Annotated in this window: 55 protein-coding genes, 1 tRNA gene and 1 pseudogene (1 of these 57 cut by a window edge); 41 read left to right on the top strand and 16 right to left on the bottom strand. The window is 69.8% G+C overall.

Annotation, left to right across the window (positions count from 1 at the left end):
- Together KME79_RS26770 and KME79_RS26765 are read right to left on the bottom strand one after the other, a co-directional pair.
- A partial coding sequence (locus KME79_RS26770) for an RHS repeat domain-containing protein (RefSeq protein WP_219546845.1) occupies positions 1–5,688 on the bottom strand: 5,688 nt, incomplete at its 3' end.
- Positions 5,689–5,731: 43 nt separating this feature from the next.
- Positions 5,732–8,980 carry a LamG-like jellyroll fold domain-containing protein gene (locus tag KME79_RS26765; protein ID WP_219546844.1) on the bottom strand — a complete coding sequence of 1,083 codons (3,249 nt, stop codon included), beginning with the start codon at positions 8,978–8,980 and terminating at the stop codon, positions 5,732–5,734.
- Between the two features lie 397 nt (positions 8,981–9,377).
- Between KME79_RS26765 and KME79_RS26760 the strand changes: the two genes are divergently transcribed.
- Both KME79_RS26760 and KME79_RS26755 read left to right on the top strand, forming a co-directional pair.
- Positions 9,378–10,262, top strand: a complete 885-nt coding sequence (locus tag KME79_RS26760) for a M23 family metallopeptidase (protein ID WP_219546843.1) — start codon at positions 9,378–9,380, stop codon at positions 10,260–10,262.
- Between the two features lie 104 nt (positions 10,263–10,366).
- Entirely contained in the window at positions 10,367–11,326 is a 960-nt protein-coding gene (locus tag KME79_RS26755; protein ID WP_219546842.1) for an endonuclease/exonuclease/phosphatase family protein, read from the top strand.
- Here the strand turns inward: KME79_RS26755 and KME79_RS26750 are convergent, their stop codons facing one another.
- Together KME79_RS26750 and KME79_RS26745 are read right to left on the bottom strand one after the other, a co-directional pair.
- The gene (locus tag KME79_RS26750; RefSeq protein WP_219546841.1) at positions 11,327–11,977 is read right to left on the bottom strand and encodes a response regulator; all 651 of its coding nucleotides are present in this window, start codon (positions 11,975–11,977) and stop codon (positions 11,327–11,329) included. It lies immediately after the preceding gene.
- Positions 11,974–13,080, bottom strand: a complete 1,107-nt coding sequence (locus tag KME79_RS26745) for a sensor histidine kinase (protein WP_219546840.1) — start codon at positions 13,078–13,080, stop codon at positions 11,974–11,976. The genes KME79_RS26750 and KME79_RS26745 overlap by 4 nt, the downstream gene beginning before the upstream one ends.
- 111 nt (positions 13,081–13,191) lie before the next feature.
- On the opposite strand from KME79_RS26745, the gene KME79_RS26740 reads away from it, so the two are divergent.
- From KME79_RS26740 to KME79_RS26710, 7 genes are all read left to right on the top strand, one after another.
- Positions 13,192–14,127 carry an ABC transporter ATP-binding protein gene (locus KME79_RS26740; protein WP_219546839.1) on the top strand — a complete coding sequence of 312 codons (936 nt, stop codon included), beginning with the start codon at positions 13,192–13,194 and terminating at the stop codon, positions 14,125–14,127.
- Complete coding sequence (locus KME79_RS26735; protein WP_219546838.1) at positions 14,124–14,888, top strand: ABC transporter permease; 765 nt, start codon at positions 14,124–14,126, stop codon at positions 14,886–14,888. The genes KME79_RS26740 and KME79_RS26735 overlap by 4 nt, the downstream gene beginning before the upstream one ends.
- Positions 14,889–14,976: 88 nt before the next feature.
- A complete protein-coding gene (locus KME79_RS26730; RefSeq protein ID WP_219546837.1) occupies positions 14,977–15,495 on the top strand; it encodes a toxin-antitoxin system HicB family antitoxin in 519 nt (172 codons plus the stop codon).
- On the top strand, positions 15,495–16,424 hold the full coding sequence (locus tag KME79_RS26725; protein WP_246640479.1) for a DUF4097 family beta strand repeat-containing protein: 930 nt from the start codon (positions 15,495–15,497) through the stop codon (positions 16,422–16,424). Before KME79_RS26730 ends, KME79_RS26725 begins: the two co-directional genes overlap by 1 nt.
- A gap of 17 nt (positions 16,425–16,441) precedes the next feature.
- Positions 16,442–17,407, top strand: coding sequence for an ATP-binding cassette domain-containing protein (locus tag KME79_RS26720; protein ID WP_219546836.1), 966 nt, complete (start codon positions 16,442–16,444; stop codon positions 17,405–17,407).
- The gene (locus KME79_RS26715) at positions 17,404–18,207 is read left to right on the top strand and encodes an ABC transporter permease (protein WP_219546835.1); all 804 of its coding nucleotides are present in this window, start codon (positions 17,404–17,406) and stop codon (positions 18,205–18,207) included. Before KME79_RS26720 ends, KME79_RS26715 begins: the two co-directional genes overlap by 4 nt.
- Entirely contained in the window at positions 18,204–18,722 is a 519-nt protein-coding gene (locus KME79_RS26710) for a DUF1707 SHOCT-like domain-containing protein (RefSeq protein ID WP_219546834.1), read from the top strand. The genes KME79_RS26715 and KME79_RS26710 overlap by 4 nt, the downstream gene beginning before the upstream one ends.
- Here the strand turns inward: KME79_RS26710 and KME79_RS47115 are convergent.
- On the bottom strand, positions 18,709–19,200 hold the full coding sequence (locus KME79_RS47115) for a VHL beta domain-containing protein (protein WP_219546833.1): 492 nt from the start codon (positions 19,198–19,200) through the stop codon (positions 18,709–18,711). The two genes, KME79_RS26710 and KME79_RS47115, sit on opposite strands and share 14 nt — an antisense overlap.
- Before the next feature lie 330 nt (positions 19,201–19,530).
- On the opposite strand from KME79_RS47115, the gene KME79_RS26700 reads away from it, so the two are divergent.
- From KME79_RS26700 to KME79_RS26665, 8 genes are all read left to right on the top strand, one after another.
- The gene (locus tag KME79_RS26700; RefSeq protein ID WP_219546852.1) at positions 19,531–20,172 is read left to right on the top strand and encodes a DNA alkylation repair protein; all 642 of its coding nucleotides are present in this window, start codon (positions 19,531–19,533) and stop codon (positions 20,170–20,172) included.
- 43 nt (positions 20,173–20,215) lie between these two features.
- Positions 20,216–20,539, top strand: a complete 324-nt coding sequence (locus KME79_RS26695) for a PadR family transcriptional regulator (RefSeq protein WP_148035860.1) — start codon at positions 20,216–20,218, stop codon at positions 20,537–20,539.
- Positions 20,536–21,129 carry a hypothetical protein gene (locus KME79_RS26690; protein WP_219546832.1) on the top strand — a complete coding sequence of 198 codons (594 nt, stop codon included), beginning with the start codon at positions 20,536–20,538 and terminating at the stop codon, positions 21,127–21,129. The genes KME79_RS26695 and KME79_RS26690 overlap by 4 nt, the downstream gene beginning before the upstream one ends.
- A gap of 28 nt (positions 21,130–21,157) precedes the next feature.
- Positions 21,158–22,396 carry an ABC transporter ATP-binding protein gene (locus KME79_RS47110; RefSeq protein ID WP_308249061.1) on the top strand — a complete coding sequence of 413 codons (1,239 nt, stop codon included), beginning with the start codon at positions 21,158–21,160 and terminating at the stop codon, positions 22,394–22,396.
- Positions 22,396–22,680 carry a hypothetical protein gene (locus KME79_RS26680; protein ID WP_219546831.1) on the top strand — a complete coding sequence of 95 codons (285 nt, stop codon included), beginning with the start codon at positions 22,396–22,398 and terminating at the stop codon, positions 22,678–22,680. The genes KME79_RS47110 and KME79_RS26680 overlap by 1 nt, the downstream gene beginning before the upstream one ends.
- 305 nt (positions 22,681–22,985) lie before the next feature.
- Positions 22,986–23,744, top strand: a complete 759-nt coding sequence (locus tag KME79_RS26675; protein WP_148035874.1) for a class I SAM-dependent methyltransferase — start codon at positions 22,986–22,988, stop codon at positions 23,742–23,744.
- Positions 23,745–23,798: 54 nt separating this feature from the next.
- Positions 23,799–24,647: a hypothetical protein gene (locus tag KME79_RS26670; RefSeq protein WP_219546830.1), complete on the top strand. Its 849-nt coding sequence runs from the start codon at positions 23,799–23,801 to the stop codon at positions 24,645–24,647.
- A gap of 122 nt (positions 24,648–24,769) precedes the next feature.
- Positions 24,770–25,057, top strand: coding sequence for a hypothetical protein (locus KME79_RS26665; RefSeq protein WP_219546829.1), 288 nt, complete (start codon positions 24,770–24,772; stop codon positions 25,055–25,057).
- On the opposite strand, the gene KME79_RS26660 is transcribed toward KME79_RS26665, so the two are convergent.
- On the bottom strand, positions 25,044–25,736 hold the full coding sequence (locus tag KME79_RS26660) for a TetR family transcriptional regulator (RefSeq protein ID WP_308249060.1): 693 nt from the start codon (positions 25,734–25,736) through the stop codon (positions 25,044–25,046). The two genes, KME79_RS26665 and KME79_RS26660, sit on opposite strands and share 14 nt — an antisense overlap.
- 101 nt (positions 25,737–25,837) lie before the next feature.
- On the opposite strand from KME79_RS26660, the gene KME79_RS26655 reads away from it, so the two are divergent.
- The 5 genes from KME79_RS26655 to KME79_RS26635 all read left to right on the top strand — a co-directional run bounded on the left by KME79_RS26655 (position 25,838) and on the right by KME79_RS26635 (position 32,841).
- On the top strand, positions 25,838–26,764 hold the full coding sequence (locus tag KME79_RS26655; protein ID WP_219546828.1) for a zinc-binding dehydrogenase: 927 nt from the start codon (positions 25,838–25,840) through the stop codon (positions 26,762–26,764).
- A gap of 64 nt (positions 26,765–26,828) precedes the next feature.
- Entirely contained in the window at positions 26,829–27,692 is an 864-nt protein-coding gene (gene lgt / locus KME79_RS26650) for a prolipoprotein diacylglyceryl transferase (protein ID WP_219546827.1), read from the top strand.
- A 2-nt stretch (positions 27,693–27,694) separates the two neighbouring features.
- On the top strand, positions 27,695–28,069 hold the full coding sequence (locus tag KME79_RS26645) for a sigma-70 family RNA polymerase sigma factor family protein (protein ID WP_219546826.1): 375 nt from the start codon (positions 27,695–27,697) through the stop codon (positions 28,067–28,069).
- A 64-nt stretch (positions 28,070–28,133) separates the two neighbouring features.
- A complete protein-coding gene (locus KME79_RS26640) occupies positions 28,134–30,221 on the top strand; it encodes a glycoside hydrolase family 6 protein (RefSeq protein ID WP_219546825.1) in 2,088 nt (695 codons plus the stop codon).
- Positions 30,222–30,270: 49 nt separating this feature from the next.
- Positions 30,271–32,841 (top strand): AfsR/SARP family transcriptional regulator, encoded by a 2,571-nt coding sequence (locus KME79_RS26635; RefSeq protein ID WP_219546824.1) that lies wholly within the window; start codon positions 30,271–30,273, stop codon positions 32,839–32,841.
- Positions 32,842–32,855: 14 nt separating this feature from the next.
- On the opposite strand, the gene KME79_RS26630 is transcribed toward KME79_RS26635, so the two are convergent.
- On the bottom strand, positions 32,856–34,271 hold the full coding sequence (locus KME79_RS26630) for an autotransporter outer membrane beta-barrel domain-containing protein (RefSeq protein ID WP_219546823.1): 1,416 nt from the start codon (positions 34,269–34,271) through the stop codon (positions 32,856–32,858).
- A 214-nt stretch (positions 34,272–34,485) separates the two neighbouring features.
- Here KME79_RS26630 and KME79_RS26625 point away from each other — a divergent pair, with 214 nt between their 5' ends.
- Both KME79_RS26625 and KME79_RS26620 read left to right on the top strand, forming a co-directional pair.
- Entirely contained in the window at positions 34,486–35,091 is a 606-nt protein-coding gene (locus KME79_RS26625) for a hypothetical protein (RefSeq protein WP_219546822.1), read from the top strand.
- Between the two features lie 105 nt (positions 35,092–35,196).
- Positions 35,197–36,108 carry an aminoglycoside phosphotransferase family protein gene (locus KME79_RS26620; protein ID WP_219546821.1) on the top strand — a complete coding sequence of 304 codons (912 nt, stop codon included), beginning with the start codon at positions 35,197–35,199 and terminating at the stop codon, positions 36,106–36,108.
- Here the strand turns inward: KME79_RS26620 and KME79_RS26615 are convergent.
- Positions 35,996–36,634 carry a TetR/AcrR family transcriptional regulator gene (locus tag KME79_RS26615; RefSeq protein ID WP_219546820.1) on the bottom strand — a complete coding sequence of 213 codons (639 nt, stop codon included), beginning with the start codon at positions 36,632–36,634 and terminating at the stop codon, positions 35,996–35,998. The genes KME79_RS26620 and KME79_RS26615 overlap by 113 nt on opposite strands.
- 61 nt (positions 36,635–36,695) lie before the next feature.
- Here KME79_RS26615 and KME79_RS26610 point away from each other — a divergent pair, with 61 nt between their 5' ends.
- Entirely contained in the window at positions 36,696–37,346 is a 651-nt protein-coding gene (locus KME79_RS26610; protein ID WP_148035884.1) for a class I SAM-dependent methyltransferase, read from the top strand.
- A gap of 212 nt (positions 37,347–37,558) precedes the next feature.
- On the opposite strand, the gene KME79_RS26605 is transcribed toward KME79_RS26610, so the two are convergent.
- Positions 37,559–38,065: a hypothetical protein gene (locus KME79_RS26605; RefSeq protein ID WP_219546819.1), complete on the bottom strand. Its 507-nt coding sequence runs from the start codon at positions 38,063–38,065 to the stop codon at positions 37,559–37,561.
- A 200-nt stretch (positions 38,066–38,265) separates the two neighbouring features.
- Here KME79_RS26605 and KME79_RS26600 point away from each other — a divergent pair, with 200 nt between their 5' ends.
- Positions 38,266–38,892 carry a ClpP family protease gene (locus tag KME79_RS26600; RefSeq protein WP_219546818.1) on the top strand — a complete coding sequence of 209 codons (627 nt, stop codon included), beginning with the start codon at positions 38,266–38,268 and terminating at the stop codon, positions 38,890–38,892.
- On the top strand, positions 38,889–39,479 hold the full coding sequence (locus KME79_RS26595; RefSeq protein ID WP_219546817.1) for a ClpP family protease: 591 nt from the start codon (positions 38,889–38,891) through the stop codon (positions 39,477–39,479). The genes KME79_RS26600 and KME79_RS26595 overlap by 4 nt, the downstream gene beginning before the upstream one ends.
- Positions 39,480–39,497: 18 nt before the next feature.
- On the opposite strand, the gene KME79_RS26590 is transcribed toward KME79_RS26595, so the two are convergent.
- Both KME79_RS26590 and KME79_RS26585 read right to left on the bottom strand, forming a co-directional pair.
- Entirely contained in the window at positions 39,498–39,854 is a 357-nt protein-coding gene (locus KME79_RS26590; RefSeq protein ID WP_219546816.1) for a helix-turn-helix domain-containing protein, read from the bottom strand.
- 136 nt (positions 39,855–39,990) lie between these two features.
- Complete coding sequence (locus KME79_RS26585) at positions 39,991–40,269, bottom strand: hypothetical protein (protein WP_219546815.1); 279 nt, start codon at positions 40,267–40,269, stop codon at positions 39,991–39,993.
- A 272-nt stretch (positions 40,270–40,541) separates the two neighbouring features.
- On the opposite strand from KME79_RS26585, the gene KME79_RS26580 reads away from it, so the two are divergent.
- From KME79_RS26580 to KME79_RS26570, 3 genes are all read left to right on the top strand, one after another.
- Positions 40,542–40,928: a hypothetical protein gene (locus tag KME79_RS26580; RefSeq protein ID WP_219546814.1), complete on the top strand. Its 387-nt coding sequence runs from the start codon at positions 40,542–40,544 to the stop codon at positions 40,926–40,928.
- 603 nt (positions 40,929–41,531) lie between these two features.
- A complete protein-coding gene (locus KME79_RS26575) occupies positions 41,532–41,738 on the top strand; it encodes a cold-shock protein (RefSeq protein ID WP_219546849.1) in 207 nt (68 codons plus the stop codon).
- Positions 41,739–42,273: 535 nt separating this feature from the next.
- Positions 42,274–43,530: a DEAD/DEAH box helicase gene (locus tag KME79_RS26570; RefSeq protein ID WP_372452472.1), complete on the top strand. Its 1,257-nt coding sequence runs from the start codon at positions 42,274–42,276 to the stop codon at positions 43,528–43,530.
- Positions 43,531–44,193: 663 nt separating this feature from the next.
- Here the strand turns inward: KME79_RS26570 and KME79_RS26565 are convergent.
- From KME79_RS26565 to KME79_RS26555, 3 genes and pseudogenes are all read right to left on the bottom strand, one after another.
- Positions 44,194–44,550: a hypothetical protein gene (locus KME79_RS26565; protein ID WP_219546813.1), complete on the bottom strand. Its 357-nt coding sequence runs from the start codon at positions 44,548–44,550 to the stop codon at positions 44,194–44,196.
- Positions 44,551–44,864: 314 nt separating this feature from the next.
- Positions 44,865–45,398 carry a flavoprotein gene (locus KME79_RS26560; protein ID WP_219546812.1) on the bottom strand — a complete coding sequence of 178 codons (534 nt, stop codon included), beginning with the start codon at positions 45,396–45,398 and terminating at the stop codon, positions 44,865–44,867.
- Positions 45,395–46,735, bottom strand: a pseudogene (locus KME79_RS26555) (NsdA family TPR-like regulatory protein); the annotation flags it as partial. The pseudogene KME79_RS26555 and the gene KME79_RS26560, both read right to left, overlap by 4 nt.
- 393 nt (positions 46,736–47,128) lie before the next feature.
- On the opposite strand from KME79_RS26555, the gene KME79_RS26550 reads away from it, so the two are divergent.
- The 11 genes from KME79_RS26550 to KME79_RS26500 all read left to right on the top strand — a co-directional run bounded on the left by KME79_RS26550 (position 47,129) and on the right by KME79_RS26500 (position 54,598).
- On the top strand, positions 47,129–47,410 hold the full coding sequence (locus KME79_RS26550; RefSeq protein WP_219546811.1) for a hypothetical protein: 282 nt from the start codon (positions 47,129–47,131) through the stop codon (positions 47,408–47,410).
- Between the two features lie 246 nt (positions 47,411–47,656).
- Positions 47,657–48,388 carry a GntR family transcriptional regulator gene (locus KME79_RS26545; RefSeq protein WP_246640477.1) on the top strand — a complete coding sequence of 244 codons (732 nt, stop codon included), beginning with the start codon at positions 47,657–47,659 and terminating at the stop codon, positions 48,386–48,388.
- A gap of 55 nt (positions 48,389–48,443) precedes the next feature.
- Positions 48,444–48,947 carry a S1 RNA-binding domain-containing protein gene (locus KME79_RS26540; RefSeq protein ID WP_219546809.1) on the top strand — a complete coding sequence of 168 codons (504 nt, stop codon included), beginning with the start codon at positions 48,444–48,446 and terminating at the stop codon, positions 48,945–48,947.
- A gap of 219 nt (positions 48,948–49,166) precedes the next feature.
- The gene (locus tag KME79_RS26535) at positions 49,167–49,580 is read left to right on the top strand and encodes a plasmid replication, integration and excision activator (protein WP_219546808.1); all 414 of its coding nucleotides are present in this window, start codon (positions 49,167–49,169) and stop codon (positions 49,578–49,580) included.
- Complete coding sequence (locus KME79_RS26530; protein WP_219546807.1) at positions 49,580–49,846, top strand: hypothetical protein; 267 nt, start codon at positions 49,580–49,582, stop codon at positions 49,844–49,846. The genes KME79_RS26535 and KME79_RS26530 overlap by 1 nt, the downstream gene beginning before the upstream one ends.
- On the top strand, positions 49,843–50,157 hold the full coding sequence (locus KME79_RS26525) for a hypothetical protein (RefSeq protein ID WP_219546806.1): 315 nt from the start codon (positions 49,843–49,845) through the stop codon (positions 50,155–50,157). Before KME79_RS26530 ends, KME79_RS26525 begins: the two co-directional genes overlap by 4 nt.
- Before the next feature lie 88 nt (positions 50,158–50,245).
- Positions 50,246–51,673, top strand: a complete 1,428-nt coding sequence (locus KME79_RS26520) for an FtsK/SpoIIIE domain-containing protein (RefSeq protein ID WP_219546805.1) — start codon at positions 50,246–50,248, stop codon at positions 51,671–51,673.
- Positions 51,674–51,703: 30 nt separating this feature from the next.
- A complete protein-coding gene (locus tag KME79_RS26515; RefSeq protein ID WP_219546804.1) occupies positions 51,704–51,853 on the top strand; it encodes a hypothetical protein in 150 nt (49 codons plus the stop codon).
- Positions 51,850–53,454, top strand: coding sequence for a replication initiator (locus KME79_RS26510; protein ID WP_219546803.1), 1,605 nt, complete (start codon positions 51,850–51,852; stop codon positions 53,452–53,454). Before KME79_RS26515 ends, KME79_RS26510 begins: the two co-directional genes overlap by 4 nt.
- 11 nt (positions 53,455–53,465) lie before the next feature.
- Positions 53,466–53,672: a helix-turn-helix domain-containing protein gene (locus KME79_RS26505; protein WP_219546802.1), complete on the top strand. Its 207-nt coding sequence runs from the start codon at positions 53,466–53,468 to the stop codon at positions 53,670–53,672.
- On the top strand, positions 53,672–54,598 hold the full coding sequence (locus KME79_RS26500) for a tyrosine-type recombinase/integrase (RefSeq protein WP_219546801.1): 927 nt from the start codon (positions 53,672–53,674) through the stop codon (positions 54,596–54,598). The genes KME79_RS26505 and KME79_RS26500 overlap by 1 nt, the downstream gene beginning before the upstream one ends.
- Positions 54,599–54,654: 56 nt before the next feature.
- Here KME79_RS26500 and KME79_RS26495 read toward each other — a convergent pair.
- Both KME79_RS26495 and KME79_RS26490 read right to left on the bottom strand, forming a co-directional pair.
- Positions 54,655–54,730, bottom strand: a tRNA-Ala gene (locus tag KME79_RS26495).
- Between the two features lie 19 nt (positions 54,731–54,749).
- A protein-coding gene (locus tag KME79_RS26490) for an HAD family hydrolase (RefSeq protein WP_219546800.1) crosses the window boundary here: on the bottom strand, positions 54,750–55,474 show its 3' portion. Its footprint extends 7 nt past the window's final position; only the last 725 of its 732 coding nucleotides appear in the window; its start codon lies off the right edge, out of view; its stop codon occupies positions 54,750–54,752.

Here is a 55,474-nt window from a genome sequence, read left to right as displayed (position 1 = left end):
CGCCTTGCGCCGGGCCTCGGCGGCGGCGCGGCGGCGGGCGGCGGCGAGCGCGGCGCGCCGGGCGGCGGCAGCGGCTGCCCTGCGGGCCGCGGCGATCGCCGCCCGCCTGGCCGCGGCCTGGAGGGCGATCCGCAGCGCGATGCCGGCGGCGAACCAGAACAGCTGCCCGTCGGGGTCGGTCGCGGAGACGGGGCTGTTGCCGGCGTAGGCGTAGCCGTGCAGCTGCTGCGGATCCTGCTCGTCGATGACCGGGTCCACGGACAGGAACCGGCCGATCACCGGGTCGTACTCGCGGGCGCCCAGGTGCACGAGCTTGGTCGTCGGGTCGACGGTCCCGCCGACGAACCCGCGTTCGCCCGGCCACCAGGTGGGCGGGGTGCCCCGGTCGGCGCCGAAGGGGGTCTGGCGGCGGATCGCCACCGCGCCGCTGTCGGCGTCGACGGCGGCGTTGGCGGTGCCGTGGTGGTCGCTGGCGAAGAAGTGGACCTTCCCCGCCGAGTTGCGTACCGCCACCGCCTCGCCGTTGACCGTGTAGTAGCGGGTGCCCTCCACAGTCTGCTTGGCCTGGTCGAGCCGCAACTCCAGGTCGTCCACGTACAGGACGGTGTCGGTGGGGGTGCGGCGGATCAGCCGGTCGCCGTCGGCGTCGTAGACGAACGAGGTGGTCTTGCCGGCCTCGGTGACCGATTCGAGGTTGCCCTCGGCGTCCCAGGTGAGCTGCTGGGAGGAGCTGCCGGTCCGGCGCACGATCGTGTTGCCCGCCGCGTCGTACTCGTAGGAGGACGACTGCTCACCGGCCGGGCCGGTGGGCGTGACGGACGCGAGCGCGTGCGGCCGGGGCTGCCCGGCGGCCGGGTAGGCGTAGTCGCGGACGACCTGGGACCGGCCGCCGAAGGCGTGGTGGGTCTCCTTCGTCCGGTTGCCGGTGGAGTCGTAGGCGTAGCTGGTGGCGTACGGCGCGACGCCGCCGATCAGGGTGGAGCGCGGCTCCGGGGCGGCGCAGGCGTCGGTGGCCGTCCACGCGGCGCTGAGCCGGCGCCGGTGGTCGTAGGTGAAGCACTGGGTGTCGGCGGACGCCCGGTCGGCGATGCGGGTGACGTTGCCCGTCGCGTCGTAGGTGTAGTTCAGGTCCAGGTCGGAGGCGGTGCCGATGTCCCTGTCGAGCTGGGAGCGGATGAGCCTGCGGGTGCCCTCCTCGTGGGTGTAGGTCAGCCACGTCTTGCGCGCGCCGGTGCTGAGCTCGTACTGGAGCGTCTCGCCGAGCTTGCCGTAGCGGGCGTCGGTGACGTACGTGGACAGGCCCTCGACCTTGGTGGGCTGGCGCAGCGCGTCGTACCCGTAGGTCACGGTCTCCGCCGGGAGGCCGCCGGCCTCCGGGAACGTGATGGACTGCACCTGGTCGTCGGCGGTGTAGCGGGTGTTGAAGAGGTACGTGCCGGCCAGCGGGCCTTCACGTGCCGGGATGGTGACGCTCTGGCGGAGGGTGCGGTACTCCCGGTCGATGGCCTCGATCTTGGCGGAGTAGGCCTGCCCTCCGGCGTACCTGACCGTCTCGGCCAGATGGCCCTTGGCCAGCACGTCGTAGCGCCACTCGGCCAGCAGCGGGCCGGTGGCCGAGCCCTCGCGGGTCGAGGTCCTGCGCCCGAGCAGGTCGTAGGCGTGCACGAGGGTGCGGCCGCGGGCGTCGGTGCTGGACACCTCCTCGTCGAGGTCGTTGAAGACGCGGGTGGTGACGCCCTTGTCCGGGTCCTCGGTCTTGATCTCGCGGTCCCGCAGGTCGTAGTGGTGCCGCCACACGTTGCCCGCGGAGTCGGTCACGGTGGCGAGCCGGCCCGCCTTGTCGTAGGTGTACTTGGTGGCCTCGTACTCGCCCGTCGGGGTCGAGCCCTTGTACTGGCGCAGCTCCACGCCCCGGCCCTCGGCGTCGGCGATGAGGGTGGCGGCGCTCTCGCCGGGCGGCGGGGTGACGTGCGCCCGGTCGGCGGCGCGCCGGACGGTGGACTTCCACTTCTCCTGGCCCTTGACGCGGAAGCTCTGCGAGACCATCTCGCCGGCCCCGTCGAAGGCGGTGACGACCTGGCCGGCGACGTCGTCGTCCGACACCGCGAACACGTTCGTCTCCGGGTCGCCGGTGGCGTAGTAGCCCTCGTTGGTCTTGGCCACCTCGCCGATGGAGTTGTGGAAGGTGTCGGTGATGACCCGCCCGCCGCCGGGCGCGGGCTCCTGGGTCTGGCGCGGGCGCATCAGCCCGTCGTAGAGCTCGTGGCTGGCGATGTACGTGCCGTCGGTCGCGAGCGTCCTGGTGGTGACGACGTTCGGGCCGTCGGTGCGGATCAGGTAGGAGTACTCGGTGTTGGGCGACTGGCCCGCCGCCTTGTTCCTGTCGTTCTGCCACACCTTGACCAGGCGGCCGAGCGGGTCGTGCTGCAGGTCGGCGCGGCGGCCGTTCTCGTCCTCCTCCGCGACCGGCTCGCCCCAGGCGGGCTCCACGTAGGTGACGTCCGAGTGGCCGAGCGGGTTGGCGGAGCGCACCTCGGTCGCCTGCGCGCCGGTCGCGGGCACGTACGTGGTCGTGGTGGAGCCGCCGGCCGCGTCGGTCTCCGACGTTTCGCGGCCGTAGGCGTCGTACGTGCGCGCCACGTCCAGCACGTACCGCGGCGTGCTCCCCTCGTACGAGGCCAGCTCCTCCTCGCGGGTCACGTCGCCGCGCAGCGGCGGCTGCCCGAACGCGCGCCCGTCGAAGTGGAACCGCTCGTCCGACAGCACGTCGGCGGGCCGCTGCGGCGTCGCCGAGCACGGCTTGGCGACGGTCTCGACGCGGCTGGTGAAGTCGAGCATCCACGCGGCCGGGTCGCGGGCGTGGGTGTAGCGGGTGCAGACGTCGTCAGCGGGGTCGGTGACGTCGCCGAGGTCGCTCACCTGGGTGAGGATGCCGTGCTCGTCGTACGTCCGCTCCTCGGCGGTGCGCTGCCAGGTGCCGTCCTCCTTCAGGTCGCGGGCGGTCATCTTCGCGGACTGCACGATGTGGGCCGTCTTGGTCACGCCCTCGAACGTGAACTCGGCCGTCTTGCGCCACCAGTGCTCCTCGGCGGTGGCCGACAGGACCTTCCCGCCGTCGCCGTCGTGCACGATCGTCTCCAGGTCGGCCCCGGAGAGCTGGTCGTGGTCCTCGCGCGCCTTGCCCTCGCTGTCGGTGACCCGGACGTCCTTGCGGCTCCCGTCGGCCAGCCGGTCGTCGTCCATGCCGCGGTGGTAGCGGTGCTCGGTCATCGTGCGCGGCCCGTCCTGGCCGTCGCCCTGACGCACCCGTACGCGGGAGAAACCGCGCCAGTCGGACCAGGTGCGCTCCTTGGGCTTGATCAGGATGTGCTCGGCGTACCGCCAGGCCGCCCCGTCGAGGTACTCGTAGTCGGTGACCAGCCAGGGGGAGCGGGCGGTACGGTCGATCTCCACGGTCTGCGCGACCACGTGCTTGTGGAACCAGTCGAGCACCTCCATCTCGTCCTGCGGCGTCCACCGTTGCGGGTAGCAGCGCTTGGTGTTGCGGTCGGCGGCGGGCAGGTTGCCCGGCGCGCACTCCTCGGGCGCGTAGTTCACCCGGGTCTCGGCGCCGGCCTCGGAGTTGATCGACTGGATGCGCCACTTGTACAGCGGGGCGCGTCCCTCGTCGGCGTCGACCCGGTTGCGGAGCTGCACCCCGGCGAAGGTCACCTTGGGCAGCGTGACGGTGCCGCCGACGTGGCCGGCGTGCTGGATCGAGGCCAGCCACAGCGCCGGGCTCAGGCCGTCGCCGGTGGCGGGGAAGGAGTGGGTGAGCGTCCAGGAGTCCACGTCCCGGTACGCGCTGCCGGAGCGGACCTGCGTCGTCACCTTCGCCAGCCGCTTGCGGGTCCAGAACGTGGGCGAGGTGCGGTCCTTGCAGCTCTCGCCGGCGTTGCAGTTGCGGTCGAACGGCACGTCGGGCCAGTGGCTCGCGGTGTCCTTGGTGAGCTGGGCCGGCTCGCAGGTGATCGAGCCGCTCGGCAGGCACCGCTCGGCCACGGTGAACACCGCCCGCGCCGCCGGGACCCCGGAGAACAGCTCGGCCGAGCGGTAGCCGTAGTCGATGCGGGTCAGGTAGCCGCCGCGGACGTACGGGGTGCCCAGGTCGGGCTTCTCGTTGCGGCCGTAGTGGTTGCGCTCGGTCTCGTACCAGTACGTGAGCGCGTTGCCGTGCCGGTCGGCCGAGTAGTCCAGGTTCCACCGCCAGGCCTGCTGGCACCAGGCGTTCGCGGGGGTGGAGTTGTGGCAGGGCTCGCCGGACTCGTTGCCGAACACCGGCACCGTCCAGGCCGACTTCGTCTCCGGCTTGCCGGTGGTCCAGCCGGGCAGCCGGTTAAGGCCGAAGTGGTACTGGGTGCCGTCGGTGGTGGTGAGCCGCCAGTACTCGCCGTCGTTGTCGCCGTTCGTCGCCCCGGTGAGCAGCTCGATCCGGGTGCCGTCGTCGCGCTTGGGCCGCCACTGCTTGGTGGTGGCGTCCTTGACCAGCTCCACGGCCGAGCCGTTGAGCATCAGCGTGGCGTTCTCGTGGTCCCAGCACAGGTCGCCGGTCTTCTTGCCGTCGGCGGTGCAGGACTTGTAGCGGCGCTCGATGTAGCCGCCGGAGGTCAGGTCGAAGCCCTCGCCCGCCCAGGACACCTGGTTGTTGGTGGAGGAGGTGCGGCCGTCGACGCTCTGCGAGGAGTAGCCGAGGCTGATCACGGGCTCCTCGCCGCCGATGGACGGCGGCACCCGCATCGGGTGGTTCCAGCTGAAGTCGCCCGACTGGGGACCGACGCTCCACTTCGCCGACGGCGCCAGCGACGTGGCCGAGTAGTCGCCCGAGGCGCCCGAGGCGGTGGCGGTCAGCGCGTACAGCTGGGCGCCTTCGACGTTCACCTCGGCCGTCAGCACGCCCGCCTTGACGTCGTTCTCGGCGGGCACCGGCTCCGGCTCGGGGCAGGCGGCGCCCGCGCAGTCCGGCAGCTTGACCAGCTTCAGCCGGTCGGCGTAGTCGCCGCCGAACGCGTGCCGGAAGCCCGAATAGTCCAGCTCGACCCGGGCCGGGCCGCCGCGCGTGGCACCCTGTCCCCGGGACAGGCGCAGCGGCACGCCCTGGACGCCGGGGGTCTTGGCCCGGTCGAGCACCTCGACCCTGACCCGCTCGGGCGGCGCCTGGGCGCGCCCGCTCGCCGGGGCCTCTACCCTCACCGGCAACGAACCGGCCTTCACCCAGGCCTTCTCACCCGCGCCCGGCTTCCGCTCAGCCGCGTCCGGACCCTGCTCGTCCTTGCCCTGCTCGTCCTTGCCCTGCTCGTCCTTGCCCTGCTCGGCCTTGCCCTGCTCCGGCCGGCTCGCGGCGGGCGCGAGCTCGGCGGTGCCCGGCTTCGGCCAGGCCACGGACGGGGCCGCCTTGAGCGCCTTCTCGGCCGTGACGTCCTCGGACTTGGGCAGCACGGCGACCGGCCGGCCGGGCACCGGCTCCTCCTTCTGGACCTCCGGCCGTTCCCTGCGTTCGGCCTCGGCCGGCATGGCGTACACCAGCGGCACGACGACCACGATCGCCATGGCCGCGCAGGACCGGGCGAACCAGCGGAACTTACGCGGGAACCATTCGAAGATCAGGAAGGTCGAGCGCTCGTAGTCGGGGATCTCCTCGTGGTCGTACATCCTCACCGTCCAGGGGTCGGGCATGGGGGGTGCCGGCGGAGGGTCATTCGGCGGCGAGCCGGGCGACGTCGAGATCGCCCAGTGCGCCCTGGTAGGTGCGGACATCGTCGACGATGCCGGGCCAGTGCCCGGTGAACGCGCCGTCGTGCAGGGTCCGGCCGAGCTGGAGCGGCCCGGTGGCGTTCCAGGTGCTCGCGTGGCCGGTCTCGGTGGTGGCGACGAGCTGCCCGCCCACGTAGACGCGCAGCTTCTTGGCGAGCGCGTCGTACACGCCCGCCACGTGGGTCCATTCCATGACGTACGGGACGGCGTCCGATCGGGTGCGCGTCACCGGCGCCCCGTCCGCGTCGGCTCCGGCCATGCCGAAGGACCAGCGCGGCCCGTCGGCGGCGTAGCCGAGCGCGAAGCCGCGGGCCCGGGTCCCGCGCTGCGCCACCGCCGCGGCGTCGGCCGGCGGCAGCGTGTCGAGCTGGACCCACGCCGTGACGGTGAAGCTGTCGTCGGTGCGCACCGCCGCCCGCGACGCCTCGGCGTGCCCGGCGGCTCCGTCGAGCGCGAGCGCCCCGTCGAGCCAGCCGCTGGTCCAGGAGGCCCCCGGGCCGAGGGTGAGCGGGCCGGTCACGCCCGCCGCGTCGGCCGCGGCCGTGCCGGTCTCCTCGTCCAGCGTCCAGTGGCCGGTGAGCGTGGCCGCGTGGTTGACCAGCTTCACGATCTCGCCGGCGGCCAGGGCCCGGTCGTGCACCCGGACCTCGTCCACCTCGCCGGGCCACGGGTCGGTCTGCCTGCCCTGGTAGCGGGCCTGCCCGAACTGCACCGCCGTCGCCGGTCCGGCCCCGCCGTGGTACGTCACGGGCCCGGCGGCGAGCGTGCCGTTCACGTACAGGGTCATCTTGCGTGTGGCGGAGTCGTAGACGCCGGTGAGGTGGGTCCACTCGTTCGCGGCGGGCACGACGGCGGGGTTGCGCGCCCAGATGGTGTGGGAGGTGCCGCCCGGGTGGTTCATCATGAACGCCCACGACTTGACGCCGCCGCTGTAGCCGAGCCAGAAGCCGCTGTTGTCCTGCCCGCTCTGGCTGACGGCGGCCACGTTGCCCGCGGGCAGCGACGACAGCCGCACCCACGCCGAGACCGCGAGGTTCTGATCGGTCGGCACGACGCCGGCGGACGTGGCGGCGTACTGGCCGGCGCCGGCGAACTTGAGCGCCTTGCCGGCCCGGCCGTCGGTCCAGGCGGCGCCGGTGACCGCCACCGGATGGGCGCCCGCCTCGTCCCCGGCGGTGGCGCCGGAGCCCTCGTCGAGCCGCCAGTAGCCCGCGGGGCCGGTGCCGGCCCGCACGTTGAACACGTAGCTGCGGATCGGGCCCTGCTTGCCCGCGCCGTCCTTGCTGCGCACGGACAGCACGTTCGGGCCCTCCTCCAGCGGGGTGAGACTGATCGTCGCCGCGCCGCCGGTCGCGCTCACCTCGGTGACGGGGCTGGTGTTGAGCCCGTACAGGAACGCGGCCACGTCGGCCTCGCCGTTCGCGCCGAAGGTGAACTCCCCGGCCCGGCCGAGCCCGTCGCCCCAGGCGTTCTCCGGATACCGCGCCGAGGAGACCGTCGGCTCGCGGCCCGGCGCGGTGGTGTCCACGCCGATCTCGCAGTACGGGCTCCAGCCGCTGTTCGCCTGGCCGTCCTCGCCGCGCGCCCGCCACCGGATCACCGAGCCGTCCGTGTAGACGCCTGCGGGGACGGTCGCGGTGAACGCGTTGCCGGAGGAGGCCGCGGCGGTGAGGAACTCGCCGCGCTTCGTCCCGGCCGCGTCGTACCACTCGAAGCGGGCCTTCACCGAGTTGTCGCCGTCGCGCAGCTTCGCCCACAGCTTCGGCGTCGCCGTCCCGATCCTCGGCCGTGCCGTGCCGGAGACGCACGCGCCGCCCGGGTCGGACCAGACGTCGGCCGCGACGGGAGTGGTCGGGATGGTGTTGTACTCGACGACGAGCGTGGGGTTGTTGCGGAACTTCTTCCACGCGTACGTGTCGGTCTCACTGCTGGCGCGCAGGCCCAGCGTGATGTTCGGCCAGCTCTTGGCCGCCGCCTGCACCGCCGCCGCCGTGGCGTCGAACTCCACGCCGCCGGCCGGGCAGGCGGTGCCCCAGCCCTTGGCCACCGTCTGGGTGTTGAGCTTCTCGTACCAGGTCGGCTGGTTGTTCCAGGTGGTGGACTTGCTGATGGTGCCGGTCCGCCAGAGCTCGACGGGCTTCTTGGTGCACGACCACGACCACGTCTCGTACGTGCGCAGGGTGGCCTTGATGATCTGCTTGCCGTGGATGGCGCTGCCGGTGTTCATCTGGAAGAACGACCGGTTCGTGCCTCCGGTGTCGTTCTCGTGCCCGACGCGCGCCACGTCGCTGGAGTTGAGGTAGTTGGTGGTCGGATACCGCTTCCACACCGCGGTCCACGAGCCGCGCGGCGCGGACACCGACGGGTCCAGGTAGACGGGGTAGCGGGTGTCCGGGTCGGCGAGCATGGCCTTGTCGGGGGTGAGCGTCAGCGCGCGGTCGTCGACCCGCAGGCCCATCGCCTCGTGCCGGGTGCCCGGGTCCGGCCCCTCGCCGGGCCGCTTGGCCAGGGCCCTGACGGTGTCGGGCGAGTCCCACATCAGCGGCGTCGGCGCGGCGAACACCTCCGCGCCCGTCCGGTCCACCGCCTCCATCCCGCCGCCCTGGCCCCGCCGTACGGTGAGGCCCTCCGGCTGGAGGGCGAAGTCGAGCCGGTCGAGCCGGCCGCTCAGCGCGGCCTCCCTGGTCTTGACCACGAGGACGTGCGAGAAGCCGTCCACGTCGGCCGTCACCTGAAGGTCGACGCCGGGCAGCACCTCGGCGTAGGTCGCGGTGGCGCCGTCGAGCACGGGCTCGGGCAGCTTGCCCGGCCAGGTCATCGCGAGGGACTTGGCGCCCCTGGCGACCTTGGCCATCGGGGCGTCGCCGCCGCCGGAGAACCGCAGGTCCACCGCCGTCGCGACGGGGGCGACCGAGCCGTCCGGCAGGCGGCGCAGGGTGGTGTCGACCGGCGTCCACCGGCCGTCCTGGCGTACCCGGACAGGGCGGGCGTTCTGCTCCAGGACGAGGCTGCCCTCGGGGGTGGCGTAGACGGTGCGGGTCTCGGTGCGCAGCGAGCCGACCTCGACGCGTTCGTTCTTCTGGCGGGCCACGTCGAGGGCGCCCAGCTCGGTGGCGGTGTCAGGCGGGGGCTCCCGGTGCGTGACCGGGGTGCCCGCCTGGACGGGGGTCGGTGCTGTCAGCCCTGCCAACAGAAAAGCAGCCGCTGCGGCGACTGCTGTGACGGGTCTGAGGCTCGGACGTAAACGGTGGCCTGGCGATGTTGCGGTGCTCCTGACCCGAGCCATCATGCCTCCGACGACGCTCTGTAAAGCCGGGGATTCAGCGCAAGTGTGTACGCGGCGGAGGGGGTGATCAAGAGGCTGATCGCGGTCTGTAAAGGTTTTCCATGAAACCCAGGTTTTTTGACAACTTTCGCCAAACGGGCCCTGACGCAGGAGATATGGCGGTCGGCAGGCCGCCTTACGCGTCACGGTCAACTTTCATGTCATCAGGGATTGATGAAGACAACTTTCAGGGATATCTTTCCGATCACGTTCCGTGGCCACAGCGAACCCCCCTCACCCCCCCTTTTTCCGAGAGGTACGCATGCCCGCAACCGGCAAGCCGACCCGGCCGATGATCATCGCGTTCGTCGTCACCCTCGCCGCCACGCTGTTCCCCCAGGCCGCCTCGGCGTCCACCGCCCTGGCGTCCCACAAGAGCCCGTTCAACTGCGGAAAGACCTTCTACGCCAACAACTGGACCCCCAACCACAACCCGTCGGGCTCCATCGACTGGCAGAGCTACGGCGGCGACGCCACCAACGGCGAGACCGTCCGCGCCACCGCGGCCGGCACCGCGTACTTCTACAACGCCGGCAGCACGAGCTACGGCCAGTGGGTGGAGATCCGGCACAGCGACGGCACCAGGACCCGCTACGCCCACCTCGCCACCATGGTCCGCGCGGCGGGCGGCTCCATGAGCGTCGGCCAGGGCACCGCCATCGGCACCGTCGGCGCCACGGGCGGCACCGACGCCCCGCACCTGCACTACGAGCAGCGCACCTCCACCGGCGCCATGGACACCAGCCCGACCGTCGACGGCGTCACCGTCTCCCTGGGCCAGAAGAAGGCCATCACCAGCACCAACGCCTGCGGCGGCGGCAGCAACCCCTACACCCCGCAGGAAGCCTGCGGCAGCGGCTACGGCGTCATCGACTCCGCCGCGCTCACCGGGGGCCGCGTCTACCTGCTCTACAACTCCGGCAACGGCTACAACTGCGTCGTCACCCTGAAGACCACGAACGTCGGCACGGCCTCGCCGGTGTCGGCCTTCCTGGAACCGCAGGGCTCGACCCGTACGACCGACTCCGGCAGCTACGGCTACTACGCGGGCCCGGTCAAGCGGTCGGCCCCCGGCCAGTGCGTCAAGTGGGGCGGCTCGGTCGGCAGCAGCTCGTACACCAGCCCCTTCGAACACTGCGGCGCCTGACGCCGCTCCTCACTCGTCCGCCTGCGGACCACGGCCTCCGTCCGCAGGCGGCGATTCCCCCGAGATCCGGCCGGGAACCCGCGGCGTCCCGTACGGTCGGCGGCATGAGCGCGCAAGATCGGAACGCCGGCGGCGGGATGTCGTGGACCCGCGGGCGGGTCCTGGCGGCGGTCGCCGTGGTGGTGGCCGTGCTGACGGCGTTCCCCGGCGTGCTGCCCAACACGGTGGGCCGGCTCGGGAGCCTGCTGGAGACCTTCCGGCCCTGGGCCGGCCTGGCCGTGCCGGTGCTGCTCGTCCTGGCGGTGCTGCGCCGCTCGGCCCTCGCGCTGGTGGCGCTGGTGCTTCCCTCGGCGGTGTGGGGCGGCCTCTTCGGCGCCCGGCTGTTACCCGCCGGCCAAGGAGTGGCGCACGACCTGACCGTGCTCCAGCACAACGTGAACGACGAGAACCCCGACCCGGAAGGCACCGCCCGCGCGCTCGCCGGGGCCGGGGCCGACCTGATCGCCCTGGAGGAGCTGACGCCCGGAACCCGGCCCGTGTACGAGACCGTCCTCGCGCCCGATCACCCGCACCACGTGGTCGTCGGCAGCGTCGGGCTCTGGTCCAGGCATCCCCTCACGGCCTCCGGCCCGGTGGACATCAGGCCGGCGGAGGTCGGAGGCGACTGGAGCCGAGGGCTGCGGGCGACCGTGCGGACACCGTACGGCGACCTGGCAGCGTACGTCGCCCACCTGCCGTCGGTCCGCATCCGGCTGCCCGACGGCTTCGGCTCGGCCTGGCGTGACGAGAGCGCCGGCGAACTGGGCGCCGCCCTCGCGGCGGAGAAGCTGGACCGGATCGTCCTGATGGGCGACCTCAACAGCACCCTCGACGACCGCGGCCTGGCCCCGGTCACCTCGCGGCTGACCCCGGCGGACGAGGGGTTCGGCTTCACCTGGCCCGTCGCCTTCCCTCTGGCCAGGATCGACCACGTCATGACCCGGGCGGCGACGCCGGTGACCACCTGGACCCTGCCCGCCACCGGCAGCGACCACCTGCCGGTCATGGCCCGTATCAAGCTCTGATCAGTCGAGGACGTGGGCGTGCAGGGCGCGCAGCACCGCGTTCGTGCGGTCTCGCGCCCCGAGCTTGAGCAGCACGGTCGAGACGTGGTTCTTGACCGTGCCCTCGGCCAGGAACAGCGCCCGCGCGATCTCGCGGTTGCTGTACCCCTCCGCGACCAGCCGCAGCACCTCCAGCTCGCGCTCGGTGAGCTGCTGGATCGCGGGCAGTCCCGCCTCGTCCGGCGGCGGGCGGCGGTGCACCGCCCGCATCAGCCGCTCGGTGATGGACGGCGAGATCAGCGTCCCCCCGCCGGCCAGGACGCGGATCGCCCGGGTCAGCCGCTCCAGCGTCACGTCCTTCAGCAGGTAGCCGCCCGCCCCCGCGCGCATCGCGTCCAGGACGAGGGTGTCGCTGTCGAACGTGGTCAGCACGAGCACCGGCGGCGCGTCGCCCGCCCGCTCGCGCAGCGCGTTCAGCGTCCAGATGCCGTCGTGGCGGGGCATGCGCAGATCGAGCAGGACGACGTCGGGGGCGTGCTCCTCGATCGCCGCCAGCGCGGACATGCCGTCGTCGGCCTCCCCCGCCACCTCGATGTCGTCGGTCAGGTCGAGCAGGCTGCGGATGCCCTGCCGCACCAGGGTCTGGTCGTCGACCACGATCACCCGGATCATCGCGCGGGCACCGTCGCCGTCACGCGGAACCCGTCGCTGCCGTCGAGCCTGACGTCGCCGCCGATGGCGTCGATGCGCTCGCGCAGCCCGCGCAGGCCGTTGCCGAGCCGCAGCTCGGGGCTGCCGCGCCCGTCGTCGACGGAGGTCAGCTTGACGGCCTGGCCGGGCGTGTTCTCGATGCTGATGCGCAGCGAGGTCGCGCCGGAGTGCCGGATGGTGTTGGTGACGATCTCCTGTACGGCGCGGATGAGCGTCAGCGTCACCTCCTCGGACAGGCTCACGTCGTCGATGCTGATGCCCACGTCGAGCCCCGGGATGTCGCGTACCAGGGCGTCGAGGGACTCGCGCAGGTCGGGCGCGTCGGCGCGGAGCTGCCCGACGGTCGTGCGCACGTCCCGCAGCAGGTTGCGCGCCACCCCGTCGGCGCGCTCGATGTGGGTGCGGGCGGCGGCGCCCTCGCGGTGCCTGGCGACCTCCAGCTCCAGGGTGAGCGCCGTGAGCTGGTGTCCCATGAGGTCGTGCAGCTCGCGGGCGATGCGCAGGCGCTCGTGCGCTCGCGCGGTGTCGGCCAGGATGACGCTGGCCGCCCGCAGCTCCACGTGCGCCTCGGCCAGCTCGCGGCGCAGCCGCTGCTCCCGGATGATCGCCACCGAGCTGAGCACCGCCGCCGTCTGGATCAGCAGGTACAGCAGCGCGCCGAGACCGATCCCGGTGGGGTCGGCGCCGGCGAGACCCGCGGTAACGGCGATGACGGCGGTGTTGAGCGCGATCACCACGGGGCCCGCCCACCGTGGCGCGACGTAGGCGCTCAAGGTCGCGGTGAAGACCAGCAGGATCGGCAGCCATCCGGCCCGGGGCGCCGTCAGGACCGTCAGCCAGCCCAGCACGACCGCCGCGGCGTAACAGACCCACGCCGCCTTCTTCCCGTCTTCCTCCCAGACCACGGCGCCCAGGCATGCGAGCATCAGGCCCGCGAACAACGCGCTCCAGACAGGCAGGGGCACCCACGTCTCGGTCACGCCGAGCAGCGTCGGAGCGCCCACTCCGACGCACACCAGCAGCATCGCCAGACCGGCCCACACGTCCGGCTCGATTCGCCGCATAACGCCACTGTACGAGCGATCTGCCCGATGCTGGGGTGCCGAAAGTCATGGGTGCGCCTGCTGACCATCGGCACAGGCGCCCGGCGCCCGCCCCTTCCTAGCGTCGGAGGCATGTCATCAACGCCCGCCGTGGAGGCGGAACGACTGCACAAGCGCTACCGGGCCAAGGTCGCCGTCGAGGAGATCAGCCTGTCGGTCGGCGCCGGGGAGGTCTTCGGCGTCCTGGGGCGCAACGGGGCCGGCAAGACGACCACCGTCGAGATGATCGCCGGTCTCCGGCGGCCCGACCGCGGCACCGTCCGCGTGCTCGGCCTGGACGTCCGGCGCGACCGCGCCCGGCTGCGCCAGGTCCTCGGCGTCCAGCTGCAGGACGCCACCCTGCACCACGCGCTGACCGTCACCGAGCTGGTCCGGCTGTACGCGACCTTCTACCCCGACCCGGTGCCGGCCGGCGAGCTGATCGAGTCGGTCAGCCTGACCGACTCCGCCCGCACCCGGTTCGACAACCTCTCAGGCGGTCAGCAGCAACGGCTGTCGATCGCGCTGGCCCTCATCGGACGCCCCCGGGTGGTGATCCTCGACGAGCTCACCACCGGGCTCGACCCCGAGGCGCGCCGTCACATGTGGGCGACCGTCGAAGGGCTGCGCGAGTCCGGCGTGACCGTCCTGCTCGTCAGCCACGCCATGGAGGAGGTCGAGCGGCTGTGCGACCGGGTCGCGCTGCTCGACGCGGGCCGGGTCGTCGCCCTCGACTCGCCCGCCGGGCTGGTCAGGCGGGCCGGGTTCGCCCAGCGGGTCACCTTCCGCGCGGCCTCCCCCGTACCGGAAGGGCTCCTGGAAGGGCTCGCCGAGGTCGAGCGCGTCCGGGCGGACGGCGACCGCGTCACGGTCGAGGGCAAGGGAGACCTGCTGCAGGCCGTCAGCGTCGCGCTCGTCAGGGCCGGCGTCGTGGCCACCGAGACCCGCAGCGTGCAGGCCAACCTGGACGACGCGTTCGTCGCGCTGACCGGGCACCGGCTGGACCCCGAGGAGGAGAGCACCCGATGACGGAGATCCCCGTGTACCGGCCCGGCCCGCGGGCCTTCGGCCAGATGCTGATCTGCGAGCTCAAGATGGTGGCCCGCGACACCGCCGGGCTGATCGTGCCGATCGGCATGCCCGTGCTGATCCTGGTGATGAACGCCTCGTCCGCCGGCGAGCACGTCGTCGCGCACGGCCGCACGGCGCTCGACGTGTTCGTGCTGCCTCTGGTGTTCGCCATCGTCATGGCCACGACCGGCATCGTCAACATGCCGAGCTTCCTGGCCGCCTACCGGCACAGCGGCATCCTGCGCCGTCTCGGCGTGACCCCCGCCTCGCCCATGATGGTCCTGGTCGCCCAGGCGGTGGTGGGGATCGTGCAGATCGCCGTGGGCATCGCGGTCGCCTACGCCGTGGCCATGCTGGCGTTCGGGGCCAACACGCCGGTGAACATCGGCGCGGCGCTCGGCGTGCTGGCGCTGACGGTGGCCGCCATGTACGCCGTGGGCCTGATCGTCGCCGCCCTGTCGCCCACCCCGAACTCCGCCGTGGCGATCGGCCTGACCCTCTTCTTCCTCCTGGGGGCCACCGGCGGCATGTTCGGCGGGATGCAGAACCTGCCGGAGGCGGTCGCGACGATCGGGCAGTGGCTGCCGTTCGGCGCCGGCGTCCAGGCCCTGTCGTACGCCTGGATCGGCGCCCCCGTCGAGGCCGCCCACCTGGTCGCCCTGGCGGCGAACGCGGTGTTCGGCACGGTGATCGCGGCGGTGTTCTTCCGCTGGGACTAGCCACGAGGGTCGGCTCAACACCCCTATGACGCTATGAAGACGCCGCTATGGGATTGTAATGGCGTCAGAATAGCGTCATAGTGGCGTCATGGACCTCGCACCATATGTCGATCACCTCCGCCGCGAGCTGGCGATCGCCGCAGGGGCGGGCGGCGAGGAAGCCCGCGTGCTGGGCGAACGCCTCGCCGCCACGCTGGAGTCGGCCACCCGGCTCGCGCTGCTCGAGGCTCTTTCCGCCGCCGCCGACGAGATCACCCGCGACCTCGCGCCCGGCTCCGTCGAGGTGCGCCTGCGCGGCCGCGACCCCGGCTTCGTCGTGACGCCACCGCCGGGCGGCAGCTCGTACGAGGACGAGGGCGAGAGCGACCGGCCCGCCGCGCCACCGCCCGCCCCGCCGCCGCCGGACGCCGACGAGGGCGGCACGGCCCGGATCTCGCTCCGGGTTCCCGAGCACCTCAAGCCGCGCATCGAGGAGGCGGCGGCCCGCGACGGCCTGTCGGTCAACGCCTGGCTGGTCCGCGCCGTGTCCGCCGCCCTCGACCCCGGCGAGACCGGACGCCGCGCCACCCGGCAGAGCGGCAACCGCTACAGCGGATGGGTGCGCTGATGACCACGCCGACCCATGACGAGGGGACCATGATGCCCGCTTTCCACACCCCCGAGCCGATCCTGGCCATCATCGACATGGCGACCGCCACCGTCCGGGTCAACGCCGGCGACCGCGACGACACGGTGGTGGAGATCCGCCCGGCCGACGAGTTCGACGACGCCGACGTGCGGGCCGCCGAGCGCGCCGAGGTCGAGTACGCCGGCGGCAGGCTCCTGGTCCGCGCCGACAAGGACACCTCCGACCGGGACCTGTCTCTCGGCAAGCTCGTGGAGTCGCCCGCCGACTGGGCGCGCTCGCTGCTGCTCGGCCAGAGCGGCTCGGTCCAGGTCACCATCGACCTGCCCGCGGGCTCCCGCCTCGACGTCAAGCGGGCGGCGGGCCTGCGCTGCCGCGGACCGCTCGGCGAGGTGGCGTTCACCACCTCCTACGGCGACATCCAGGTGGAACAGGCCGGCCGGCTCCGCCTGAAGACCACGTACGGCGACATCTCGGTCACCCGCGCGGCCGGGCACGCCGAGATCACCACGGACCACGGCGACATCCGCGTCGGCGAGATCGACGGCACGGCGGTGATCAGGAACTCGCACGGCGAGATCCGCCTCCGGGAGGTCACCGGCGAGCTGCGGCTGAACACGGCCCACGGCGACGCCGCCGTCGACCGCGTCCTGGCCGGCGTCGTCGCCAAGACGGCGTACGGCAGCGTCCGGATCGGCGAGGCGGTCCGCGGCTCGGTCGTCATGGAGACCACCGGCGGCGGGCTGGAGCTGGGCATCCGCGACGGCAGCGCCGCCTGGCTGGACGTGAGCTCGAAGTACGGATCCGTGGACGTCGGCCTGGACTCCGCCGACGGCCCCGGCCCGGCCGGCGACGTCGTCAAAGTGCGGGCCCACACCTCCTACGGCGACATCGTCATCCACCGTTCCTGACAAGTGAGGAGAAGCTCATGCCTGACGCGATCGTGGCCGAAGGTCTGGTCAAGAAGTACGGCGACGTCGTCGCCCTCGACGGGATGGACCTGACCGTCCCGGAAGGGACCGTGCTCGGGCTGCTCGGCCCGAACGGCGCCGGCAAGACCACCACGGTGCGGATCCTGACCACCTTGCTGACACCGGACGCCGGACACGCCACGGTGGCCGGGTTCGACGTCGTCCGCGACGCGCGCCGGTTACGCGCCCGGATCGGCGCCTCCGGCCAGTACGCCGCCGTCGACGACCACCTCACCGGCGCAGAGAACCTGGAGATGGTCGGCCGCCTCTACCACCTGGGCACCAGGCGCAGCCGGGAGCGCGCCCGCGAGCTGCTGGAGCGCTTCGACCTGACGGGCGCGGCCGACCGCCCGGTGCAGGGCTACTCGGGAGGCATGCGGCGCCGGCTCGACCTGGCCGGCGCGCTGGTCGCCGACCCGCCGGTGCTGTTCCTCGACGAGCCCACCACCGGCCTGGACCCGCGGGCCAGGGCGAGCCTGTGGGACGTCATCTCCGAGCTCGTCGCGGCGGGCACGACGGTGCTGCTCACCACCCAGTACATGGAGGAGGCCGACCGGCTCGCCGACCGCGTCGCGGTGGTCGACCACGGACGCGTCATCGCGCTCGGCACCGCCGACGAGCTCAAGAGCCACGTCGGCGGCGACCGGATCGAGCTGTCGGTGACGAGCGCCGCGGACCTGGCGTCCGCGACGCGCGTGCTGGTCCCGCTGTCCGCGGGCGCCCCGCAGAGCGACGCGACCGCCCTGCGGGTGACGATCCCGGTCGCGGGCGGCGCGTCCGCGCTCACCGAGGCGCTGGTCCGCCTGGCCGCCGAACGCATCACCGTACGCGACGCCGGGCTGCGCCGGCCGACCCTGGACGACGTGTTCCTGACCCTCACGGGACGCGAGGCCGACGAGAAGACCAAGGAGACCGCACGATGAACACCCTGCATCTCGCCGTCGCCGACGGCGTGACGATCGCCAGGCGCAACACCCTGAAGATCCGGCGGGCGCCCGACCTGCTGGGCGGCGTCGTCATGCTCCCGATCGTGCTCGTGCTGCTGTTCACGTACGTCTTCGGCAGCATGATCAGCCTGCCGGGCGTGTCGTACGTGGAGTACCTGCTGCCCGGGATCTTCGTCATGACGATCGTCTCCAGCGGGCAGATCACCGGCTACACGCTGACCCAGGACCTGCAGAGAGGCATCTTCGACCGGTTCCGCACGCTGCCGATGTCGCCCTCGGCGGTGCTGACCGGCCAGACCGTCGCCGACGTCATCATGAACGTCACCAGCATCGTGACGATGGCGCTCGTCGGGCTGCTCGTCGGGTGGCGCGTGCACACCTCGCCGGGGGAGGCGGCCCTGGGGTTCCTCATGCTGCTGCTGTTCGCGTACGCCTTCTCCTGGGTGACGGCGACCGTCGCGCTGGCCCTGCGCACGCCCGAGGTCTTCAACAACGTGGCCACGATCATGTCGTTCCCGATGGTCTTCCTGTCGAACGCGTTCGTCGACAGCGCGCGCCTGCCCGGCCCGCTGAAGCCGATCGCCGAATGGAACCCGGTCTCCACGCTCGTCCAGGCCTCACGCGAGCTGTTCGGCAACACCAGCCCCGCCCTGCCCGTCCCCGACGCCTGGCCGCTGCGGCACGCGGTGCCGGTGTCGTTCCTCTGGTCGGTGCTGCTCCTGGCCGTGTTCGCGCCGCTCGCCACGCGGCTGTACAAGAAGGCCGTCAGCCGATGACCCCCGACGACCGCGAGATGGCGGTGGAGCTGGTCCAGCAGGCGTACGCGGACGGCCGGCTCCAGCCCGCCGAGCTGGAACAGCGCCTCGAACTCGCCCTGACCGCCACCTCCTGGAAGGACCTGGAGCCGATCCTCGCCGACCTGCCGGACGACGTGGTCCTGCTCGAGACCACCGGCGGGAGCATCAGGCGAGCGGGCGACTGGCAGGTCCCGCGCCGCCTGCGCGTCAGCTCCGAGTACGGCAGGGTACGGCTCGACCTGTCGCAGGCCGTCATCCGGCATCCGCACATCGACATCGAGCTCCGGCTCCCGTTCGGCAGCGCCACGATCATCCTGCCCGCCGGGGCGAGCGCGAACGCCGACGGGGTGCGCACCGGATGGGGCTCCGTGGTGTGGAAGGCCCCCGCCTCCCGGCTCGCCGGCGGGCCGCACGTCCGGATCACCGGCGAGCTGACCTACGGCCGCCTCACCGTCCGCACCGCCCACTCCGGCTCCTTCGTCAGGAGACGGTGATGGTGGAGCCGTTGGCGGCCAGGCCGAAGATCTGGATGCAGTTGGCGCCATGGTCGGCGATGAGCCAGGCATGGTTGCCGAACGAGTCGATCCGGTAGTTGTGACCGGGCTCCAGCGTCGTGTACTGCTGCCGGTTTCCCGCGCTGTCCAGCCAATGGATCTGTATGGAGTACGGGCTCTCGTTGATCACCATCAGCTGTGAGGGCCATCCGTTCACCGAGTGGAGCCGGCCTTCCACGGAACAGGCGTAGGCGCTGGCACCGGCATGGGTGAACGAATATCGGTACGAATCAGGATCGGGTGTTTCCGTTTCCTCCATGACGGGCTCTTCGGCCTCCTCCTCGACCGGCTCCTCGGTCGGCTCCTCGGATGGCTCTTCGCTGGGCTGTTCGGAGGAGTCGGCCGGTGAGGGTGAGCTGGTCGGACTGGGTGTTGGATCGGTCCACGATGTCTCCTGCCATAACGGCACTACCGCCACGACAAGGGATAGGATGCCGACAATTCCTGCTATTACCGTCCAAAAAGCTACAGATCGCGGCCCCAGCCATCCGCGGGAATTCGAAGAGGAATTCGCCATGTCACCCTCCTGAACACTGACCGCGCCGATATCAGATATCTACAACAGACACATCCCGCAAAGAAGACGCGGAGCACCGGCTTCCGGCTGTCACGGCCGGCCCACTTTTACGCGTGCGCCGAGGCCCGACTCAATCAGCCTTGACTTATATAAGCGCCAGATGAGACTGTGGCCCCGTCGTACGCAACCGGACAGGAGGCCGAGGTGGCCGAGACGACGGCGGCCGAGGTGATGGCCGAGCTGGCCGAGCTGGAGGACCCGAAGACCCGCGCGGTCAACGAGAAGCACGGTGACGATCACGGGGTGAACCTCGGCAAGCTGCGCGCGCTCGCGAAGCGGCTGAAGACGCAGCAGGAGCTCGCGGTCCGGCTCTGGGAGACGGGTGACACCGCGGCGAGGCTGGTGGCGATCCTGATCTGCCGCCCGAAGGCGTTCGGGCGTGACGAGCTGGACGCCATGCTGCGCGAGGCGCGTACGCCCAAGGTCCACGACTGGCTCGTGAACTACGTGGTCAAGAAGAACCCGCACGCCGAGGAGCTGCGCCTGATCTGGTCCGCCGACCCGGACCCCGTGGTCGCGAGCGCCGGCTGGGCGCTGACCACCGAACGCGTGACGAAGAAGCCCGAGATCCTCGACCTCGCGGGGCTGCTCGACGTCATCGAGGCGGAGATGAAGGACGCCCCGGATCGCCTGCAGTGGGCGATGAACCACTGCCTGGCCCAGATCGGCATCGACCACGCCGAGCACCGCGCCCGGGCCATCGACATCGGCGAGCGGCTGCAGGTGCTCAAGGACTACCCGACTCCCCCGGGCTGCACGTCCCCCTTCGCGCCCATCTGGATCGACGAGATCGTGCGCCGCCAGAGGGGATGAGCGGCGTTGCAGATGCTCCGTTGAACGGAATAATGTCGGCCTCATGCCAAGAGGAACCTCCGAAGTCAGCGAGCCGATGTTCTTCGTGCTCGCCGCTCTGCGCGCGGGGCCGCTGCACGGGCACGCGATCAGCAAGTCCATCAAGGAGCTGTCCGGAGGCCGGGTCCAGCCGTCGGTCGGCACGCTGTACGGCATCCTCGAACGCCTGAACGATCGCGGCGTGATCACGGTGGACCGCGAAGAGCTGATCAACGGCCGCAACCGCCGCTATTTCCGCATCACCGACGAAGGCCGGGCTCTGGTGGAGGCCGAAGCGAGGCGGATGCAGGCGGCCGCCTCGCTCGTCCTGCGCCCGGCCGGTCCATGACGATCGTCAAGCCTGCCTCCGCCGTCGAACCACCCGCCCCGTCCGTCCTGGAACGGCGCTACCGCAAGCTGCTGCTCGCCTACCCGAGGCACTACCGCACCGCTTACGGCGACGAACTGCTCGACGTCCTGCTCGCCGACGCGGCGGGACGGACGGTCCCGCCGCCGAAGGAGGTGTGGGGCCTGCTTCTGGGCGGTGTGCGCAGCCGCATCCTGCATCAGGCGACGGGCAACGCCTGGGCGGACGGCCTCCACCTGGCCGTCACCGCCGTGACGGCGGCGAACCTGGCCGCGCTTCTGCCGTACGCCGGCACGCTGCCGTTGTGGACGCTGCTGTCGGCACTCGCGCTGCTGGCCGTCCAGCGCGGACGGCTGCGTACGGCGTTCGCGCTCACGCTGGTCACCGGGGTGAAGGCGGCGGCGATCGCGGCCGGGCGGCCGGCGTTCGACCTGACCGTGCTCCCGGTCTATCCGAACCCGCTCGGCGACCGGCCGCTGTTCGGTGACAGCAGTCCGCTCGTCGCGGCGGCCGGTTACGCGGTCGCGCTCCGCGACCGAGACCCGATCCGCGCCCCAGCCGGCCGAGGATAGCAAGGCCGCCTCGGGCGACTACGAGGCGATGCGGGCGATCGCCCGGAAGCGCGGGTTCGGCATCTTCACCACCATCGCCGGCCCGAGCCTCAAGGAAGTCGTCTGGAGCGAGTCGGACAGCCCCAACTTCACCATCAAGAACGAGCTCTCCCCCGCCCAGCTTGCGGCCTACGACACGGCGCTCGAAAGCTGCCGGGCGCAGGCGGTCAAGAAGGTCACCGGCCAGGTCGTCCGTTCCGCGGAGGACCTGGCCGAGCAGCGCAACCAGATGATCGACCAGACGCTCGACCGCGAGCTCAACGGCGACCCCGAGCTGATCGAGCTGGCCGCGGCCATGGGCGACTGCCTCAAGGGCAAGGGCTACCGCATCGACTCCGTCAGGCCGGCGGACATCGGCAGGCAGGTCCCGGACACGTTCGAGGAGCAGCTCAAGCGGATCGCCCTGAACGACGACATCCCCGAGGAAGGCATCGGCGAAGGGCGCTACATCGTTCCGCGCCTCGCCCCCGCCACGGCCCGGCAGTGGGCCGACAAGGAGATCAAGGCGGCCCTGGACGACGTGGAGTGCGGCAAGGACTTCTACGCCGCGTACGAGCCGCGGACGGTCATCGAGCTGCGCGCGATCACGAAGGAGTTCCCTTCCCGGCCTCCGGTACGCGCCCTCGACGACGTGTCGTTCCGGGTGGACCGGGGCGACTACGTGGCGATCGTCGGCCCGTCAGGCTCCGGCAAGTCGACGCTGCTCAACGTGCTGGGCCTGCTCGACCGCCCGACCACGGGCAGCTACCGCCTCGACGGAACCGGGACCACGGCGCTGAAGGACGGCGCCCGCACCAAGCTGCGCGGCGACCGCATCGGCTTCGTCTTCCAGTCCTTCCACCTGCTCCCCCACCGCAGCCTGACCGAGAACGTCATGCTCGCCGAGGTCTACGGCGGGCGGCCGCGGAGGGGACGGCGGGAGCGGGCGCTGGCGGCGCTCGAACGCGTCGGCCTCGGCCACCGTACGGGCTTCCCAGCGGGCCGGTTGTCGGGCGGCGAGCGCCAGCGCGCGGCCATCGCCCGGGCCCTCATGGGAGAGCCGGCCCTGCTGCTGTGCGACGAGCCCACCGGCAATCTCGACAGCCGCAACACCGAGGCCGTGCTCAGCCTGTTCGCCGGGCTGCGGACGCAAGGGCTGACGATCGTGGTCATCACGCACGAGCGAGAAGTCAGCGAGCGCGCCGAGCGCCGGGTCCGGATCACCGACGGCATGCTGACGGAGGCCTGATGGATTTCCGGGACCTGGCCGGCGAGGCGGCCGCCGGGCTGCTCTCCAGACCCGTCCGGGCGGCGCTCACCACGCTCGGCCTGTCGACCGCCATCGCCGCCGCCGCGATGACCGTCGTCCTCGCTCCGGCGCCGGCCTCCGCCCAGGTCGTCGTCAGGTGGTATCCGTACACCACCGCGGGCGCGAAGCAGTGCAACTCCGACGCCAACTCCGCGGGTCCCGAGTACTACTGCACCACGATCAAGGTCGGCTCCACGAAGATGTACGCCCTCGCCCGGCCGTAGGAATGTCCTGAAGATTCCGGTGTTCTTCTCGGCACCGGGACTCCGGTCATAGGTGTCCGGCCGGGAGCGTTTCCACGTTCCCGGCCGGATGCCAGCTTGCCGCGAGGGCCGCCGTGGGAGCCAGCCGGGAGGCCCTGATCGCCGGGTAGATCCCGGCCACCGCACCGACGGCCAGCGTGGCGGCGAAGGCTGACGATGACCGTGCGCCTGCCCTCGTCCTGACCTTGCGTCGTGGCGTGATCCTGCATATCGTCCCGATATATCAAGTCGATACATCGGGGTGATCCGGTGAGGCGGGAGCTGCGATGAGGCGGATCGACTACGACACCGAGCAGCACCAGGACTACGCGCGCGGCCGGGCGCTCAACGAGCAGCAACTGCGGACATGGATCAGCGCCTTCGAGGCGGCGCTGCCCGAGAGGCGCCCGCTCGCCGGGCTGGACGTCGGCTCCGGGACCGGCAGGTTCACCCCCGCACTGGCGCGCGCGTTCGGCCCTGTCACCGGCGTCGAGCCGTCGGTCCGCATGCGCGAGACAGCGCAGGCCCAGTCCCGCCATCCCGAGGTGCGCTATCTGGCAGGCTCCGCCGAGGACATGCCGGTGCCGTCCGCCTGCGCCGACTACGCGCTCATGTTCCTGTCCTGGCACCACGTCCAGGACAAACCACGCGCGGCCCGCGAGCTGGCCAGGGTGCTCAGGCCCGGCGGGCGCCTCCTGCTGCGCGCCAACTTCAGCGACCACCACCCCAGGCCGTGGTGGCTGGAACACTTCCCCCGCGGCTACGAGGTGGACGCCGCCCTGTTCCAGCCGCTGCACGAGGTCATCGCGATGTTCACGTCGGACGGCTGGCGCGTCACCGACTTCCGCACGGTCACCGAACCGTCCTACGGCACCCTCGGCGACATGCTCGAACGACTGCGCCTGCGTACCCTTTCGTTCTTCGCCCAGCTCAGCCCCGACGACCTGGAGACCGGCTTCCGCCGCCTGGAGCAGGCGGTCGCCGCAGACCCCGACGCCCCGGCGCCCGTCTTCTCCGAGCCGCTCCTCACCCTCGAACGCAACTGAGCGAACAGCCGAAACTCACGGTAAACAAGCAGTAGCTATGAGTAATATTCAGGCATGCTGACGCAGGAGCACGAGTTCCTCATCGAACTCGTCCGCCATCGACCCTCCCTGGTCGCGACGCTGCTGGCCGAAGTCGGCCTCAAGGTGCCCGCGTTCAAGGAGGCCCGGCTGGAAAGCGCCGACCTGAACGACTGCCGGCCTACCGAATACCGCGCGGACTCGGTCGTCGCCATGGTCGACGACAAGCGAGTCTTCGCCGTCGTACTGGAGGTGCAACGCAGGTACGACAGGCGAAAACACTGGTCGTGGCCGGTATATCTGGCCACGCTGCGGGCGCGCCTCAAGTGTCCCTGCGTCCTTCTCGTCTTCTGCCCCGACGCGGCGGAAGCCAGAAGGTGCGCCACTCATATCGACATGGGACATCCCGGCTGGGTCCTCTGCCCGGTGGTGGTGGGCCCGGAACAGGTGCCCATGATCACCGATATCGCCCGCGCCATCGCCGAGCCCGAGCTGACCGCCCTGTCCGCCGTCGTGCATGGCGATGGCGACGAAGGCCTCAAAGTCCTGCAAGTACTGCATGACTCACAGCAGCACCTGTCCCAGGAGCAGCGGAGTTATTCTGATCTGGTACTCGCGCTGCTGCCCGAGTCCGTTGTCACCAAGTTCAGGGAGATCGCAGTGGCCGTCCTGGATGAGATCAAGCACCCGTGGGTACGCGGCTGGATCGCCCACGGCGAGAGCTTGGGAGAGGCCAAAGCGATCCTGATGGTTCTCGAGACACGCGGCCTCGAAGTGTCGGACGAGACGCGGGAACGCATCCTCGCCTGCACCGACCAGGAAACGCTCGAGTCGTGGATCCACAAGGCGGTCACCGTACGAAGCGTCGAAGAACTCTTCGACTGACAACTGCCTAGTCAGGCTTCCGCCGCCTGGAACAGGCAGCCGCCGCAGACCCGACGCCCCGACGACTGTCCCCTCCGAGCCACCCCGCGAAAGCAGGCAATGACTCGGAGTAACATTCCGGCATGCTGGGACGCGGGAGGGAGATCGCAGTGGCCGTCCTGGATGAGATCAAGCACCCGTGGGTACGCGGCTGGATCGCCCACGGCGAGAGCTTGGGAGAAGCCAAGGGAGAGGCTAGAGGAGAGGCCAAAGCGATCCTGATGGTTCTCGAGACACGCGGCCTCGAAGTGTCCGACGAGACGCGGGAACGCATCCTCGCCTGCACCGACCAGGAAACGCTCGAGTCGTGGATCCACAAGGCGGTCACCGTACGAAGCGTCGAAGAACTTTTCGTAGTCAGCGGGGCGTGAGGGGCAGGGTCAAGGCGCCGGGGACGGCGGCGAAGGTGTCGCGTATGCGGGCCGTCAGGGAGGCGCGGGTGGGCTCCGCCGGGTCGGCGGCCCACCCTTCCAGGGCGTGGTGAAAGGCCGCGACCGCCATGTCCAGGGCCAGGCGAAGACGGGGATCGTCGCGTTCCGGCGGCACGTCGAAGCGGCGGGACAGGATGTCGAGGGCGGTGCGGGTGATGAGGTCGCACAGGTAACGGCAGTGCGCGTCCAGCGACGGGGTCTTGTCGGCCAGTCGCAGGTTGAGCAGGACGCGGCGGGTCCACCCTTCGGCGGGCATCCGGTCGATGACGGAGAGCAGCGCGTCGCACAGGAACGGCAGGATCGCGGCGCCGGAGGGGTCGCGGGACTCGATGTCGTCGAGGAAGGCGATCCACAGATCGTGCGTGGGCGCGCCGGCCACGTCCTCCTTGCTGGTGAAGGTGCGGAAGAACGTGCGCTTGGAGATCTCCACCGCGTCACACAGCTCGTCGAGCGTCACGCCGTCGAAGCCCCGCTCGGTGAACAGCTCCAGCGCCGTGTCGATCAGGGCCTGCCGGGTCCGCGCCTTCTTGCGCTCGCGCAGCGGCAGGTCACGGAGTTCGTCCTCGGTCATCACCCGGCGGGCGAGTACGGCCGGGCGGGTCGGTGCGGTGCTGTCCACCCCTCCAAGTGTAACGGATGCGCTAACGCCTACAGGAGGTTTATGCCACTGAGTGGCGTTATAGTGAGCCACGTCGGCGCACTTCGACGAAAGGCACCACCATGCGCGCTTTGATCACCGACCCCGCGGCCCCCGGCGGACTCCGCCTGGGCGAGACGCCCGACCCCGTCCCCGCACCGGACGAGGCTCTCGTACGCGTGACCGCCACGTCCCTGAACCACGGCGAAGCGTCCCTGGCGCGGCAGGGGGCGCCGGCGGGCGCGGTCCTGGGCTGGGACGCCGCCGGAGTGGTGGTACGGCCCGCCGGCGACGGATCGAGCCCACCGGCGGGCACCCCCGTGATCACCCTCGGCATGGCCGGTGCCTGGGCCGAACAGCGCGCCGTGCACACCAGCATGATCGGTACCGTGCCCGAGGGCGCCGACCCCGGCGCGATCAGCACGATCCCCGTCGCGGGGCTCTCGGCCCTGCGCGCCCTGCGCCGTCTCGGCCCGGTCCTCGGCAGGCGGGTGCTGATCACCGGCGCGACAGGAGGCGTCGGCAGGTACGCCGTCCAGCTCGCCCGGCTGGCCGGCGCCCATGTCATCGCCTCCACCGGCGACCCCGCCGCGCACGGCGACACCCTGCGCGCCCTCGGAGCCGACGAAGTGCTCGCCGGCCCGGAGAACGTGGACGAACCGGTGCACGGCGTCCTCGACATGGTGGGCGGTCACCACCTCGTCGCGGCCTACGACCGCCTCGCCCCCGGCGGCGCCCTCGTCGCGGTGGGCCGGGTGACAGGCGAGGGCGAGAGCTTCCCGTACCCGATGCTGTCCGGCGACCGCGGCCACGACCGCTCCATCGTGTCCTTCTACCTGCCCGGAGAGTCCGACCTGGGCCCCGACCTCACCTGGCTGGCCGCCAAGGTCGCCGCGGGCGCCCTCACCCCGCAGATCTCCTGGCGCGGCCCCTGGGACAAGGCCGCCGAGGCGATCGACGCCCTCCTGGGCCGCCGCCTGCACGGCAAGGCCGTACTCGACATCACCTGACGACCTCACCCCGTACGAATCGCGCACGCGACGGATCAGCCCCTCATCGGCTACCGTCACCGTCATGCCCCTCGCCTCGATTCCCAGCCCTTCCGAAGGTGTCTGGCATCTCGGATTCATTCCGATCCGGGCGTACGCGTTGTGCTTCATCGTCGGCATCGCCTTCGGCGTCTGGCTCAGTCAGCGGCGCTGGCGCGCCCGGGGCGGCGAGGAAGGCGCGATCACCGACATCGCGGTGCCCGGGGTGGTCTTCGGCCTGATCGGCGCCCGCCTCTACCACGTCATCACCGACTGGCAGCTGTACTTCGGCCCGCGCGCGATCAAGGAGCCCTACCAGGCGCTGTTCATCTGGGAAGGCGGGATGAGCATCTGGGGCGCGGTCGCCCTGGGAGGCGTGGGCGTGTGGCTGGCCTGCCGCCGCCGGGGACTGTCCGTCAGCGCCGTGGCCGACACGGTCGCGCCCGGCATCGCGTTCGGGCAGGCGATCGCCCGCTGGGGCAACTGGTTCAACCAGGAGCTGTACGGGAGCCCGACCACGTTGCCGTGGGGCCTGGAGATCGACCAGGCGCACGGCGGCCAGCCGGGCGTGCTCTACCACCCGACATTCCTGTACGAGTCGCTGTGGAACGTCGCGCTCGGCTTCGCCCTGATCTACGCCGGCAGACGGTTCACGCTCCGGCACGGCCGCCTGTTCGCCCTCTACGTCGCCGGTTACACGCTGGGGCGGTTCTGGATCGAAGGGCTGCGGATCGACCCGGTCGGCGGGGTGGACCACGCGGTCATGTTCCTGGACCTGAGGATCAACCAGTGGACCTCGATCGTGCTGCTCGCCGGGGCGCTGGTGTACTTCTGGGTGACCCGTCACAAGGACACCGAAGAGATCGTGGTGCCCGCTTCGCCCGAGCAGCCCGCCGCACGAGGTTCTTGAGGATGTCAAAGCTCCCGCGCCAGCGCCAGAACGCTCAGCCCGAACATCAGCACGCCGAGAGGGAGATGGACCGGCGGTACGTGCGCGATGCCGAGCACGACCTGGACGGAGGCGAGGGCGAGGAAGCCGGCGTGGTCGGCACCGTCCTGCGCCCGGTCGAAGGCGGCGCGCGCATCGCTCAGTACATGGTCGCCATCGCCGACAAGGCGCCGGGGCTCGAACTCCTGGAACGGTCGGTCAACGGCGTGCCGGGCCTGGTGGCCCGGCGTGCCGGGGAAGTCGTGATCGTGACCTCGTTCGACGTCGCCGACGGCCGTGTCGCCCGGATCTGGGCGGTCCGCAACCCGCGGAAGCTCCGGCCGTGGATGTCGCCGTAGCGCGCACCGGGCGGGAAGAGTGAGGTCTGGAAGGGCCACCGGCCGCGGGCTAACCTGACGGTCTATGACCTTGGAGGCGTTGCGCGACGGGGATCCACGCCTGGCCGGGCCGTACGTCCTGCTCGCCCGGCTGGGCGAGGGCGGGATGGGGGTCGTCTACCTGGGTGAGGGACCGGACGGCACGCGGGTGGCCGTCAAGCTCATCCACCACAGGATGAGCGCGGACGCCGACTTCCGCCGCCGCTTCGCCCGCGAGGTCGCCGCCGCCCGGCGGGTCGCCCGCTTCTGCACGGCCCCGGTGCTGGACGCCGACGTCGAGGGCGAGACGGCCTACCTGGTCACCGAGTACGTCGAAGGGCCGAACCTCGAGGACGTCGTGCGCCGGTCTGGGCCGTTGAAGGGCTCGGCGCTGGACGGGCTGGCGGCGTCCATGGCGGTGGCGCTGCGGGCCATCCACGGTGCGGGGGTGGTGCACCGCGACCTCAAACCGGCCAACGTGCTGCTGTCCCAGGTGGGGCCCAAGGTCATCGACTTCGGCATCGCGCGCCTCGCCGACGCGGAGATGAGCAGCGCGATCGTGGGGACGCCGGCGTACATGTCTCCCGAGCAGGTCTCGGGCTCGCAGGTGGGTCCCGCGTCGGACATCTTCTCGTGGGGCTCCACGGTGGCCTTCGCCGCGGCCGGGGCCTCGCCCTTCGGTTCGGGCTCGGTGCCCACGGTCCTCCTCCGCATCGTCAACGACCCCCCGGCCCTGCACGGGCTCTCCGGCCAGTTGCACGACGTGGTCGCGGCCGCCCTGCTCAAGACGCCCGCGGACCGTCCCACCGCCCAGGAGATCCTGGACCACCTCAGCACGTCCATCCCGTTACCCGTCGCTCCCCCGAACGAGACGGGCGGAAGCGCCGAGCGGGCCGGCCCGACCAGGCCACCCCGGTCCTCGTCCCCCGGACCCGCACCGGCACAAGCGGCGCGCGTCGTGGACGGCCGGCGCAAGTGGGTGGCCGGGGCCGCTGCCGTGGTCGTCGCCGCGGCCGGGGTGGTGGCGGCGTTCGCGTCGCAGGGGCAGGGCGTCCGGGATCCGACGGCCAAGGGTACGGTCGACACGGCGTCTCCGGCGGCCTCTCGAACCACCGCCGCGCGGAACCCCCTGCGGGCCGGGAAGGACGTCCGCTTCTACGCCCCGCCCGAGCCGGAGGCCGACCGCCAGGCGAAGCTCTGGGCCGAGGACCGGCCGAAGGACGCCGAGCTCATGACGAAACTGGCCGCCATCCCGTACGCCATCCGCCTCGGCAAGCCCGAGGCCGGCGCCAAGGTGAAGGACGCCATCACGGCCGCCGGGCAGCGGGACGCCGTGCCCGTGTTCCTGATCAACCGCCTGCCGGGCAGCGAGTGCGGCCCTGCGGCCTCCGCCGACCTCGCCGCCTACCACGACTGGATCAAGGGCATAGCCGCCCAGATCGGCGACGCGCGCGCGGCGGTCATCCTGGAGCCCGGCAGCCTGGCCAGGCTGCCCGGCACGGCGAACTGCGCCCCCCAGGGCTCCTCTGATCAGCGCTACGAAGACGTGCGCCAGGCCGTCCAGGCCCTCAAGTTCAACCCGAACACCGCCGTCTACCTCGACGGCGGCCAGGACCTCTGGCCGGGCACCGAGCCCATGGCCGAACGCCTGATCGGCGCGAGCATCGACCGGGCGGACGGCTTCTTCGTCAACACGGCCGGCTTCCAGCGCACCGAGAAGGCCGTCGCGTACGGCAAGAAGCTGTCGGCCTGCGTCGCCGTCCGGCGCGCCACCGGCCGGAAGGACTGCCCCGCGGACGTGCGGGCGGACCCGGCCGCCATGCCGCACTTCGTCGTCGACACCGGCAGGAACGGCCAGGGCTCCTGGGCCCCGGCCAGGAGCTACCCCGACCCGCAGACCTGGTGCAACCCGCCGGGCAGGGGCGTCGGCGACCGGCCGACCACGGCGACGGGCGAGGAGCTGGTGGACGCCTACCTGTGGATCGCGCGGGCGGGCACGTCAGGAGGCCGGTGCCGGCGCGGCACCGACGGCGAGAAGGACCCGGAGCGCGGCGTCGTGTCGCCGGAGGCGGGCGAGTGGTGGGCCGAGCTGGCCCTCGAACGGGCGAAACTGGCCGACCCGCCCTTGCGGTGAGGCCCGCGCTCATCGTCCGCGCGAGCGGGCTTCCTGATAGGGAGGAGCCGTGGAGTTCCGCATCATGGGCCCGCTGGAGGTCCGCGACACCGACGGCAAGAACTGCACCCCGACCGTGCGCAAGCATCGCGATCTCCTGGCGATGTTCCTGCTCAACGCGGGCCGGCCGCTGACGGCCGAGCGGCTGCGCAGGCTGCTGTGGCCGCACGAGGGCGGCGACCGGTCCGACTCGCTCGTCCGGGGGTACGTGGGGCAGCTCCGGCGGCTCATCGGACAGGGGACGATCACCACCGTGTCCGGCGCGTACCTGCTGAACCTCGGCGACGGGCAGCTCGACGTCGATCGGTTCCGGCTGCTGGTGGACCGGGGCGCGTACGAGGAGGCGCTGGCCCTGTGGCGCGGCGAGGCGCTGGACGACGTGGACCCCGAGGGCGAGCGGTGGGTGGAGACCCGGCGGCTGCGCGAGGAGCTGGAGGAGCTGCGGCTCCTGGCGCTGGAGCGCCGAGTGCAGGCCGACCTGGACGCCGGGCGCCATCGCGACCTGCTGGCCGAGCTGCGCCGGCTGACACGGCAGCACCCGACGTGGCAGCGGTTCCGCGGCCAGTACATGCTGGCGCTCTACCGCAGCGGGCGCCGGGTGGACGCGCTGGCCTCGTACGCGGTGCTGCGCGACCAGCTCGACGGCGGCCACGCCATCGAGCCGGACCCGGAGCTCCAACTGCTCTACCATCGCATGCTGCACGACGACGCCTCGCTGCACGTGTCGGCCGGGCCGCCGGTGCTGCTGCCGCCCGACGTGGCCGACTTCACCGGCCGGGCCGAGTTGCTGGAGGACGTGGCGGGCGGCCTCGTCGTGGTGCACGGGCAGGCGGGGGCGGGCAAGTCGGCGCTGGCCGTGCACGCGGCGTGGCGGCGGCGCCCCTACTTCCCCGACGGCATCCTGTACGCCGACCTGCGCGAGACCACGGCCCCGGCGGCCGTGCTGGAGGACTTCCTGCGCTGGCTCGGCTGCCCGGCCCAGGCGATGCCGGCCGCGCCTGAGCAGCGCGAGCGGCTGTTCCGCACTTACACCGCCAACCGCAAGCTCCTGGTGGTGCTGGACAACGCCGCCGGCGAGGCGCAGGTGCGGCCGCTGCTGACCTCGTGCCCGACGATCGTCACCAGTCGTTCCCCGCTGGGCGGCCTGCCCGGCGCGCGGCGGCTGCCGGTGGGCGTGCTGGACGACGGTGAGGCGGTGGAGCTGCTGGTCAAGAGCTCGGGCCGGGCGGCGGACGGCGCCTTGCGGCGGCTCGCGCGCTTCTGCGGCGGCCTGCCGATCGCCCTGCGCATCGCGGGCTCCCGGCTGGCGGCCCGCCCCGAGTGGACCGCCGACTATCTGGTGGGTCTGCTGGAGGACGAGCACCAGCGGCTCGACCGGCTGCGCGCGGGCGACCTGACGGTACGCAGCGTGTTCGCGATCGGGTTCGACGGGCTGCCGGAGGCGGCGAGCCTGACGTTACGCGGGCTGGGCGCGCTGTCCGCGCCGGACTTCGCCGACTGGGTGACCGAACTGTTCGGCGGGCAGGCGGAGGCGCTGGTGGACGCGGGCCTGCTGGAGACGCACGGCGTGGACGCGGCCGGGCAGGTGCGCTACCGGCTGCACGACCTGACCCGGCTGTTCGCGCGCGAGCAGCCGGCACCGGGGACGCTGGCGAAGCTGGCGGACACGGCGCTGTCGCGCGTGCGGGCGTCGCGGTTCCCGCTGGTGTCGGGAGATCCGGCCACGGCCGTGGCGACCAGGGACATCAGGGAGTCGGTCGAGTGGCTGGCGGCCGAGCGGGCGTTCCTGGTGAGCCTGGTCGCCGACCTGGGCGCCGCCGGGCTGGACGACGGCTGCTGGCGGCTGGCCCACCTGCTGACGCCCTACCTGGAGCGGCACCGGTTCCTGGACGATTGGCGGGCCTCGGCGGGGCTTGCGATGGAGTCGGCGCGGCGGGCGGGCGACGGCCTGGGCGAGGCGCTCATCCTGCTGGACCAGGGTGACCTGCACCTGGCCGAGCGGGACTGGCAGCGGGCCGAGGAGCGGCTCCGGCTGGCGGTGGAGATGTTCCGGAGCCGGGGACACGCCCGCGAGGTCGCCCACGCCACGCGCCGGCTCGGCCGCGTCCACCTGGAGCTGGGCCGCCTGGCGGAGGCGGAGCGCGCGCTGCTGGCCTGCCTGGACGCGGCGGAGAACCAGCGCGACGCCGCCGACGCCGAGCAGGTGCTCGGTGTCATGCTGCGCCGCGCGGGCCGGCTGGACGAGGCCGCCGACCGACTGCTGGCCGCCGCCGGTCGCCTGGCCGAGCTCGGCGACCGGCACCGGCAGGCCGACACACTGCTGGAGCTGTCGGCCGTACACCTGGCGCAGGGCGCGCGACCGGACGCGCGCGCCGCCGCCGAACGGGCCCGGAGCATCGCCGTACGACTCGGCGACCGGCTGCTCGACGCGCAGGCCCTGCTGGCCCTGGCGAAGGTCAACCGTTCGGAGGGCGCGACCGTACGCTCGCGCGAGCTGGCCCGGGCGGCGCTGGAGGTCTTCGAGGAGACCGGCGACCGCCAGGGCGGCGCGAACGCCAGGTCCCTGCTGGCGCTGCTCTGAGCTGCCGGGCTCGGTCAGCCGACGCAGCCGGGGACGCTGTTGGGTGGGGCGCAGTTGTTCGGCCGATTGCCCCTGACCACGCTGTCGCTCAGCGTGACCGCGCCGGACTCTTCGAAGATGCCGCCTCCGTCGCCGGCTGTGTTGCCGGTGACGACGCTGTCGGTCAGGCTCGCCGAGCCGATGGCGTTGAAGAGGCCACCGCCGCGGGCCGTGCCGGGGCCCAGAGCTGTGGCGACATTCTTGATGATCTTCGATTGGCTGCTTGTCAGGGTGCCGCCGGCGGAGTTGTCGATGCCGCCGCCCACGGCGCTCCTGCCATGAGGGGCACTGACGGCGTTGCCGATCACCGCACTGTCGCGCAGGGTGAGCTGACCGCCTGGGCCGATCCGGATCCCGCCGGCCAGCGCGTTGCCGCCTTCGGCGATGGCTCGATTGCCGGTGACGTGCGTGCGGGTCATGAGCATGGTGCCGGTGTACGCGACTCCGCCGCCGGTCACGGTGCCACGCCAGGCACTCGCGGTGTTGCCCCGGATGAAGGTGTCGGTCACGGTCATGTCGACCGCGCTGGTCAACGCGCCCCGCGCGGTGCCGCCCGGGGCACTGGCGCGGTTGCCGCTGATCGTGCTGTGGACGATCGTCGTGGCGGCGAAGGCGGCGTGGCCGGCGCCGAAAGCGAAGCTGTCGCGGGATCTCCTGGTGACGTGGACGGTGTTGCCGGTCACCCGGCTGTGCCTGACCGTCATCGGCCCGTCGTTGGCGATCCCGCCGCCCGCGGCGGCGCTCGGGTCGGTGCCGGTGTAACTGGCGGTGTTGTAGCTGACGTCGGTGTTGTACAAGGTCGCGGTGCCGTCGCTGTCGATGCCGCCGCCCTCGGCGAAGACCCCGGACGTGGCGGTATTGCCGATCACCCGGCTGTGGTTCACCGTCAGGGTGCCTTGGTTGTTGATGCCGCCACCGCAGACCAGCCCGGGAGGATTGGGCGGGGCCGGCGCACCGGGGCAGTCCGTCGCCCTGCCGCCGCTGATGGTGATCCTGTTGAGCGTGAGCGTGCCCGTGCCGGCCACGAGGAGGATGCGGAAGGCGGGGGCGGTCTTGACGCGCGTGATCGCCGCGCCGTTGCCGTTGATCGTGATGTCGCTGGTGATGGCCGGCAACCCGGTGGCGGGGTTCGCGGTATCAGGACGCACCAGGCGGTAGTGGCACCTGTGGGAGAGGTTGAGCGTGTCGGGGCCCGGCGAGTTGTTGGCGTTCCTGATGGCCCTGACGAGGTCCGAGACCGAGCACCTCACGGACACGGTGGCGGCGTCGGCGGGCAGGGCCGGGAGCGTCACGACGCCGGCCGCCAGGCTCGCCGCGACCAGGAGCCGGGCCGGAAACGCTCGCCGGACGTTGCGGGCCGGACCCTGCGCGCGGAATCTCTGCCAGGACATCAGGGAACTCCTCTTTCCTCTGCACCGGAGCACACGGTTGCTCCACAGATGGGTTCTAGCAGTAGCTCTTTGTGAGGTAGATGTAACCCTGAGTACGGGCGTGTCGCGACGGCCGTCGGCTGATCCTTCCCATGTCCTCGCACGCGGCCATGCAGATCCTCCGGCATTCGTCAGAGACGGCTCAAGCGACTCGGACATCGATACGCTGATCTCCATGGGCGACGGCGACGTGTCTCTGCGACCGGCGGACGTAACCGCGGCGTTGGACACGGCTCTCACTGCGCTGAGAGCTGTGGGCGCCAACCCGGTATATCGCGTGGTCGGCACGAGTGCCGCTCTTCTGCAAGGCGTCCATCTCCCCGTCGGGGACATCGACCTCCTGGTGACTCGACGAGAGGACGTGAACGCGTTCGCTGCCGCACTCTCATCGTTTCCCTGCCTCTACGCCGCCTCTTGGCTTCCCGAAGCTTCGCAGTACTTCACCGATTACGACGTGAACGGCGTCGCCGTAGGCATGAGCACCATGGAAGAGCAGGTCGACTCAGATGGGATGGAATGTGCTGGTCACGGTCCGTGGCGGCACTACGTCCTGATCAGGTGCGGCTCTCATCGTGTCCCTGTGGTCCGCCTGGAACTACGGTTGATCACAGAGCTCCTGAGAGATCGGCCTGATCGATATGAGCCTCTCCTCGACCACCTGGGTACGCATGGGTTTGATCCTGATCTTCTGCAGCGGGCGATGACTGCTCGCCGTTTGCCGGCGGAACGCCGACGACTGGTCCAAGAGCTCCTCGCGCGCTCTTCCCCCAGCTCCCGCTGACTCGGTCCTGCCGGGAAAATCGGTCGACAGGCGAGCCGCGGTGCACTGCGATGGTTCAGCCGCCCGCCGCACGGAGCGGGCCGATCGCAGGAGTTCTCGGCAGCCGTGAGAACGACGGACACCCGCCCCACGATCGATGCCGCGCTGGTCAGGAAGCTGGTCGATACGCAGTTCCCGCAGTGGGCCGCGTTGCCGCTGGAACTGCTGGATCCGGCCGGCTCGGACCATGTGATCTACCGGCTGGGCGAGCAGCTGTCCGTCCGGTTGCCCCGCCACAGCGGCGCCATCGGACAGGCCGAGAAGGAGCTCGAGTGGCTGCCCCGGCTCGCCCCGCGACCACCCCTGGCCATCCCGGTGCCGGTGGGCGTGGGTGAGCCCGGCTTCGGCTATCCGTGGCGGTGGGCGGTGTCCTCTTGGCTGGAGGGCGAGGTGGCGACCGTCGAGGCACTGGCGGACTCGTCCACGGCCGCCGTCCGACTGGCGGAATTCCTGGCAGCCCTGCGACAGTTCGCGCCCGAGGACATCCAAGCCCTGGCGACCCCTGAAAGCCTCCAGGGCCGGCCGTTGGTGGACCGGGATCGCGCGACGCGAGCCGCCATCGCCGAGGTCGGCGGCGTGTTCGACGCCACCGCCATGACCGAACTGTGGAACGCCGCCGTGAACGCTCCCGGATGGGACCGCCCTCCGGTCTGGTTCCACGGCGACTTCCACACCGGCAACCTGCTGACCGTCGACGGCCGTCTCAGCGCGGTGATCGACTTCGGCGGGCTCGGCATCGGCGATCCGGCCTGTGATCTGATGATCGCCTTCACCCTGATGTCGGCCGGCAGCCGGGCCGCCTTCCGCGCCGCGCTCGACGTGGACGACGCCACCTGGACCCGGGGACGCGGCTGGGCCGCCCGCTTCACCCTGGGTCGGCGCAGAGCTGGGAGGTCAGAGCGGTGCGGGCCCACTCTTCCCACGTGTCCGGCGACCAGCCGCGGTCGCGGACGAAGATCAGGTAGAGCTGCGGGCTGAGCAGGCCGAACAGCAGGTCAGCCGCCATCTCGACAGAGAGGCCGGGCCGGGCGTCGGGCTTGCCGGCCAGGGCCTCGGCCGCCGCGTGCTGCACGGTGTAACGCGGGTCGGGGCCGTCCGGCCACTGCGCGGCGATCTCAGGGTCGGTGGCCGCGGCGGCCGCGATCAGCGGCATGATCGGGGCCACCCGGCCCAGGATCTCGTGAGTGCCGCGGATGTGCGCGCGCAGCTGCCCCGCCGCGGTGGGCTCGGCGCAGGCGGCGCGGAACCACTCACGATCCATGATGGCGACAGGCTGGGTGTCCCCGGCGATGGACGTGTCCACCACGTCCTTGAACAGCGTGCGCTTGTTGCGGAAGACGAAGTAGACCGTCTGGACGGCCACGCCCGCCCGGTCCGCGACCTCCTGAAGGCTCGTCGCCCCGTACCCCTGCGCGACGAACAGCTCGCGAGCCGCCTCGATGACCTTCGCCCGGGTGCGCCGTGAGCGCTCGGCTCGCTTGTCGGGCCGATTGACTCTTTCCATAGTGCGAGTATAACTTTAGAGACCAACACTAGAGTTTGACTCTAGCTTCTTGGAGGAGACGATGAACCACCCCAAGCCGGGCCCGACCTCGACACTGCGAGACCAGGAGGAGGAGTCCGTCCATCGCGCGCTGGAGGGCTACTACCGTGCGGGCAAGCCGCCGTGGGACACCGGCGTGACGCCCCCCGAGCTGGTGGCCCTGGTAGAGGGGCACGGCGCACCGCCGCCCGGCCGCGCCCTCGAACTCGGCTGCGGCACGGGGACCAACGCCATCTACCTCGCCCGGCACGGCTGGGAGGTGACGGCCGTCGACCTGATCGACAGCGCCGTCGACCAGGCCCGGGAGAAGGCCGAGGCGGCTGGGGTGGCGGTGCGACTGCTGCACGGAGACGCCACCCGCCTCGACGAGCTGGACGCGCCCGGCCCCTTCGACCTGTTCTTCGACCTGAGCTGCTACTGCGGGATCCCACTCCACCGCCGCGACGCCTACGCCGCCGGGCTCACCGACCGCGCCGCTCCCGGGGCACAGTTGCTGATGTTCGGGTACGGCCCCGAGCCGCTCGGCAATCCGACCACCGAGGTCACGTCGTGGGCGGCGGGCGTCACCGCCGACGAACTCCACGCCAGGTTCACCGGCTGGGAGGTAATCGACGTCACACCGGGCACCAACTCGGTCCCGACCTTCTGGTTCACCCTGCGCCGCGACGCCTAGCGGTATCTGGTCGCCGGTTCCATCGTCGGCGGCGTCACGACTGTGCCGAAAAGGCCCCTTCCCGATCGTGGGAGGTGGCCTTTGACCTGGAGTGGAGTCGCGACTGCGCGTCTCATCCGAAGAGTCGCGCCGAACGCTCAAAAAGCTTGGTAATCATCTGGACTCGTAGCGGCATCCCGCGCCGACGAAGGTGAATGAGGCCCGTTCCCCGATCATGGGGAATGGCCCTTGACGTGGGCCGATGACTTACGCCTCCTCCGTCGCGCCCTGCGTGCGGACGTCTGACGCGCCGAAGCCGCCTCCGGCTCCCAACCAGACCACCGAATCAAGGCGATGGAGACGCCCAGGAGGACCGTGAACCCACCCGCGAGAGCGTTCAGCCCCCCGAGGCCTACCTCTCCGTCTGGATCGCCGATCCCGGCAGGTCGGCCTTCGGCCCAGTCCGCCATGGCCCACGCCTGCGTCGCTACAACCACACCGAACACGATCGTGGCCGCAGCCAGCACGTAGCCGGGAGGGCGCGTCCACGACCGCATCGCGACAAGCACGATGCCGATCAGCAACCCGAGCGGGACGGTCACGAGCTGCCCCAAGTTCAGGCCTATCAGGGCCGAGAGACGGACGTGCTCGAAGTCGCTGCCACGCTGAGCCCACAGGAACGGGATCGTCATGACGCCGCCGCTGATGAGACCGACTGCCAATAACCTGAGCACCGCCACGCGCACCATGATCGTGGACGTGCTCGCCTCTGCGCCACCTCAGCCGTACTTTGCAGCTGCACAAGATTGAAAAGGCCACTTCCCGATCACGGTAGGTGGCCTAAGAACACGGACCGGAACTCGAGTCCCGCTGCTCAGAGCAGATCTGCCCCAAGCGGATCGTGTCGACCTCGGTCCGGATCGCCTCACATGATGGGCTCATGAGCGGAGAATCGAATCTTCCACTGTTCAATTCGCGGGTCAGACGCGAGCTCTACGACCAGCGCGTGCTCGTTCTCGACGGCCCTCTCGATGACGACAACGGGACACTGCTGGCCACGCAACTGATAGCGCTCGCGACGCAGGACGCCTCGGCGGACATCGCATTGTGGATTCACTCGCCGGGTGGGTCGGTTCCCTCGATGCTCGCGATCCGCGACATCATTCGACTCATTCCCTGTGACGTGTCGACCCTCGTGCTGGGCATCGCTTACAGCGCCGGGCAGTTCTTGCTGTCATCGGGCGCCCGAGGGAAGCGTCGCGCCCTGCCACACGCACGTGTCCTGATGCACCAGGGCTCGGCGGGAATCGGTGGCACCGCAGTCGACATCGAACTGCAGGCCGGCGACCTTCGGCATACTCGCGACACGGTGCTCGGCCTCATCGCCGAGGACACGGGGCAGTCCGTCGAGCGCATATTCGAGGATTCTCTGCACGATCGCTGGTACACGGCGCGAGAGGCACTGGACTACGGCTTCATAGATGCGATCGTGCAAAATTTCGACGAAATCGCGCCGCGCAATCGCCCACGGCTCGGATTCGACGTGACCGAAGGAGGCGGCCAGTGAGCACGTATACGATTCCCAATGTCATCACGCAGAATTCTCGTGGCGAGCGCATCATGGATGTCTACTCGCACCTGCTCACCGAGCGGATCATCTATCTGGGCACCGCGATCGACGCAGGCGTCGCCAACGCTCTCATCGCCCAGCTGATATTTCTCGAGTCGGACAACCCCGATGCCGAAATACAGTTCTATATCAACTGCGAAGGCGGGGATCCGAGCGCGATGCTCGCAATATATGACACCATGCGTCATATCCGCCCCCGGGTTTCGACCACCTGCGTCGGACAGGCCGTCGCGGTGGGTGCCGTCCTACTTGCCGCGGGCGCCGAAGGAAAACGTGCCGCTCTCCCGCACGCACGAGTGATCCTGCACCAACCAGCCGCTCAGGGACGCGGCACGATCCCCGATCTCATCTTGCAGGCTGACGAGGTCGTCCGTGTCCGAGCGGACATCGAGCGCATACTGTCGCGGCACACCGGCCAGACGATCGAGACCCTACGCGCCGACACCGATCACGATCGCGTGTTCACCGCGACCGCTGCCTTGGAGTACGGGCTCCTCGATCAGATCATCGAGGAGCGTTCATAGGCCGGTGGATGACCCACGCTACGCGGCCAGGGCATACGCCGCCGAGCAGGTAGCACCTCTCGACGTGCTGTTCTGAGCAGAACGCAAGCTCTCGGCAACGGCGAGGGTCAGATCGACCAGGGTCACGTCCAGCGCGCCGGCGACCGCGGCGATCATTTCACTCGACGGCTCTTTGACGCCTCGTTCCATCTCGGAGAGATACTGAGGCGAGACCCCGGCGCGACGTGCCGTCTCGCTCAACTTCTCGCCCCGCTCGTGACGAAGCCCTCTGAGACACTCACCGAGCACGTGCCGCCACAGCGGCTCGCGCTCCGGAGACGGCTTGAAGTTGGTCCGATCGATCGCTGAACGTAGCGGCGGGATGGAAGGGGCCATGCCTCACCTTAGACAGGTGCCGCGTTCGAAGTCGGCCTGATCCGCGCAGAGCGGAATCGTCCCCGTCTCCTCCCGTCCGGCCGACAACGAATCACGCGGCGGTTCTGTCTGTGGTCGTATGCACGTTGACCACAGGTCAGCCGCTCACGCCGACGCCAAGGTGGATCCGGCCGACCCCATCCAGCGCCAGTTCGTCCCCGGCCATGGGGGAGCATTCCCGGATGTTCATGGTCGGCAGTTGGTCTTCCGTCGAACCGGTCCGCGGCGTCGTGGGGTTCGGCAAGGGAAAGATCCGCCTGTCGAAGTGGGGGATGAAGGCGAACATCAAGCCGCCGCCAGCCGATGAGACGGTGCAGTGGAGGAACTGCACGACCGATCGGACCCGCTGGACGGAACCTCCCGGGGCGAGCATCATCCTGGAGCCGGTATCCGTCCGAGGCGTAGATTGACGGAGTGAGCCGGATCCGTCGCGTTGTCGCACTGGTAGTGATCGCGATGGGAGTAGTCATTTCCGTGTTGTGCGAGCCGGTGATGTTCCTGCTGGAACGGATCCGCTGGCCGAGAGGCCGTGGCCGACACTCCACAGAAGCGGCTCTTCCATCCTCTCCACCCACGCGGCTTCCGCACGAAACCGGCCCTTAGCTGAGATCGCTTGCTATGCGGGTCCGGCCGTGGTGGGCTCCTGCCGTGAGCAAAGTCTGCTACCCCGGCGAGCTCGCGCTTCCTCTTGCCTTCCCGGACCGCCGCTTCCGCCTCTGGAGCTATGTGCCCACGCACAGTGGCCTCGTCGTGCGGTCGGAGTTCGAGCCTGACACGCCCCATGTCGAAGTGCTCTTCCAGGTCGTCCACCTGATCAACCTTCCGACCAGGATGAACGGGCTCGTAGTCGCTGTCGGAGAGGACAGTGGAGCGTCGGGCGTGACATTCATCGTGAGCGGCGATGACTTCTCGGGCCACGTCATCGCGAGTTACCTATGTCTTGGCGTAGAGGAACGATCAAAATACAGTCCGAACTCGATCTTCCACGGCTTGCTGAGCAGTGAATTCCCGCCCGAGCCACGCGCTCCCGCCTGATCATCTGGAGCCGGAGCGCCCCACCGGAGGCACTATCCGCGGCGGCCGGTCCGGGTCCGGGAACAGCTCATCGAGCTGGACGGCGGGGAGATGCGCCTGTGCCCGGTCAAGTCCAAGACCGGTCGCCGTACAGTCGGCATCCCGGTAGTGAACGTTTCGGCGCTCTCCGAACATCTCGCGTCGTATGTCGAGCCAGAAGAGGACGCGTTCGTGTTCCTCGGCAAGCTGGGCGGGTTCGCGCGCTCATCTTCCCCGTCCCCGGCTGTGCGCCACGGTGCGGGCTGTTCGTGCTCCTGGTGGACGGTCTGTGGTCGGTGGCCGACCCCGGCCGCGCGCACCTTGCACGACCGCCTCGCTGGTACTCGGGTCACTGCCCTGGATGTTCAGGCGCAACGGCGGCGGGGATGCGCAGCACGACTGAACGTGTGCTAGGTTGAATCCAGTTGCAGTTGTGGTACCCATAAGAACTTGTGTGCACCTGACGGTATGTAGCCTCAGGTGCATTTTATGTTTTCCGGTGTCCTCCGGGTGTGGGCCTATCGCGGCGACGCGGAGTTCGTCCAATGCGGATTTCGGCTTTGCACCTATCAAAAGGAGATCAACATGGCTTCTGGCACCGTGAAGTGGTTCAACGCGGAAAAGGGCTTCGGCTTCATCGAGCAGGACGGCGGCGGCGCCGACGTCTTCGCGCACTACTCCAACATCGTCTCTCAGGGCGGCTACCGCGAGCTGCGCGATGGCCAGAAGGTGACCTTCGATGTCACCCAGGGCCAGAAGGGGCCGCAGGCGGAGAACATCGTTCCCGCCTGACACTGACGCACCACGCAGCTGGGGCCCGCGCCGTAGGGTGTGGGCCCCACCGCGTTGCTTTTGTGGTACCCAACGTGCCGTGACGGCCTCACCAAGCCGCGCAGGACAGCATGTCTGTTCTTCTGCCGCACACCGGATGGACCACTAATGGCCCCGGTTCGGGCATAAGTCCGCTCCAGCCCTCTGACCGGCATCGCAGCCGCCGTTCTTTCCGGCGAATGCCGACCATTTCGACGCACGAGGCCAGGCTGTTTTCCGCCGGCCCGGCTCGTCTTTTCTTCGGCTCGTGCTCGCTGTTCTTTGTGCGCTCATCGCGCCGAGAATCACTTGACACGTGCCGCATCGAGGAAGGTTCTGCATGAACCATGCAACTCGCACGCACGGCCGCTACTCCCCCACCCGCACGGGCAGCTCTGCCAACGCCGGCAAGGGTGACCGATTCGGCTCGCCCGCTCGGGGCCGTTCAGGCGCCCCCAGCCGTTCCAGTGGTTACGGGCGGCGTCCCGCCGCTCCTCAAAGGGAGTTCGCACTGCCGGTGACCGTCACCCCGGCCCTGCCCGCAGCCGCGACATTCGCTGAACTCGACATGCCGCCCGCGCTGATGAAGACGCTCACCAGCCAGGGTATGAATGAACCGTTCCCGATCCAGGCGGCCACGCTGCCGAACTCCCTGGCCGGCCGGGATGTCCTTGGGCGGGGCCGCACGGGGTCAGGCAAGACACTCGCCTTCGGCCTGGCCCTGCTCGCCCGTACTTCCGGCCAGCGTGCCGAATCCCGGCAGCCGCTGGCTCTGATCCTCGTTCCTACGCGGGAGTTGGCCCAACAGGTCACCGACGCGCTCACCCCGTACGCCCGGTCACTGAAGCTGCGGCTGGCCACCGTCGTCGGCGGTATGTCGATCGGCCGGCAGGCCAATGCGCTGCGTGGTGGTGCCGAGGTCGTCGTTGCGACCCCGGGACGGCTCAGGGATCTCATCGAGCGCGGCGACTGCCGCCTGGATCAGGTCGGCATCACCGTGCTGGACGAGGCCGACCAGATGGCCGACATGGGCTTCATGCCTCAGATCACCCACCTGCTCGACCAGGTGCGTCCCGGGGGCCAGCGGATGCTGTTCTCCGCCACTCTGGACCGCAACGTCGACCTATTGGTACGCCGCTACCTGACGGACCCGGTGGTCCATTCGGTTGACCCCTCGGCGGGCGCGGTCACCACGATGGAGCACCACGTGCTGCACGTCCAAGGCGCCGACAAGCAGGCCACCACTGTGGAGATCGCTGCTCGCGACGGCCGGGTGATCATGTTCCTGGACACCAAGCACGCCGTGGATCGGCTCACCGAAAAGCTACTGAACAGCGGCGTACGCGCCGCCGCGCTACACGGGGGCAAGTCCCAGCCCCAGCGCACCCGCACCCTCGCCCAGTTCAAGACCGGCCACATCACGGTGCTGGTGGCGACCAACGTCGCGGCCCGCGGTATCCACGTCGACAACCTCGACCTCGTCGTCAACGTCGACCCGCCCAACGACCACAAGGACTACCTGCACCGCGGCGGCCGCACCGCCCGCGCCGGCGAGTCCGGCAGCGTCGTCACCCTCGTCCTGCCCAACCAGCGCCGTGACATGACCCGCCTGATGGCCGACGCCGGTATCGTCCCGCAGACCAGCCAGGTCCGTTCGGGCGAGGCCGAACTAGCACGTATCACGGGCGCCCAGGCTCCCTCAGGGATCCCCGTGACCATCACCACACCGGTTGCAGATCGTCGGGCGGGACGGAACGGCCGCCGATTCAGGTAGCGGTGGATCACCGCCCGGCGGAACAGGACCTCGAAGACGTCGATCAGCGAGTGTAGCTGCAGTCTGCAGCTACACTAGATCGAAAAGGCCACTTCCCGGTCACGGGATGTGGCCTTCGACATGCGGTGGAACCTAGGAGATTCGAACTCCTGACTTCCTGCTTGCAAATCGGCCCGATTGTGGGCCGTACGAGCTGTGAGCTGGGTAGCAGGTTCTCCGGGAGTGACCGTGACTGACCGCCGTTGACCGCCCTTAAGGGCCCGCTAATGGCCCGGCGGCCATCCCGCTTCTTCCTCGCGACGTGGGATCCTCAACGCATGCCCACGATCATGAACAGCCTTCCCGATCCTCTGCCTGAGTTCTCTGACTGCGGTTGCTCGGACATCTACTACTGCTCACGGTCCGGCGAGGTCGAATGCCCCCGACACAGCGGCTTCGATGTCTGCTGCGACGCACTTGATCAGCACATCCTGCTCCACGCGTGATCACCAGTTGGAAGACTGTGGTGCGCGACCCCGGTGATCCGCTGTCAATACTCAAAAAGTCACGCGATCGTCGACACTATTCGGATGCCTCTGCAGCAAGAAATTGCACGGTCCGCCGGACACCCCGTGAGAGGTTAGGCCCTGTGAATCGGGCCTTCCTGCCTATCGCTGCACCGCTTTAGTTGGTTGAGAGCGGTGGGGGCGTGGTGTGAGCATCAGGGTCAGCAAAATGGAAGGCGCACGCACAGTCGAGGGCTTCCTCGGGTGAGCCTGAAGGGTAGCCGCTGGGCAGGAGGCTGTCCTGGTAGGTGCCCCCGCCAGGAAGGTAGATTGCGAAGCCCCAGGTGTCCAGGAGGCCGTCAAAGCGCAGGCGGCACAACGGCGCATAGGCACCGCCGTGCATGCGAGCTTCGACATAAGCGAATCCGCCACGGAAACGCACGTCGATCCCGGACAACTGCCAGCGCGAACGAGCGTGGTCGTTTAGGCGCTGACGCAAGTGACGTTTCATCGACTCAGGCGGATTCTTCGGCATGCCGCTCATCGTGCCCTCCAAGAGATCAACCACGCTGCTCGGTGAGCCAGGGTGAGGAACGAACCCTGGATCGTCGATCGCCCCCGAGCACGTACGGTGTCCAGCCATGCTGTGGCGATCGTCGGGCTGCATCTGTGCGGCGGTGTGGCAACCCCGGTCGGCGCGTTCGGGAAGTGCGGCGGGCCGGCGTGCGGTGCCCGGCCCGGTGTCCCGCCGCCGTCCGGGACCGGCCCCCAGGCCGCATGCCCGGACGGCGGGCGGGCGGAGGGCCGGGGTACGGCGGCGCGCCGCGCCGCCGCTTGATACCTAAGAGATCAATTCGGCAAGTTTTCCAGTGCAAGTGCCCAGGGGTAGGTGTCGATGCGTTCGGCGCCGGAGCTTGGTGGGTGGGGTTCGAACTGGCCGGGGCCGAGTAGTACGTGTACGCCTTCGGCGCGGAGCTGGTCGATGCTGCGTTGGAAGGGGGTGCGTGAGGCCAGGGCGGTGTTGACGAAGGGCAGGATGACGACGGGGATGCCGAGGCCGGGGGCTTCGGACAGCAGCCCGAGCGCGTAGGTATCGGCGATGCCTTGGGCGAACTTGTTGATCGTGTTGTAGGTGGCTGGCGCGACGATGATGGCGTCGGCACGGGGTGACTTCGGTTCGTCGGGTTTGCGGTACTGGCTGCGGACAGGCCGGCCGGTCTGCTTCTCCAGTTCGGCAACGTCGATGAAGTCGAGTGCGGGCGGGGTGGCGATGATCTGGACGGTCCAGCCGGCGTCTTGGGCGAGGGTGACGAGGCGGCCGACGTCGGGGGCGGGTCCTGCGGCGCAGACGATGATGTAGAGGACCTTGCCGGGTTGGGTCACGCGTTGACTCCCAGGGTTGCCGCGTATTCGCGGGCTTCGCGGCGGACGCTGATCGGGGCGGTTGCCAGGATGTCACGTACGAGCCGGAGAGCTGTGGGGCGGCCGGTGACTTCTTCGGGGGCGATCTCGCCTGCGGCGCGCAGGATGTGCAGGGCTTTGTCGTGCTGGTTGCGCATGAGGAAGGCGCGGGAGGTGTCGAGGAGCAGGGTGGCCTTGCGTTCGTTGATCGGGAGTTGGCCCAGCTCGACCTGGCGGGCGTAGTCGATGGCGGTGCCGGCGTCGCCGAAGCGCAGGGCGACATTCACGCGGTGGCACAGGACGTTGTTGGGACCGAATGCGGTCCACATGTGGTTGGCGTCGTGGCCGAGTCTTGTTCCTGCTTCGGCGGCTTCGTCGAGGAGTTCGGCGGTGTTGTGGCGGTTGCCGGTGCTGGCGGCGGCGATGGCTCCACGCAGCAGCAGTGATCCGTAGATGGACAGGTCGTCCGGGGAGGGTGCGGAGAGATCGGCGTCCATGCGTTGGGCTGCGCCGCGTGCGGTGTCGGTGGCGGCGAGGTGGTGGCCGCCGTCCATGAGGGCGTGGGTGATGATGCGGGAGCTGGATCCGATCATGAGCGGGCTCTGACTGGCGTGTGCGGCTTGGACGCTGCGGTCTGCGGCGAGCCAGGCGAGGCCCTTGTCCTCCTGTTTGAGCAAGATGGAGGCGGTCACGTGGTATGCCTCGGCGGCCAGGGCGTGGGCTCGTAGCCGGTCATCGCCGTGCAGGGATGTGCAGGCGGCGCGGAGCTTGCGCAGGAGGGTGGGCAGTTTGGCGGTCACCTGGGCGTACCGGCACGCTTGGTAGTTGCGTTTGGCGGCCGAGACGGCGTCGGCAAGGGATGCGAGGTTGATGGGGTCGTCTGGCGGGGTGGAGTAGTCGACGAGTGTGGCGGCGATCTTTTCGAGATCGAGGTCCGCGGTTCGGGTGGTTCCCTGTGGGGCGAGTACGGCGCTGAAGAGTGCTGCTCCGGTCAGGCCGACGAATTCACGGCGTCGCACGTCCGTCTCGTCCTCTCCTGGTCCGACGAGATCCACAACGCTTGGTGCTTTTGTGACGCTGTCGACCATTGTGGAGGTCTTTGTGAGCGTACGTGCGCGTTTGGTGGGGGTGAAGCCCAGGTCTTCCGGGTCGAGGTGGGTGACCTCGGCCAGTGCCAGCCGGTAGGGCTCGCGGGGCCATGTGACCTCGCCTGCTTCCCAGCGGCGTATGCGTTCCTCGTCGCAGGTCAGGGCGTGCTTGATTCCGCTCTTGCTGAGGTTGACCATTTTGGCCATTTCGGCTCGGGTCAAACCGGCATTCTGACGCCAGTCCGAAGTCGCTTATTTGGTGTCGCTTCGGGCATTTCTGGCCTTCTTTCCGAGCGAAGATCGAAAAGGGGTTAAGAGGGGGGCCTATCGGCGGGTCCCCTCATTCTGCTTTGCCGGTGGACTTGCCATCAATCAACAAGGTAAGTGCAGCGGACTTCCGCCGTAGGGAGTACCGGAAACGACTCGCGAGGAGATGGCGACGGTGACCCGGCCAGAGAAGAACTGCGAGACAGGCCCCTGCCCGGCGTGCCGGGGACGCGGTTACAAGCTCAAAGGCTCGTGCCGCGCCCTCCTGATCGGCACTGGCGGAGAGGGGGCGGAAGAGATCGAGGAGCGTAAGTGTCTCGACTGCCTCGGCGAAGGCCAGGCCGAAAGGAACGAGAGATGAATCCGATCATGCTGGCGGCCACGAACGGGCTCGGGCAGCAGAGGGACGGGCGCGCCCTGGCCCAGTTGCGCGAGCGACTCACGAGCCTCGGCGTCGAGGCCGAGTTGCTGCCGGACAACAGTGCGCTCATCGTGCGCCGACCCGATCCGGGGCTGCCGGTGTGGGTGTTCGTCGGGTACGGCGGTGCGTACTTCTCCTGGCAGAGCGCCGAGAAGCGGCATCCGGTCGGGGATGTGGAGGGGGCGGCGAGCGTCTTGGCGGAGTGCGCCGCCAAGTAAGAGGCCGGCGCGGCGAGGTGGCGCCAGTCCCCGTTCGGAGGGGTACGGGGCGGTCCTTCCCAGCCTCGTCGCGTCTCATCGCCCGGCAGGTGGTCGAGTCCATGCCCATGGAGGGTCGCCCCCGTTCCTCCGCGACTGCCTGCCGGGCCTTCTTCCCGCACGTCAGCGGAATGCGTGGACGGAGCGGACTGATCCAGGTTACGCTCAGACTTGGTAAAACAACCTGTCGGGTGTTGGACGGTCAAAATGTCACTTGAGTCCGTACCGCCGAAGTATGCGCAGCTTGTGCAGGCCCTTCAGCGGCGTATCGAGTCGGGAACGTACCCACCGGGCTCCCTCCTGCCCAGTGAACACCAGCTCATCAAAGAGTTCAGTGTGTCCCGGCCTACCGTGGTCGCCGCGCTGCGGGTGCTGCGTGAGCAGGGCTGGATCGACTCCCAGCAGGGCAAGGGCCGTTTCGTACGTGGCCGTCCCGCGATGGCGTCGATGGAGTCCAACCGGCCCGGACAGGCGTACCTGGCCAACCCGGAGACCGATACTCCCGGTGAGCTGGTGGAGGCGGGCGCGGTGACACCGTCCAACCGGGTGGCGTCGCTGTTGGAGATGCCGTCCAAGAGCAGGGCGTTCCTGCGTCGGCGCCTGGTGGCCGGTGACGGTGAGCCGACTGAGCTGGTGTCGTTGTGGTTGCCCTTGGAGTTGTCGGAGGGCACGGACTTGACCAGTGGTGAGCCGTTGCGGGAGGGCATCCGTGAGCATCTGACGTCGCGCAAGGGGGTGCGCTTCGATCACATCGTGGAGCAGATCACCGCGCGCATGCCCACCGGCCAGGAGGCCAAGCAACTCGGCATGCCGAAGAACGTGCCGCTCCTGGCCGTGTTCGGGGCGGTCCGGGACGCTTCCAGCCGGCCGCTGGTCGTGGTTGAGGTGCTGCTTCCCGCTGACCGGCACGAACTTGAGGACGCCTACCCGGTCACATGAGCTCTCGCGTCCGGCCTTGTCGTTGCGCTAGCTCGGATCGTAGTGTCTACCGGCAATGGGTACCGAGGAAAAAGCCGAGACGACTGAAACGCTTTTCCATGCCTTTGAGCAAGGGCAGGTTCGTCGGGGCCTGGTGCGATCCATCGAGCGGTTTGGTGTGTTCGTCGACCTCGACGGCGCCGAAGGTTTTGTGAACGTGGCCGAGCTGTCGTGGCGGCGGTTTGAGGACACCGGTGAGATCGTCCGGATCGGCCAAGAGGTCGTCGGCATGGTCCTGCATGTGGATCTCGAACGTGAGCAGGTGAGTCTGTCGCTCAAGGCTCTGCAAGATGACCCGTTGGTGGAGATCGCGAGGACACGACTGGGCGAGGTGATCACTGGCCCGGTGACCAAGGTTGTTCCGTTCGGCGTCTTCGTCAAGGTGGTCGATGGCCTCGAAGGGCTTGTCCACATCTCGGAATTCTCGGACGGTCGGGTATTGACCGAGGGCGAGGAACTAACGGTTCGCCTCTCCGATATTAATCTTCTCCATCATCGCCTAAGACTGACGCTGGCCTAGCAAGGGCAACTCCTCACAATGGCCCTGGCAGCGGCGTTCTTGTCTACTTGTTTAGCGTTCCCATAAAGGGAAAAGCGGGCAAATGAGAGAAATTTGCACCGCCTTCCACCTCTTCGTTTCGACTTTTCGGCAAGTCACTTGACGCAGCAAGTTTGAGCGACCTACTCTCGGAGCATCACTTGACAGGTCAAGTGACTGTCATCCAAGAAAGGAGCCATTATGGCTCTGCAAGGCCCCATCCCCGTCACCTTCGCCATGGTCTTCCCGCACGGCTGCTACGTCGTCGGGCAGGTCGAGCCGGTCAAGGACTTCGACGCCTCGACCAACGGCCGCTTCGTGCAGTCCCGCGACAAGCAGACCAATGAGCTGGTCTGGCAGGTCGCGGTCCTGGACGGTGACCCGGCCCTCAAGCCCGCTCAGAAGACGGTGGCGGTCAAGATCCTCGCCCCGGTCCAGCCGGTGCCGCCGCAGCCGATGCCGGGGCTTCCGTTCACGCCCGTCGAATTCGACGGCATCTCGGTCACGCCGTACGTCAACGGCAACGGCCGCCTCGCCTACTCCATCAAGGTGCGCGAGATGCACGCTCCCCACCAGCCCACCGCCCCGGCCAAGGCCGGAAAGGACGCCGCCTGATGACCCGACGCCGTACCCCTCGCACCAGCGTGATCCGGCTGACCACCGGCCACGCCGCCCGCACCCTCAACCACCCGTCCGTCCGGCGTGAGCCCGTCCTGGCGCTCGACTTCGGCGCCACCTCCGTCCTGGTCACCACCGGCGGCCCCGTGACGGTGGAGGACCTGGAGTTCGCGCGCCAGCTCGCCCGCGAGGCCCACCGCTTCGCCCGCTCCCTGGAGCGCAGCTTCTACGGCCTGCCCGACGGACGCGGGGTGGCGGCATGAGCGAGCACCGGCCCTACACCTACGTCACCGTGTCCCTGCGACCCGACTCCGAGCCGCACGTCGGAGTCTCCTTCCACACGCCGCGCCTGCAGATCCGCGCCGGACTGCTGACCAGCACTCCCCGGCCGTACCTGGAGTTCGCCTCCCAGGAGGCCGACGTGCACATCTCCACCACCGGAGCCGGGCCGGTCACCGACGCGGACCTGGCCGTCGCCCGCGAGATCTTCAACGCCGCCGCTCGCTACCTGGCCGACTGCGAGTGCCTGCACGCCGAACAGCCGGCCAAGGACGCCACCGACACGGCGGCCTGACACCTGAGGCGGGGCCGCTGGAAGCGGCAACTTCCGGCGGCCCCTCGGTTCTCCCACGACTTGCTCCATCACGAGAGGTTCCCAGCTTATGTTCAAGCGGCTGCCTGGCGACGAGGCGCGCAACCTCGTCTCCACCACGCCCGACACGGCCGTCGTCTTCCGCCCGGCCGTGATCAAGACTCCCGCCATCTTCACCATCGTCATCCTGGCCTGGCGCATGTTCGCCGGGCTCGTCCGAACGATCTGGCGCCACCCCATCGCGGCCACCATCCCGGTAGCCCTCGGCGTCACCTGGTACGTCTACGACTGGCCCATGGCGGCATCCCTGCTCGGCACGGTCATCCTGGCCCTCGCCTCATGGGCGTACATCGACCGGGCGTCCTTCAACCGCCTGATCGGTTACCGGCTGCTGGCCTGGTGGCGGCTCACCTGGATCTACCGGCGACACTGGCAACCCGTCCTGATCGTCTCCGGTCTCGGCCGCCACATCCGGGGCCGTGACTACCTGCCCCGGCTCGGCAAGGTCACCTGCACATCTTGGGCCGACCAGGTCACCGTGCGCATGCTCAAAGGCCAACCGGTCAAGGACTGGACCGACCGCACCGACCATCTTGCCCAAGGCTTCGGCGCCGCATCCTGCCGGGTGACGCTGACCCAGGCCGGACACCTGACGCTGACCTTCCCGCGCAGCGATCCGCTCTCTGAGCCCCTACCGGCCCTGTCCATCCCCATCGAACCGACCGTGGGACCGGTTGAGATCGGCACCCGCGAAGACGGGCGACCGTGGCGGCTCAAGGTGCACGGGACACACGTTCTCGTCGCGGGCGCGACCGGGGCCGGCAAGGGGTCGATCATCTGGTCCGTCATCCGCTCCCTGCTCCCTGCCGCCAGTGTGGGCCTGGTCGAGTTGTGGGCGCTGGACCCGAAACTGATGGAACTGTCCTACGGCCGCGCCCTGTTCGGCACGCGGTACGCAGCCACGCCTGAGGAGTGCGCCGACCTGCTGGACGAGGTCGTCGCCGTCATGCAGAAACGAGCCGCCCGTTTCGCCGGGCTCCAGCGCTCCCACACGCCCACGGTCGATGATCCGTTCGTCCTGGTCGTGGTCGACGAGGTGGCGTTCCTGACCGCCTACCAGTCCGACCGGCAGCTACGGCAACGCATCTCCTGCGCCCTCGCCACCCTCACCACCCAAGGCCGCGCGGTCGGCGTCGGCGTCCTGGCCGCACTCCAGGACCCGCGCAAAGAGGTCATGAACATCCGCAACCTGTTCCCCGACAAGATCGCCCTCCGGCTGGACGAGTCGGAACAGGTCGACATGGTCCTCGGCGACGGCGCCCGCGACCGGGGAGCCCTGGCCGACCGCATCTCACCCGTCCCCGAACGAGGCGCGGGCGTCGGTTACGTCCGGCTGGAGGCCAGCCCCGAACCCATCCGGGTCCGCGCCGCCTACGTCTCCGACACCGACATCCACGCCATGGTCGACGCCTACACCCCGTACGGGAGCGCCGCATGAGGATCTGCGCCGAGTCGGAGGTGAGCTCTGATGCGTGAGCTGCTGGAAGAGCTGCGCTGCGCCACCTGCCACACCGTGAACGCTCTCTGGCTCGACCCGGTCCGTGCCCTGGTCGAGTGCCGCGCCTGCGGCCAGATCGCGCTCATCGTCCTTGACATCAACGAAGGGAGGTTCACATGACCCATGCGCACGACCGCGCACTTCCCCGGGCCGTCCGCCAAGCCATGCCGATGGCCCGGGATGTGCTCGAAGAGGTCGCCAAGCTCCACGGCGTCTGCATCCGGCCCATCCCGCTGCGGCGACTCGACACCGTCACCGGCACCTCCGAGATCATCGACGTGCCCTGCGGTTCCACCCTGGACAGCAAGTGCCCTCCCTGCGCCAAGCGCAATCGGCAACTCCGCATGGCCCAGTGCCGCGAGGGCTGGCACCTCGACACCGAACCGGCCATCGCCCCGGACGAGGCCAGCGAGGAACAGCGCCGACTGATCGAGTTCCGCGCCGACATGCAGGCCAAGCGCGATGCCGCCGAGCAGGCCGGCGACGACACCACCGACCTGGACGCCGTTCTCGCGAGCTTGGACGAGGAGATCAACGCCGCTGGAATGCGGGGCAGCGTCACCGGATCCGCGGTGCCCAAGCGCACCCGATCGACCCGGCGTCGGCAGGACGCCCCGAACCTGCCCAAGCGCAGGATGACCAGCACCACCCTGGGACGCACCTTCACCGGCTCCGATGGCAAGGTCTATCGGCCGTCACTGTTCGTCACGCTCACCCTGCCCAGCTATGGCAAGGTCCGTGACGGCATCCCCGTCGATCCGAACACCTACGACTACCGGCGCGCGGCTCGGGACGCGCTGCACTTCTCCAAGCTCATGGACCGCTTCGTGCAGAACCTGCGCCGGGTCGCAGGCTATGACGTGCAGTACTTCGCCGCCGTCGAACCTCAGAAGCGGCTGGCCCCACACCTGCACATGGCCATTCGGGGCACCTTGCCACGAGCGGAGATCAAGCAGATAGCCGCCGCCACCTATCACCAGGTGTGGTGGCCACAGGCCGACGAGGTGCGCTTCGACGGCGATCACCTGCCCGTCTGGGACGAGGAGGCCGGCTACCTCGACCCGGCAACCGGCCAGGTCCTGCCCACCTGGGACGAGGCCCTCGACGCCCTGGACGAGGACGCCGAGCCCCTCCACGTGCTGCGCTTCGGTGAGCAGGTGGACGTACAAGGGGTCCTCTCCGGCACCCCGGACGCCGACCAATGCATCCGCTACCTGTCCAAGTACCTCACCAAGTCCCTTGGTGAGACCCTCGACAGCGGCCAGGCCCAGCGCGAGCACGCGGCCCGCATGCTGGACGCCCTGCGCTACGAGCCCTGCTCACCCACCTGCCCGAACTGGCTGCGCTACGGCGTCCAGCCCAAGAGCGCCAAACCCGGCATGACACCCGGCCACTGCCGTGGCAAGGCCCACAAGCCCGAACACCTCGGCTACGCCGGACGCCGCGTCCTGGTCTCCCGCAAGTGGAGCAACAAGACCCTCGCCGAACACAAGCAAGACCGCCGTACCTGGATCCTGCAAGCCCTCGGCCAAGCCGATGAACCCACCGACCCACACCGCTACATCTGGCGACCGGTCCCGGCCGGAGACGCCAACGTGCCGTCCCTCGCCGTCCGCCTCCTCCGATCCGTCCACGTACGCCAACGCTGGCGAGCCCACCTCAGAGAGCTGGAAGCCAGAGCAGACGGCCAAGATCTTTCGGCAACGCCGGACGCGGCCTGAGAAGGAACACCATGGAGCAACTTCTCACCGTCCCTGAAATCGCCGAACTGCTGCACACCTCGGAGCGCTTCGTCCGCCGCCTGATCGCCGAACGCCGGATCGAATTCGTGAAAGTCGGGCGTCATGTCCGCATCCGAGAGTCCGCGCTGATCGCGTTCGTCGTCGCCGGAACCGTCACGCCGATGACGACCGACACCGTTAAGAGGAGGGCTGCCTGATGGCCAACAAAGACGGACACCGGCGTTTCGGCAATATCCGCAAGCGCGAGTCCGGCCGGTTCCAGATTCGCTATCCGGGACCGGACGGGCGTCTGCGGACCGGGGCCACGACCTATGCCACTAAAACCGAGGCCGACCGTGCGCTGCGGTCCGAACGGCTGGAGCATGGCGTATCGATCTCGACGGTCGCCAAGGCTTACCGGTTCCTGCGGGCCGTTCTGATGACGGCGGCGGAAGAGGACAAGTTGATCAGCCGCAACCCCTGCCGGATCAAGGGCGCCGACAATGAGCACACACCCGAGCGTCCCGTGATCACGGTGTCTCAGGTGTTCGAACTCGCCGACCGGATGGCCGACAGGCGGTTTCGAGCGCTGATCTTGCTGGCCACGTTCGCAAGCCTGCGATGGGGTGAGGTGATCGCACTTCGACGGCATGACCTCGACCTGGTGGCGCGCACGGTCCGGGTCCGGGAACAGCTCATCGAACTGGACGGCGGGGAGATGCGCCTGTGCCCGGTCAAGTCCAAGGCCGGTCGCCGTACGGTCGGTATCCCCGCAGTGATCGTTCCGGCACTCATCGAACATCTCGCGTCCTATGTCGAGCCAGAAGAGGACGCGTTCGTGTTCCTCGGCAAGCTGGGCGGGTTCCTGCGGGGCAGCAACTTCCGGCGTGCCGCGAAGTGGGGTGAGGCGCTCAAGGAGATGGGGCTCGCCGGCCTGCACTTCCACGATCTTCGCCACACGGGCAACACGCTGGCCGCGCAGTCAGGGGCGAGCCTGGCCGATCTCAAAGCACGGATGGGGCACGACAGCGATCGGGCGGCGCTCATCTACCAGCACGCGACCAAGGACGCTGACCAGCGGATCGCGGATGCGCTCAGCGCTCGTGTGGAGGCCGAAAGAAAGAGGCTGGACCAGGATGGCTAATGGCCCGTTAATGGCCCGAACACCCCGTCACAAGATCAGTGGCGGGGTGTTCTACCTGGTGGAGCCTAGGAGATTCGAACTCCTGACTTCCTGCTTGCAAAGCAGGCGCTCTGCCAGCTGAGCTAAGGCCCCTTCGAACAATGAAGATAGCCTACCGAACCGGCGCCGGTATCCGCGCGCCTCCCAGGTCGCCGCTCAGGATCAGCTCCGGCAGTGCGCCGACGGACGGTAACACGTGGGTGGCGCCGCCGCCGACGAGGCGGTCTCGGCTGTGGCCGCTGTCGGTGAGGATGCCGGCCACGACGACGGCGCCGGCGCGGTGGCCGGCGAGCATGTGGCTCTCGGAGTCGCCGGCGACGGCCACCTGACGGACGTCGGGGATGCCGAGGCGGAGGACGGCGTGCAGGACCATGTCGGGCCAGGGGCGGCCGCGGCCGCCCGCGTCTTCGGGGCTGATGGCCAGGTCGATCTTGTCGTGCCAGCCGAGGATGCCGAGGACGCGGCCGAGGGTGGTGCGGCTGAAGCCGGTGAGCAGGGCCAGCCGGATGTCGGAGCCGCGGAGCTTGTCGAGGACCTCGACGATGCCGGGGGCGGGGGTGAGGCCGGAGCGTTCGAGGGCGCCTTCGTAGGCGCGCTCAAAGGTCAGGTTGGCGGCCTGAGCCCGGGCCTCGTTCTCCGGGAAGATGCCCCGGAAGACGTCGATCTTGGGTTGCCCCCGGGACCGGTGCACGTGCACCATGGCACGTGCGTACGCTCCGGTCCCGGGGACTATGCCCTGGGTGGCGATCGCCTCGGCGAACGCGCGCTCCACCGTGGCGATGTCGCCGACCGTGGTGCCTGCCAGGTCCAGGCACACCAGCTTGATGGGGACGATGT

Origin of the sequence: Nonomuraea harbinensis, assembly GCF_019396385.1 — a bacterium.
Classification (GTDB): Bacteria; Actinomycetota; Actinomycetes; order Streptosporangiales; family Streptosporangiaceae; genus Nonomuraea; species Nonomuraea ferruginea.
This window is presented reverse-complemented; position numbering and strand designations above follow the sequence as displayed.

What these genes read in the sequence shown, in the direction of transcription:
- KME79_RS26760 (WP_219546843.1), top strand. Translation starts at nt 9,378, where the DNA reads ATGCCCGCAACCGGCAAGCCGACCCGGCCGATGATCATCGCGTTCGTC.
- KME79_RS26755 (WP_219546842.1), top strand. Translation starts at nt 10,367, where the DNA reads ATGAGCGCGCAAGATCGGAACGCCGGCGGCGGGATGTCGTGGACCCGC.
- KME79_RS26750 (WP_219546841.1), bottom strand. Translation starts at nt 11,977, where the DNA reads ATGATCCGGGTGATCGTGGTCGACGACCAGACCCTGGTGCGGCAGGGC.
- KME79_RS26745 (WP_219546840.1), bottom strand. Translation starts at nt 13,080, where the DNA reads ATGCGGCGAATCGAGCCGGACGTGTGGGCCGGTCTGGCGATGCTGCTG.
- KME79_RS26740 (WP_219546839.1), top strand. Translation starts at nt 13,192, where the DNA reads ATGTCATCAACGCCCGCCGTGGAGGCGGAACGACTGCACAAGCGCTAC.
- KME79_RS26735 (WP_219546838.1), top strand. Translation starts at nt 14,124, where the DNA reads ATGACGGAGATCCCCGTGTACCGGCCCGGCCCGCGGGCCTTCGGCCAG.
- KME79_RS26730 (WP_219546837.1), top strand. Translation starts at nt 14,977, where the DNA reads ATGGACCTCGCACCATATGTCGATCACCTCCGCCGCGAGCTGGCGATC.
- KME79_RS26725 (WP_246640479.1), top strand. Translation starts at nt 15,495, where the DNA reads ATGACCACGCCGACCCATGACGAGGGGACCATGATGCCCGCTTTCCAC.
- KME79_RS26720 (WP_219546836.1), top strand. Translation starts at nt 16,442, where the DNA reads ATGCCTGACGCGATCGTGGCCGAAGGTCTGGTCAAGAAGTACGGCGAC.
- KME79_RS26715 (WP_219546835.1), top strand. Translation starts at nt 17,404, where the DNA reads ATGAACACCCTGCATCTCGCCGTCGCCGACGGCGTGACGATCGCCAGG.
- KME79_RS26710 (WP_219546834.1), top strand. Translation starts at nt 18,204, where the DNA reads ATGACCCCCGACGACCGCGAGATGGCGGTGGAGCTGGTCCAGCAGGCG.
- KME79_RS26700 (WP_219546852.1), top strand. Translation starts at nt 19,531, where the DNA reads ATGGCCGAGCTGGCCGAGCTGGAGGACCCGAAGACCCGCGCGGTCAAC.
- KME79_RS26695 (WP_148035860.1), top strand. Translation starts at nt 20,216, where the DNA reads ATGCCAAGAGGAACCTCCGAAGTCAGCGAGCCGATGTTCTTCGTGCTC.
- KME79_RS26690 (WP_219546832.1), top strand. Translation starts at nt 20,536, where the DNA reads ATGACGATCGTCAAGCCTGCCTCCGCCGTCGAACCACCCGCCCCGTCC.
- KME79_RS47110 (WP_308249061.1), top strand. Translation starts at nt 21,158, where the DNA reads ATGCGGGCGATCGCCCGGAAGCGCGGGTTCGGCATCTTCACCACCATC.
- KME79_RS26680 (WP_219546831.1), top strand. Translation starts at nt 22,396, where the DNA reads ATGGATTTCCGGGACCTGGCCGGCGAGGCGGCCGCCGGGCTGCTCTCC.
- KME79_RS26675 (WP_148035874.1), top strand. Translation starts at nt 22,986, where the DNA reads ATGAGGCGGATCGACTACGACACCGAGCAGCACCAGGACTACGCGCGC.
- KME79_RS26670 (WP_219546830.1), top strand. Translation starts at nt 23,799, where the DNA reads ATGCTGACGCAGGAGCACGAGTTCCTCATCGAACTCGTCCGCCATCGA.
- KME79_RS26665 (WP_219546829.1), top strand. Translation starts at nt 24,770, where the DNA reads ATGCTGGGACGCGGGAGGGAGATCGCAGTGGCCGTCCTGGATGAGATC.
- KME79_RS26655 (WP_219546828.1), top strand. Translation starts at nt 25,838, where the DNA reads ATGCGCGCTTTGATCACCGACCCCGCGGCCCCCGGCGGACTCCGCCTG.
- lgt (WP_219546827.1), top strand. Translation starts at nt 26,829, where the DNA reads ATGCCCCTCGCCTCGATTCCCAGCCCTTCCGAAGGTGTCTGGCATCTC.
- KME79_RS26645 (WP_219546826.1), top strand. Translation starts at nt 27,695, where the DNA reads ATGTCAAAGCTCCCGCGCCAGCGCCAGAACGCTCAGCCCGAACATCAG.
- KME79_RS26640 (WP_219546825.1), top strand. Translation starts at nt 28,134, where the DNA reads ATGACCTTGGAGGCGTTGCGCGACGGGGATCCACGCCTGGCCGGGCCG.
- KME79_RS26630 (WP_219546823.1), bottom strand. Translation starts at nt 34,271, where the DNA reads ATGTCCTGGCAGAGATTCCGCGCGCAGGGTCCGGCCCGCAACGTCCGG.
- KME79_RS26625 (WP_219546822.1), top strand. Translation starts at nt 34,486, where the DNA reads ATGGGCGACGGCGACGTGTCTCTGCGACCGGCGGACGTAACCGCGGCG.
- KME79_RS26615 (WP_219546820.1), bottom strand. Translation starts at nt 36,634, where the DNA reads ATGGAAAGAGTCAATCGGCCCGACAAGCGAGCCGAGCGCTCACGGCGC.
- KME79_RS26610 (WP_148035884.1), top strand. Translation starts at nt 36,696, where the DNA reads ATGAACCACCCCAAGCCGGGCCCGACCTCGACACTGCGAGACCAGGAG.
- KME79_RS26600 (WP_219546818.1), top strand. Translation starts at nt 38,266, where the DNA reads ATGAGCGGAGAATCGAATCTTCCACTGTTCAATTCGCGGGTCAGACGC.
- KME79_RS26590 (WP_219546816.1), bottom strand. Translation starts at nt 39,854, where the DNA reads ATGGCCCCTTCCATCCCGCCGCTACGTTCAGCGATCGATCGGACCAAC.
- KME79_RS26585 (WP_219546815.1), bottom strand. Translation starts at nt 40,269, where the DNA reads ATGATGCTCGCCCCGGGAGGTTCCGTCCAGCGGGTCCGATCGGTCGTG.
- KME79_RS26575 (WP_219546849.1), top strand. Translation starts at nt 41,532, where the DNA reads ATGGCTTCTGGCACCGTGAAGTGGTTCAACGCGGAAAAGGGCTTCGGC.
- KME79_RS26565 (WP_219546813.1), bottom strand. Translation starts at nt 44,550, where the DNA reads ATGCCGAAGAATCCGCCTGAGTCGATGAAACGTCACTTGCGTCAGCGC.
- KME79_RS26550 (WP_219546811.1), top strand. Translation starts at nt 47,129, where the DNA reads ATGAATCCGATCATGCTGGCGGCCACGAACGGGCTCGGGCAGCAGAGG.
- KME79_RS26545 (WP_246640477.1), top strand. Translation starts at nt 47,657, where the DNA reads ATGTCACTTGAGTCCGTACCGCCGAAGTATGCGCAGCTTGTGCAGGCC.
- KME79_RS26540 (WP_219546809.1), top strand. Translation starts at nt 48,444, where the DNA reads ATGGGTACCGAGGAAAAAGCCGAGACGACTGAAACGCTTTTCCATGCC.
- KME79_RS26535 (WP_219546808.1), top strand. Translation starts at nt 49,167, where the DNA reads ATGGCTCTGCAAGGCCCCATCCCCGTCACCTTCGCCATGGTCTTCCCG.
- KME79_RS26530 (WP_219546807.1), top strand. Translation starts at nt 49,580, where the DNA reads ATGACCCGACGCCGTACCCCTCGCACCAGCGTGATCCGGCTGACCACC.
- KME79_RS26525 (WP_219546806.1), top strand. Translation starts at nt 49,843, where the DNA reads ATGAGCGAGCACCGGCCCTACACCTACGTCACCGTGTCCCTGCGACCC.
- KME79_RS26520 (WP_219546805.1), top strand. Translation starts at nt 50,246, where the DNA reads ATGTTCAAGCGGCTGCCTGGCGACGAGGCGCGCAACCTCGTCTCCACC.
- KME79_RS26515 (WP_219546804.1), top strand. Translation starts at nt 51,704, where the DNA reads ATGCGTGAGCTGCTGGAAGAGCTGCGCTGCGCCACCTGCCACACCGTG.
- KME79_RS26510 (WP_219546803.1), top strand. Translation starts at nt 51,850, where the DNA reads ATGACCCATGCGCACGACCGCGCACTTCCCCGGGCCGTCCGCCAAGCC.
- KME79_RS26505 (WP_219546802.1), top strand. Translation starts at nt 53,466, where the DNA reads ATGGAGCAACTTCTCACCGTCCCTGAAATCGCCGAACTGCTGCACACC.
- KME79_RS26500 (WP_219546801.1), top strand. Translation starts at nt 53,672, where the DNA reads ATGGCCAACAAAGACGGACACCGGCGTTTCGGCAATATCCGCAAGCGC.